50 protein-coding genes, 8 tRNA genes and 1 rRNA gene (1 of these 59 running past the window's edge) are annotated in these 57,671 nt (G+C 35.0%); 33 read left to right on the plus strand and 26 right to left on the minus strand.

Annotated elements, in window-relative coordinates:
- The 3 genes from BN1225_RS14525 to BN1225_RS09950 all read right to left on the minus strand — a co-directional run.
- Positions 1 to 126: ribosomal RNA gene (locus BN1225_RS14525) — 16S ribosomal RNA — on the minus strand; the annotation flags it as partial.
- 222 nt (positions 127 to 348) lie between these two features.
- Positions 349 to 951, minus strand: coding sequence for a DUF4125 family protein (locus BN1225_RS09945; protein WP_041139700.1), 603 nt, complete (start codon positions 949 to 951; stop codon positions 349 to 351).
- A gap of 1 nt (position 952) precedes the next feature.
- Positions 953 to 2,710 carry a DUF4037 domain-containing protein gene (locus tag BN1225_RS09950; protein WP_041139701.1) on the minus strand — a complete coding sequence of 586 codons (1,758 nt, stop codon included), beginning with the start codon at positions 2,708 to 2,710 and terminating at the stop codon, positions 953 to 955.
- A gap of 126 nt (positions 2,711 to 2,836) precedes the next feature.
- Here BN1225_RS09950 and BN1225_RS09955 point away from each other — a divergent pair, with 126 nt between their 5' ends.
- Positions 2,837 to 3,217: a CoA-binding protein gene (locus tag BN1225_RS09955; protein WP_041139702.1), complete on the plus strand. Its 381-nt coding sequence runs from the start codon at positions 2,837 to 2,839 to the stop codon at positions 3,215 to 3,217.
- Positions 3,218 to 3,295: 78 nt separating this feature from the next.
- Here the strand turns inward: BN1225_RS09955 and BN1225_RS09960 are convergent, their stop codons facing one another.
- From BN1225_RS09960 to BN1225_RS09975, 4 genes are all read right to left on the minus strand, one after another.
- The gene (locus tag BN1225_RS09960) at positions 3,296 to 4,672 is read right to left on the minus strand and encodes an aminopeptidase (RefSeq protein ID WP_041139703.1); all 1,377 of its coding nucleotides are present in this window, start codon (positions 4,670 to 4,672) and stop codon (positions 3,296 to 3,298) included.
- A gap of 69 nt (positions 4,673 to 4,741) precedes the next feature.
- Positions 4,742 to 6,112 (minus strand): 4-alpha-glucanotransferase, encoded by a 1,371-nt coding sequence (gene malQ / locus BN1225_RS09965; RefSeq protein WP_041139704.1) that lies wholly within the window; start codon positions 6,110 to 6,112, stop codon positions 4,742 to 4,744.
- Positions 6,113 to 6,221: 109 nt separating this feature from the next.
- On the minus strand, positions 6,222 to 6,620 hold the full coding sequence (locus BN1225_RS09970) for a hypothetical protein (RefSeq protein ID WP_041139705.1): 399 nt from the start codon (positions 6,618 to 6,620) through the stop codon (positions 6,222 to 6,224).
- Between the two features lie 9 nt (positions 6,621 to 6,629).
- Positions 6,630 to 6,896 carry a hypothetical protein gene (locus tag BN1225_RS09975; protein WP_041139706.1) on the minus strand — a complete coding sequence of 89 codons (267 nt, stop codon included), beginning with the start codon at positions 6,894 to 6,896 and terminating at the stop codon, positions 6,630 to 6,632.
- Between the two features lie 171 nt (positions 6,897 to 7,067).
- Between BN1225_RS09975 and BN1225_RS09980 the strand changes: the two genes are divergently transcribed.
- On the plus strand, positions 7,068 to 8,495 hold the full coding sequence (locus BN1225_RS09980) for a 6-phospho-beta-glucosidase (RefSeq protein ID WP_041139707.1): 1,428 nt from the start codon (positions 7,068 to 7,070) through the stop codon (positions 8,493 to 8,495).
- Positions 8,496 to 8,624: 129 nt separating this feature from the next.
- Here the strand turns inward: BN1225_RS09980 and BN1225_RS09985 are convergent, their stop codons facing one another.
- From BN1225_RS09985 to BN1225_RS09995, 3 genes are all read right to left on the minus strand, one after another.
- A complete protein-coding gene (locus BN1225_RS09985) occupies positions 8,625 to 10,493 on the minus strand; it encodes a DUF5696 domain-containing protein (RefSeq protein WP_041139708.1) in 1,869 nt (622 codons plus the stop codon).
- Complete coding sequence (locus tag BN1225_RS09990; RefSeq protein WP_041139709.1) at positions 10,477 to 12,246, minus strand: M3 family oligoendopeptidase; 1,770 nt, start codon at positions 12,244 to 12,246, stop codon at positions 10,477 to 10,479. The genes BN1225_RS09985 and BN1225_RS09990 overlap by 17 nt, the downstream gene beginning before the upstream one ends.
- Before the next feature lie 81 nt (positions 12,247 to 12,327).
- Positions 12,328 to 13,254, minus strand: a complete 927-nt coding sequence (locus BN1225_RS09995) for an AEC family transporter (protein ID WP_041139710.1) — start codon at positions 13,252 to 13,254, stop codon at positions 12,328 to 12,330.
- A gap of 137 nt (positions 13,255 to 13,391) precedes the next feature.
- On the opposite strand from BN1225_RS09995, the gene BN1225_RS10000 reads away from it, so the two are divergent.
- Positions 13,392 to 13,889, plus strand: a complete 498-nt coding sequence (locus BN1225_RS10000; RefSeq protein ID WP_041139711.1) for a GNAT family N-acetyltransferase — start codon at positions 13,392 to 13,394, stop codon at positions 13,887 to 13,889.
- Between the two features lie 248 nt (positions 13,890 to 14,137).
- Here the strand turns inward: BN1225_RS10000 and BN1225_RS10005 are convergent, their stop codons facing one another.
- Together BN1225_RS10005 and BN1225_RS10010 are read right to left on the minus strand one after the other, a co-directional pair.
- On the minus strand, positions 14,138 to 15,091 hold the full coding sequence (locus tag BN1225_RS10005) for a calcium/sodium antiporter (protein WP_041139712.1): 954 nt from the start codon (positions 15,089 to 15,091) through the stop codon (positions 14,138 to 14,140).
- A 74-nt stretch (positions 15,092 to 15,165) separates the two neighbouring features.
- Positions 15,166 to 15,627, minus strand: coding sequence for an Lrp/AsnC family transcriptional regulator (locus tag BN1225_RS10010; RefSeq protein ID WP_041139713.1), 462 nt, complete (start codon positions 15,625 to 15,627; stop codon positions 15,166 to 15,168).
- A gap of 180 nt (positions 15,628 to 15,807) precedes the next feature.
- Between BN1225_RS10010 and BN1225_RS10015 the strand changes: the two genes are divergently transcribed.
- A complete protein-coding gene (locus BN1225_RS10015) occupies positions 15,808 to 17,208 on the plus strand; it encodes an aspartate ammonia-lyase (protein WP_041139714.1) in 1,401 nt (466 codons plus the stop codon).
- 69 nt (positions 17,209 to 17,277) lie between these two features.
- On the opposite strand, the gene BN1225_RS10020 is transcribed toward BN1225_RS10015, so the two are convergent.
- The 3 genes from BN1225_RS10020 to BN1225_RS10030 form a co-directional block, all read right to left on the minus strand.
- A complete protein-coding gene (locus BN1225_RS10020; protein WP_041139715.1) occupies positions 17,278 to 19,101 on the minus strand; it encodes a BglG family transcription antiterminator in 1,824 nt (607 codons plus the stop codon).
- A gap of 194 nt (positions 19,102 to 19,295) precedes the next feature.
- On the minus strand, positions 19,296 to 19,844 hold the full coding sequence (locus tag BN1225_RS10025) for a chromate transporter (RefSeq protein WP_041139716.1): 549 nt from the start codon (positions 19,842 to 19,844) through the stop codon (positions 19,296 to 19,298).
- A complete protein-coding gene (locus BN1225_RS10030) occupies positions 19,841 to 20,401 on the minus strand; it encodes a chromate transporter (RefSeq protein ID WP_041139717.1) in 561 nt (186 codons plus the stop codon). The genes BN1225_RS10025 and BN1225_RS10030 overlap by 4 nt, the downstream gene beginning before the upstream one ends.
- 99 nt (positions 20,402 to 20,500) lie before the next feature.
- On the opposite strand from BN1225_RS10030, the gene BN1225_RS10035 reads away from it, so the two are divergent.
- Positions 20,501 to 21,391 carry a LysR family transcriptional regulator gene (locus BN1225_RS10035; RefSeq protein WP_041139718.1) on the plus strand — a complete coding sequence of 297 codons (891 nt, stop codon included), beginning with the start codon at positions 20,501 to 20,503 and terminating at the stop codon, positions 21,389 to 21,391.
- A 34-nt stretch (positions 21,392 to 21,425) separates the two neighbouring features.
- Here BN1225_RS10035 and BN1225_RS10040 read toward each other — a convergent pair whose 3' ends face one another.
- The 4 genes from BN1225_RS10040 to glmS all read right to left on the minus strand — a co-directional run bounded on the left by BN1225_RS10040 (position 21,426) and on the right by glmS (position 26,883).
- Entirely contained in the window at positions 21,426 to 22,778 is a 1,353-nt protein-coding gene (locus BN1225_RS10040) for a PTS sugar transporter subunit IIC (protein ID WP_041139719.1), read from the minus strand.
- 294 nt (positions 22,779 to 23,072) lie between these two features.
- Positions 23,073 to 23,927, minus strand: a complete 855-nt coding sequence (locus BN1225_RS10045) for a Cof-type HAD-IIB family hydrolase (RefSeq protein ID WP_041139720.1) — start codon at positions 23,925 to 23,927, stop codon at positions 23,073 to 23,075.
- Positions 23,928 to 23,939: 12 nt separating this feature from the next.
- Positions 23,940 to 25,019: a metallophosphoesterase gene (locus BN1225_RS10050; protein ID WP_041139721.1), complete on the minus strand. Its 1,080-nt coding sequence runs from the start codon at positions 25,017 to 25,019 to the stop codon at positions 23,940 to 23,942.
- A gap of 55 nt (positions 25,020 to 25,074) precedes the next feature.
- Complete coding sequence (gene glmS / locus BN1225_RS10055) at positions 25,075 to 26,883, minus strand: glutamine--fructose-6-phosphate transaminase (isomerizing) (protein WP_041139722.1); 1,809 nt, start codon at positions 26,881 to 26,883, stop codon at positions 25,075 to 25,077.
- A gap of 319 nt (positions 26,884 to 27,202) precedes the next feature.
- Between glmS and glmM the strand changes: the two genes are divergently transcribed.
- Entirely contained in the window at positions 27,203 to 28,546 is a 1,344-nt protein-coding gene (gene glmM, locus BN1225_RS10060; protein ID WP_041139723.1) for a phosphoglucosamine mutase, read from the plus strand.
- 34 nt (positions 28,547 to 28,580) lie between these two features.
- On the opposite strand, the gene BN1225_RS10065 is transcribed toward glmM, so the two are convergent.
- The gene (locus BN1225_RS10065; RefSeq protein ID WP_041139724.1) at positions 28,581 to 29,495 is read right to left on the minus strand and encodes a LysR family transcriptional regulator; all 915 of its coding nucleotides are present in this window, start codon (positions 29,493 to 29,495) and stop codon (positions 28,581 to 28,583) included.
- A gap of 125 nt (positions 29,496 to 29,620) precedes the next feature.
- On the opposite strand from BN1225_RS10065, the gene BN1225_RS10070 reads away from it, so the two are divergent.
- The 8 genes from BN1225_RS10070 (at position 29,621) to BN1225_RS10105 (ending at position 30,552) form a co-directional block, all read left to right on the plus strand.
- A tRNA-Asn gene (locus BN1225_RS10070) sits at positions 29,621 to 29,696 on the plus strand.
- 5 nt (positions 29,697 to 29,701) lie between these two features.
- Positions 29,702 to 29,777 (plus strand) — tRNA-Glu (locus BN1225_RS10075).
- Between the two features lie 268 nt (positions 29,778 to 30,045).
- Positions 30,046 to 30,121: transfer RNA gene (locus BN1225_RS10080), tRNA-Asn, on the plus strand.
- A 3-nt stretch (positions 30,122 to 30,124) separates the two neighbouring features.
- A tRNA-Glu gene (locus BN1225_RS10085) sits at positions 30,125 to 30,200 on the plus strand.
- 6 nt (positions 30,201 to 30,206) lie between these two features.
- Positions 30,207 to 30,282: transfer RNA gene (locus BN1225_RS10090), tRNA-Val, on the plus strand.
- A gap of 8 nt (positions 30,283 to 30,290) precedes the next feature.
- Positions 30,291 to 30,366, plus strand: a tRNA-Thr gene (locus BN1225_RS10095).
- Between the two features lie 8 nt (positions 30,367 to 30,374).
- Positions 30,375 to 30,450 (plus strand) — tRNA-Lys (locus BN1225_RS10100).
- A gap of 18 nt (positions 30,451 to 30,468) precedes the next feature.
- A tRNA-Leu gene (locus tag BN1225_RS10105) sits at positions 30,469 to 30,552 on the plus strand.
- A gap of 334 nt (positions 30,553 to 30,886) precedes the next feature.
- Here BN1225_RS10105 and BN1225_RS10110 read toward each other — a convergent pair.
- Both BN1225_RS10110 and BN1225_RS10115 read right to left on the minus strand, forming a co-directional pair.
- Positions 30,887 to 31,234 (minus strand): hypothetical protein, encoded by a 348-nt coding sequence (locus BN1225_RS10110; RefSeq protein WP_041139725.1) that lies wholly within the window; start codon positions 31,232 to 31,234, stop codon positions 30,887 to 30,889.
- A gap of 33 nt (positions 31,235 to 31,267) precedes the next feature.
- On the minus strand, positions 31,268 to 31,528 hold the full coding sequence (locus BN1225_RS10115) for a TfoX/Sxy family DNA transformation protein (protein ID WP_041139726.1): 261 nt from the start codon (positions 31,526 to 31,528) through the stop codon (positions 31,268 to 31,270).
- A gap of 418 nt (positions 31,529 to 31,946) precedes the next feature.
- Here BN1225_RS10115 and BN1225_RS10120 point away from each other — a divergent pair, with 418 nt between their 5' ends.
- From BN1225_RS10120 to BN1225_RS10135, 4 genes are all read left to right on the plus strand, one after another.
- A complete protein-coding gene (locus BN1225_RS10120) occupies positions 31,947 to 33,248 on the plus strand; it encodes a hypothetical protein (protein ID WP_041139727.1) in 1,302 nt (433 codons plus the stop codon).
- Positions 33,249 to 33,685: 437 nt separating this feature from the next.
- On the plus strand, positions 33,686 to 34,660 hold the full coding sequence (locus BN1225_RS10125; RefSeq protein WP_187117549.1) for a helix-turn-helix domain-containing protein: 975 nt from the start codon (positions 33,686 to 33,688) through the stop codon (positions 34,658 to 34,660).
- A 99-nt stretch (positions 34,661 to 34,759) separates the two neighbouring features.
- The gene (locus tag BN1225_RS10130; RefSeq protein ID WP_052466554.1) at positions 34,760 to 35,788 is read left to right on the plus strand and encodes a phosphotransferase family protein; all 1,029 of its coding nucleotides are present in this window, start codon (positions 34,760 to 34,762) and stop codon (positions 35,786 to 35,788) included.
- 25 nt (positions 35,789 to 35,813) lie between these two features.
- Complete coding sequence (locus BN1225_RS10135) at positions 35,814 to 36,731, plus strand: Cof-type HAD-IIB family hydrolase (RefSeq protein ID WP_041139729.1); 918 nt, start codon at positions 35,814 to 35,816, stop codon at positions 36,729 to 36,731.
- A 321-nt stretch (positions 36,732 to 37,052) separates the two neighbouring features.
- On the opposite strand, the gene rsmH is transcribed toward BN1225_RS10135, so the two are convergent.
- A complete protein-coding gene (gene rsmH, locus BN1225_RS10140) occupies positions 37,053 to 38,093 on the minus strand; it encodes a 16S rRNA (cytosine(1402)-N(4))-methyltransferase RsmH (protein ID WP_041139730.1) in 1,041 nt (346 codons plus the stop codon).
- 206 nt (positions 38,094 to 38,299) lie between these two features.
- Between rsmH and tig the strand changes: the two genes are divergently transcribed.
- Positions 38,300 to 39,250 carry a trigger factor gene (tig, locus tag BN1225_RS10145; protein ID WP_041139731.1) on the plus strand — a complete coding sequence of 317 codons (951 nt, stop codon included), beginning with the start codon at positions 38,300 to 38,302 and terminating at the stop codon, positions 39,248 to 39,250.
- 201 nt (positions 39,251 to 39,451) lie between these two features.
- Here the strand turns inward: tig and BN1225_RS10150 are convergent, their stop codons facing one another.
- Together BN1225_RS10150 and BN1225_RS10155 are read right to left on the minus strand one after the other, a co-directional pair.
- A complete protein-coding gene (locus tag BN1225_RS10150) occupies positions 39,452 to 41,662 on the minus strand; it encodes a bifunctional diguanylate cyclase/phosphodiesterase (RefSeq protein ID WP_041139732.1) in 2,211 nt (736 codons plus the stop codon).
- 1 nt (position 41,663) lies between these two features.
- The gene (locus tag BN1225_RS10155; RefSeq protein WP_041139733.1) at positions 41,664 to 42,956 is read right to left on the minus strand and encodes an ABC transporter substrate-binding protein; all 1,293 of its coding nucleotides are present in this window, start codon (positions 42,954 to 42,956) and stop codon (positions 41,664 to 41,666) included.
- Between the two features lie 276 nt (positions 42,957 to 43,232).
- Between BN1225_RS10155 and ald the strand changes: the two genes are divergently transcribed.
- The 3 genes from ald to BN1225_RS10170 all read left to right on the plus strand — a co-directional run bounded on the left by ald (position 43,233) and on the right by BN1225_RS10170 (position 46,048).
- Positions 43,233 to 44,342, plus strand: a complete 1,110-nt coding sequence (gene ald, locus BN1225_RS10160; protein WP_041139734.1) for an alanine dehydrogenase — start codon at positions 43,233 to 43,235, stop codon at positions 44,340 to 44,342.
- A 229-nt stretch (positions 44,343 to 44,571) separates the two neighbouring features.
- Positions 44,572 to 45,453, plus strand: a complete 882-nt coding sequence (locus BN1225_RS10165; protein WP_041139735.1) for a metallophosphoesterase — start codon at positions 44,572 to 44,574, stop codon at positions 45,451 to 45,453.
- 223 nt (positions 45,454 to 45,676) lie between these two features.
- Positions 45,677 to 46,048, plus strand: a complete 372-nt coding sequence (locus BN1225_RS10170) for a hypothetical protein (protein ID WP_041139736.1) — start codon at positions 45,677 to 45,679, stop codon at positions 46,046 to 46,048.
- Between the two features lie 286 nt (positions 46,049 to 46,334).
- Here the strand turns inward: BN1225_RS10170 and BN1225_RS10175 are convergent, their stop codons facing one another.
- Positions 46,335 to 47,516: a hypothetical protein gene (locus tag BN1225_RS10175; protein WP_041139737.1), complete on the minus strand. Its 1,182-nt coding sequence runs from the start codon at positions 47,514 to 47,516 to the stop codon at positions 46,335 to 46,337.
- A gap of 190 nt (positions 47,517 to 47,706) precedes the next feature.
- Here BN1225_RS10175 and asnA point away from each other — a divergent pair, with 190 nt between their 5' ends.
- The 11 genes from asnA to BN1225_RS10230 all read left to right on the plus strand — a co-directional run.
- Positions 47,707 to 48,723 carry an aspartate--ammonia ligase gene (asnA, locus tag BN1225_RS10180; protein ID WP_041139738.1) on the plus strand — a complete coding sequence of 339 codons (1,017 nt, stop codon included), beginning with the start codon at positions 47,707 to 47,709 and terminating at the stop codon, positions 48,721 to 48,723.
- 235 nt (positions 48,724 to 48,958) lie between these two features.
- Entirely contained in the window at positions 48,959 to 49,471 is a 513-nt protein-coding gene (gene loaP, locus BN1225_RS10185) for an antiterminator LoaP (protein WP_041139739.1), read from the plus strand.
- A 42-nt stretch (positions 49,472 to 49,513) separates the two neighbouring features.
- On the plus strand, positions 49,514 to 50,740 hold the full coding sequence (locus BN1225_RS10190; protein WP_041139740.1) for a DegT/DnrJ/EryC1/StrS family aminotransferase: 1,227 nt from the start codon (positions 49,514 to 49,516) through the stop codon (positions 50,738 to 50,740).
- A complete protein-coding gene (locus BN1225_RS10195; RefSeq protein WP_041139741.1) occupies positions 50,740 to 51,339 on the plus strand; it encodes a sugar transferase in 600 nt (199 codons plus the stop codon). Before BN1225_RS10190 ends, BN1225_RS10195 begins: the two co-directional genes overlap by 1 nt.
- A complete protein-coding gene (locus BN1225_RS10200) occupies positions 51,336 to 51,944 on the plus strand; it encodes an acetyltransferase (RefSeq protein WP_041139742.1) in 609 nt (202 codons plus the stop codon). Before BN1225_RS10195 ends, BN1225_RS10200 begins: the two co-directional genes overlap by 4 nt.
- Positions 51,945 to 51,983: 39 nt before the next feature.
- Positions 51,984 to 53,132: a glycosyltransferase family 4 protein gene (locus BN1225_RS10205; RefSeq protein ID WP_147585206.1), complete on the plus strand. Its 1,149-nt coding sequence runs from the start codon at positions 51,984 to 51,986 to the stop codon at positions 53,130 to 53,132.
- Positions 53,129 to 54,172: a polysaccharide biosynthesis protein gene (locus tag BN1225_RS10210; RefSeq protein ID WP_074434815.1), complete on the plus strand. Its 1,044-nt coding sequence runs from the start codon at positions 53,129 to 53,131 to the stop codon at positions 54,170 to 54,172. The genes BN1225_RS10205 and BN1225_RS10210 overlap by 4 nt, the downstream gene beginning before the upstream one ends.
- The gene (locus tag BN1225_RS10215) at positions 54,150 to 55,313 is read left to right on the plus strand and encodes a polysaccharide biosynthesis C-terminal domain-containing protein (protein ID WP_317621637.1); all 1,164 of its coding nucleotides are present in this window, start codon (positions 54,150 to 54,152) and stop codon (positions 55,311 to 55,313) included. The genes BN1225_RS10210 and BN1225_RS10215 overlap by 23 nt, the downstream gene beginning before the upstream one ends.
- Before the next feature lie 3 nt (positions 55,314 to 55,316).
- Complete coding sequence (gene wecB / locus BN1225_RS10220; protein WP_041139744.1) at positions 55,317 to 56,453, plus strand: non-hydrolyzing UDP-N-acetylglucosamine 2-epimerase; 1,137 nt, start codon at positions 55,317 to 55,319, stop codon at positions 56,451 to 56,453.
- Positions 56,454 to 56,458: 5 nt separating this feature from the next.
- On the plus strand, positions 56,459 to 57,418 hold the full coding sequence (locus BN1225_RS10225; protein WP_041139745.1) for a glycosyltransferase family 2 protein: 960 nt from the start codon (positions 56,459 to 56,461) through the stop codon (positions 57,416 to 57,418).
- A gap of 2 nt (positions 57,419 to 57,420) precedes the next feature.
- Positions 57,421 to 57,671: the start of a glycosyltransferase gene (locus BN1225_RS10230; RefSeq protein WP_041139746.1), read on the plus strand. The gene runs 685 nt beyond the window's last position; only the first 251 of its 936 coding nucleotides appear in the window; its start codon is at positions 57,421 to 57,423; its stop codon lies beyond the right edge, outside the window.

Raw genomic sequence — 57,671 nt, forward strand, 5'->3', positions numbered from 1 at the left:
GTACAGCCAGGTTGCTTATGTCTTACTCACCCGTTCGCCACTCATCACCAAGGTGATGCGTTCGACTTGCATGTATTAGGCACGCCGCCAGCGTTCATCCTGAGCCAGGATCAAACTCTCCATGATACTTTATATCATCAATCTGTTTTTCTTTGACTCTTTTGTCTTCTGACTTTTGTTTCTTTTTTTCTTCTCAATTTTCTTTCTTTCGATCGAAATTGTTTGACGTGTTCTGTTCAGTTTTCAATGGTCTCCGCGGCCCTTGATCGGACTGCCTGTTTATATTACCACGTCCTTCCTCTCTTGACAAGTCTTTTCTTTCTTTTTTTTACTTTTTTTTCAAAAATTCTATTTTATCTTCTTTTCTGCGTTGTAGAGAGATTCATAGCCATACAGCTTAACCGTATTCTCAATGGTCATCTTTGTCAGATTCTGATTCTGTTTTACCAAATTCAAAATGAACTCACAATATAGTTTAAAGGTATGATCCGAATAGGTACATAGTTCACCACGCAAATAAGTTTCAAATGATGTATCCTCTTCTTGATCTTCAAAGGTATGAACATGACGAGCATTTTGTGATAATCCCGGATATTCTTTTGCGAAGTTTTCCATCCATTTTACCTGAATACCAATAACGACTTCCATCAATTCTTTTCTCTGAGCATCAATCGGTGGCAAGATATGAGCAATTTCTTCATATTTTTTCGGTGCGGTCGTTTCCATCATGCGTGCATACTTTTCCATAATCAAATTCCAGCCACACTTCTTGCCTTCTAATAAATCTTGATAATAGCTTTCTAATAGTTCATCATTCCATGTTTTAAACTGACTATAGCGCATTATACGAAAAGTTTCCTGATCTTTTTGGCAATCTGCTGTTCCTCCTTCATTTCTGACATTTTGAAACATTTCCCATTCTAAATCAATAATATCTTTAATCTTACTCATTTTATCCCTCCATCACATGCATCGCTTTAATCTCCGGATCACTGATGCGTGTTCTTATATTTTCTAAATGATTTTGCAAAAAGCTGTCATCATGGTCAGTCAGATGCTGCCTTTTTAACGCTTTAATAATAGTATGGCTGATTTCTTCAATCCATTTTTCTTTTGATTCTCCTATTTGTTTCCCATTTTTCTCTGCTTCCTTATATAATAAGGGTACGAAAGGTGCTTGAACCAATGTTTCTAGCTGATCAAGTATAGGCTCTTTATCAAATAATTGCTTTGCCAAAGCAAAACGCCATTTATAATAAGGACAATATTGCCGATGTAATAAAAAGAGTACTTTTAATGTTTCCTCAATAAATTGAGACAATGCTTGATTCGCCGCTACAAGATCTCCTCTCTTCATCATTCTTGAATAGTTGTATTGTCCGGATTGTGCCATTTTCGCTAAACTGCTCATGATCTTTTTCAAGCGAACATCCTCACTATAATAATATAAGCGATGTCGCCATTCATTAAAAGTGTTTTCTCCTTCTTTAAATATCTTCCCATTTTGTACCATGGATAAAGCGGCTTCATCGAGATAAAACCAATCCAATGTATCTTCCAAGGTAAAATGACTTCCTAACATTTCCCTGAAAAAAGTTTGAATCTTAAATACGCCATCCCGTTTTTCTTTATAACGTGAATGTGTTTTACGATATCCTAAATAATAATCAGGCAGTTGGTCGTACACCGCTTGAATCTGAGCAATCAGCTCAGGGTCCATATCATCTTCTACAAAAATGAGAAAACGCGGATAAAAGTCATGGTCTTGAGAAATGGCATCATCCATTCCATAGCATTCACTCCCCATGCCTATTAAGGCAATCGTCATCTGCTTAAAAAGATCAGGAAAAGTTTTTTCCAAAATAGGTTTCCCCACTTCTTCGTAGTAACCCTGCGATAATTCCATTCCTTTTATTGTTTTCTTTTGTGCCAGATGATAACGATCCATCCTCCCCTTTTGTTTTAATAATTCAAGATATTCTTTCCAACCTGCCCTAAACTCATCATTTTCTTTAAAGTAATGGCGAATCAAGGCTAATCCATGTTCATAATCTTCAATACTCTGCTTAATCTTTCCTAAATATAATAAGCAGACACCTAAATGTGGGTCTTCTGTTTTGGAAAAGATCGTTTGCGCTTGAGTTAAGACAGAAGTCGCCTGTTTCAGATCTCCTTCTTTTAGATAAAGTCCCCCTAAATTCGTCATTGAGGTTGCCCATTCTATTGGATAAATGTCTTTATTCATTATCTCAATCGCTTTAAATAGATATTCTTTTGCTTTAAGGGTATCCCCAAATTGTCCGTAAAGATCACTCATATTATTATAAAGACTGGCAAAACGCTCATCTTTTTGTTCCAATTCATCTTCATATATTTTCAAACAACGCTCATACAATAATTTCGCTTCTTCAAAACAGTCTGCTGCTTTAAAAGCTGTAGCACAATTCAATAATGTAGTAGCCCCTTGAACATGCTGGAGCAGTCCGGCATCCCCGAGCAGTCGAATTGCCATAAAACTATGGTCGATAGAGGCTTGATGCAATGAACGGCTGCGGTAATAACCGATGAGTTCATTTAATACCATTAACTGCCGCCCTAAATCCTGCTTACTTTCTCCGATGGTTCTTTGTTCTTGTAAGAAAGACTCCACTCGTTCCGGGTCACTTTCATATAAAACATCTATCTGATAAAAAAACTCTTGTGCCGTCATGATATCACCTTCTTTTATTCAGTATAAAAAAGAATGACGGAATTGAAAAGAAGAATGCATCTATTTTATGCAATCTCTTTGTATTCTTATCCTATTTATTGTACATTGATATTAAGGAGAACGATTATGGAAGCAAATGAACTACTAAATACCTATTCCTATTTTGCGGTCATCGGTGTCACAACTGATCCGGAAAAATACGGATATAAGATTTATCAATGTTTAAAAAGACATCATTATCATACTGCAGGCATCAGTCATGCCTATCAAGAAGTGGAAGGAGATCCGCTTTATTCGAGTTTATCAGAAGTGCCCCAAAAGATAGAAGTTGCTGTCTTTGTGGTCAGTCCAAAACATGGCTATGCGTATATCAAACAATGTTTAGATTTAGGCATTCAGTATATTTGGCTGCAGCCGGGAACTTACGATGATGATTTTCTGACCTATTTAGATACGCTGCCTGTTCACTATTATTTGGATTGTGTACTAAGAAGATTAGAACCATAGAAAAAAGCACTTGAGTGCAGTGAATCCCAAAAGTTGAACTTTCAACTGGCGAGAATCATCTCAGACAAGTGCTTTTTATTATGCTTCCATTAAGAAAGCTTTATATCCTTTAACCGTTTCATAGATATCTGCTTTACATGCGATTTCAAAAGGCGCATGCATATTTAATACCGGTACACCGCAATCAATTACCTGCATATTTAAGTTAGCTAAAATATACGCGATGGTTCCGCCTCCGCCAACGTCGACAGCACCTAATTCAGCGGTTTGGAAAGCCACATGATGTTTATCCATAATATCTCTTAATTTAGCGATATATTCCGGATTGGCATCATTGCATCCTGATTTTCCGCGAGAACCTGTATATTTATTAAACACGATCCCTCTGGCAAAATAGGCTGAGTTTTTCTTTTCAAATACACTAGGGTAATTTGGATCGAAAGCAGCAGAAACATCAGATGACAGCATCACTGAATTTGCCAAACAGCGACGAAGTTTTAAATCATCATAAACGGCCATTAAATTAATAATTTCAGCCACTGTATTTTCAAAGAATTTAGAATGCATTCCGCTGGCACCATTACTTCCTACTTCCTCTTTATCTACTAACAGACAGCAGCAAGTACGATCCGTTGATTCAATCGCCAGCGTTGCCATTAAAGAAGTGTAGGCACAGATACGGTCATCATGCCCATATCCCATGATCATTGAACGATCCAATCCTAAATCACGTGCTTTACCAGCCGGAACCAATTCGATTTCTGCTGATAAAAAATCTTCTTCTTCAAAATCATATTTTTCTTTTAACAGTTTCAAGACATTTGCTTTTACAGCTTCTTTTTCTTCACCATTTAAAGGAATGCTTCCTACTAATACATTTAAGCTTTCCCCTTCAATCACTTTTGAAGCTGGTTTTGACATTTGTTCACCTGATAAATGAACTAATAAATCTGAAATGGCAACGACCGGATCATTTTCATCTTCCCCAAGCACAACATCAATCGTTGTTCCATCTTTTTTGCACACCACTCCGTGCATCGCTAAAGGCAGAGCTACCCAATGAAATTTTTTGATCCCACCATAATAATGGGTATCTAATAAAGCAAGATCAGTATCTTCATAGACCGGATTTTGTTTTAAATCAATACGTGGCGAGTCAATATGAGCTCCCAAGATTTTCATTCCGTTTTCCATTGGCTGCTGACCAATAACAAATAAAGCGATTGTTTTATCGTAGTTATTTGCATAGATCTTATCTCCTGCTTTTAACGGAGTTTGATTCGCAATATAATCTTGGATATTATGATACCCCTGTGCTTCAACAATGCGAATCGTTTCTTTTACACATTCTCTTTCAGTTTTACATTTAGAAATATAATCTTTATATCCTTCACAGAACTGAAAAAGATCTTTTAGATTTTCTTCTGTATACGTTTTCCAAACATTCTCTCTCATTTCTCTTTTCCTCCTGTGACTCATTATACCTTTTTTAAAAAGAAAATACCACGAAATCGTGGCATTATCTTAAATTCTTTGGGCTCTTTCCAGCATTGTTTTGATAGATTCACATTTTTCGGCAAAATCCTCCAAGCTGTCGATGCGCCAAGTCCAGTTTTGGGTTCCGATCGTTCCCGGAGAGTTGATTCGGCTTGAATCATCCAAGCCAAGAAAATCCTGCAATGGAATGATGACAATCTCTGCCGCTGTCGACAATGCCATCTCTAAAAGTTCATCGATACTATAGTCAATGTTTTCTTCCGTTATCCACCCTAATAATGTGTCATTATCATGAGTTCCCGTATAATACAGACAATTTTCAGGAATCTGCTGATTCAAAGTTTCTTCAAAGGAGAACTGCATGATTTTCATCCCTTTAAAACCAAAACGGTCTTTTAATTGATAAACCTCTTCACGCAGATAGCCTAAATCTTCAACAATAAGATTTAAGTTAGGATAACGGTTGAACAATTCTGTAAACAAGGCATGCCCCGGTGCTTCCTGCCATGAACCGTCACGCGCTCCAAGAGAATGAACATCTACTTCCCAATACGTATCGAACGCACGGAAATGATCCAATCTCAAGACATCTACGGTTTGACAAGCCTGTAAGATCTTATCTACCCAATAATTAAAGTGTTCTTTTTCTAAAGCCTCCCAATTATAAATGGGGTGATTCCATCTTTGACCATCAGGATTAAAATAATCCGGCGGTACTCCTGAAACACAGCTTGGCTGATTATTTTCATCTAATTTAAACAACTGTTTATTAAAATAAACATCCTCACTATTATAACCTACATAAAATGGCAGATCACCAATGATTTCTATCCCTTGGTCATTCGCATATTTTTTAAGTTCCTGCCATTGACGGTAAAATAAATACTGTTTAAACGCTTCAAACTCTTTCAACGTTTCGTCAATCTCAAATTGCTGCCAAGTTGACCATTCATTTTTATTATTTGTTCGATACAGTACTTTAAATTCACAAAAATGATCTAACCACCAAGTCTTTTCTTTGAAATGAATAAAATCCGGATACCAGCTATGAATCGGTGTAAAGTTTTCAAAAGCCTGTTTAAAATAAGGTTCTTTAAAAATCTTTACTCGGCGATAGTCCGCCCAATGCACATCAAAATGTTCCCATTCTATTTGTTCCAACAATCCGTTTTCTTTTAATAAGGTAAGATCAATATAAACCGTTTCTCCCGCAAAACTAGAAATCGTCTGATAAGGTGAATAACTTGAATCCAATGGGTTTAAAGGCAATATCTGCCAATAATGCAAACCGCTTGCTTTAATCTGATCCACAAATTCATAAGCACTTTTGCCAAATGTTCCCACACCGTCGATTGAGGGCAAGGAAAATATCGGCAATAATATTCCTGCTTTCTTCATGCTATGTAGCCTCCCAACTGATTGTAAAAGAAGTGTATTTCTACACTTCTTTTAAAGCATAAAAGTATATTTACATTATACAGATTTACCGTTATATTGAAAGCGTTTTCTAAAAATCGATGAAAATTTCTTCATCCACAATTCTGATTTGTTTAAAAATCAATGGCAGATGCATCTCATCAAAAGAAAAGATCATCTTATTTTCTTCGATTCTAAAAAAGCTGCTTTCTTTAACAAGCGGTGTAATAAAATCAATCAGATTGAACACCAGATATTTATTTTTAGCTTGACCTTCCAAAATTTCAATAATCAGATCGCCATGTTCACTATAAAGTTTTGCTTTGGCATCGATATGGATTTTCAGTCCTTTATAATACATTTCCGCATCAAAATAAAAGATGTCTTTAATATATAATGTCAGTCTTTCTATATCTACTTTATATTCATTCCCCAGCCACTTAGCTAAAGGCGTTTTAAAAGCATTGATATCATCAATATTCAGTCTCATAGTTCCCTCCTACTTAAATATATGTAAGATCTTTGAAACTATGCTTTGCACTTTTAAGGATACCCCTCTTACAAATAGGAACGGACGTCGATAATTCTCTGCCACCTGATTTCCTTTAGTAGCGACTTGATCCAGACGTGTCATCGTTTTTTCTAAACGCGACGCAGTTTGAACCAATAGTTTAAATGTGAAAATCAGATTAGCCACCACATAAACCATAGCCATTATTAAAATAATGACGCTAAATATTAATAAACAGATTAAAAAATTTGTCATTTTGATCACCTAGTTTTATTATACACTAATTTAAAATACAATGACAACAAAAGCGGTATGTCTGGTAAATTCCCAGCTTTTTTGTTTTATTATTATGAAAAAACGCCCACTTTATTTTTAAAGCAGGTATAATATATATGTTTAAAATATATCACTGAGGAGGAATATATAATGGGATTTCCAAAAGATTTCTTATGGGGTGGCGCTACTGCTGCCAATCAATGTGAAGGTGGATATCAAGAAGGCGGAAGAGGTTTAGCCAATGTTGATATTATCCCTCACGGTAAAGATCGTTTCTTTGCAATGTCAGGACATATGACAAATTTAGAAACAGATAATGAACATTTCTATCCGGCTATGGAAGCTATCGATATGTATCATCATTATAAAGAAGATATTGCTTTATTTGGTGAAATGGGATTCAAAACATACCGTTTATCTATCGCTTGGTCAAGAATCTTCCCTAATGGAGATGAAACTGAACCAAATGAAGAAGGTTTGAAATTCTATGAAGACATGTTTAAAGAATGTCATAAATATGGGATTGAACCATTAGTAACAATCACTCACTTTGACTGTCCGATTCATTTAATCAAAACGTATGGCGGATGGAAAAACAGAAAATTAATCGAATTCTACAAACGTTTAGTGACTGTTTTATTCACTCGTTACAAAGGATTAGTCAAATACTGGCTGACATTCAATGAAATCAATGTTATTTTACATTTGCCATTCATGGGTGCCGGACTTGTATTTGAAGAAGGTGAAGATGAAACTGCTGCAAAATACTTATCTATTCATCATGAATTAGTCGCAAGTGCTTGGGCAACAAAAATTGCACATGAAATCGATCCTGAAAATAAAGTGGGATGTATGTTAGCTGCTGGGTATAAATATCCATTTACTTGTAAACCTGAAGATGTTTTCGCTTCTTATGAAGCTAACAGAGAAAACTATTTCTTTATCGATGTACAATCAAAAGGAGAATATCCTCGTTTTGCATTGAAATTCTTTGAACGTGAAAACATTGATGTTCACATGACAGAAGAAGATAAAGTAATCTTAAAAGAAAATACTGTCGATTTCATCTCATTCAGCTACTATTCAACAAGCTGTGTTTCTACTGATCCAAAAGATTTAAGCGGAACAGGAAACGCTTTAATGGCAAGTGCTAAAAACCCATACTTGAAAGCAAGTGAATGGGGATGGCAGATCGATCCATTAGGATTAAGAATGACATTAAACACATTATATGATCGTTATCAAAAACCTTTATTCATCGTTGAAAATGGTTTAGGAGCTAAAGATGTTGTAGAGGCAGATGGTTCTATCAATGATGATTATCGTATCGATTATTTAAGAGAACATATTAAAGCCATGAAAGACGCGATTGATTTAGATGGTGTTGAATTGATTGGTTATACAACTTGGGGATGCATCGATTTAGTTTCTGCATCAACCGGAGAAATGAGTAAACGTTACGGATTCATCTATGTGGATCGTGATGATGCCGGAAATGGAACAGGAGCTCGTTCTAAGAAAAAATCATTTGACTGGTATAAACAAGTGATTGCTTCTAACGGAGAAAATTTAGACTAATAAAAAATAAGTTCATTTCGATAATTGCGTTAGCAATGTCGATCTGAACTTTTTTATTTGAAATTATATTAAGGGGACGCTCTTCCCCATAGAAAAACACTTCCGAAGAAGTGTTGTTGGATCTATTGATTATTCCGGGTAAGAGATCAGGTAACGATTTTCTTTTAAATTCACTTCAACCGTAATGCCATTGGCAAAATAACTGCGTTGTTTATACCAGCATTGATCAACAAATTCATGTCGTATCATTTCTTCTTTTGCCACTTTTTCTTGCAGCGTGCTGACAATATGATAACGTGCAATCTTATGATCTAGGGCTTGCTGGTAAGATTCATCAAAGAACGCACCATCAATATTTGGATACGCTCCATCTTTATCAAGATAAGCAGCTCCGCCGTTTAAAAGAGCGTAAAGCATATAATCTTCTTTTCCTTCCGGTTCATCCATATACCAAGGAATAATCAAACAATCATGATAGACAAGATTAAATAAAGGAATAGGAATTCCTAAACGCGGTTCATCCGGAGCACTCATCATAAACTGATAAGGAGCATAATGACAAAAGACCAAAGATTTCATCGCAAAGTCACTGGCTTCTTCCGAACTAGGCAGAATATGGAGAGAATGCAGATAATCAAAGCAAGCGTTACGGTATCGAAGACATTCTGCACGATCCATCTTATGCCAAGGGTGATAGCATTGATCGGCTTCATTGCAGGTGAATACATCTAAGTAACTCGCTTCTAAATGAATACCATGGGCTAAGATTTCCTTAAAATTACGTTTAACATAATAAGGTGCTTGACTGGCACAAAGATAAGATTGATGTCCTCCTGCCCAACGGCTCATTTCAAAAATAGAACCATTTTTCTTAGTTAAAGCAAAATTTTTATCAAATGTTTGTGCGGCAAAATAATAATCACGATACTGATCATGTAGTCCTAACATATAGTGACAGTTCTTGATCGTATCACTTAACGCTTTTAAACCTTCCCATCCTCCTGCTTCCTTGCATGCCGGCAAATAATCCGGATGCTGATTGTCATAACCGGGCTGTGCCCAGCCATCCAAATGAAGATAGAGTTTATTAATCCCTTTTTTATAGTAATTGTGTATTTCCTGTTCACGGATAGAAAAAGGAATCAGTGTATCATTCTTTTTAGGATTCTCCTTATCGTAAAATTCCGAATCTTCACAAATATGAGTTTTAATTCCTTTATGTACAAACGCTGCCCCGATCAGTTTATCCACTAATGGATTCCTTGCAGCTTTTTCTTTCAGTGTTGTAAGTAACCCGGTTTCCTTTGCATACTGACGATACACCTTACTAAGTTTCGTCGGGTCAGCCTCTTTAACAAAGGTAAAACGTACCACACGACGATAGTCCATATGTTCAAAACGTGCTAAGTGATACATTCCTAAATGTGTATAGGGTCCTTTTTGAGGATGATCTATCGTATATCCGCCATCACTAGGCGATAAATGAATAGCGATATACCCCACCTTATCTTTCACTTGCGCAAACCAAGGCATATACGCCGCACAACTGTTCAGCATCCCATCAAACGGCAGTTTTTGCAATGCTGTCTCCCATGTATTAGGGATCAAAAGTCCCTGATGATAATTAATCAAAGAATAATGATTGCTTTTATCTTCATCAAACGTCAAGAAAGCGGGAAAATACACTTTAGAAACAGCTGTCTTTTCTATTAAAGGAATCCATTCAAAATAGATATCCTGAGTACTTTCTTCTACCCAAATAATCGTTTCAAAACTGATATCGACGTGTTCAAAATCTTCATAGCGAATACAAACACCATTTCCCACGCCACTTCGATAAGGCGTTGGGGTAATGTGTCCAGCTTCTCCAAAACCGATTCTGGTTCCGTCTTCTAATATAAAATAGTGAGAAGAAGAACACCATTTCGTTTCTTCAAACCAAATGGTGAACTGATCTTTTCCTATTTCGATTTCAAGCTGCTCAGTTTGAATGTGCATCGTTGATCAGCTCCTTAAATTCTTCAATATCTTCGATGATTGTTTGCAGTGATGTTTGCCAGAATGCTTTATCCTTTAAATCTATGCCAATACTTAATGCGACATCTTCCAAAGTCGCTTTTCCGGTATAAGCTAAGAATTGTTCATACTTGTCGGCAAAGTTAGGTCCTTCTTCTTTATATTTAGCGTATAACCCTTTCGCTAACAATAAACCAAAGGCATATGGAAAATTATAAAAATTGCTGCTGGCATAATAATAGTGGGGTTTCCATGTCCACATGTAAGGATGCAGATAATTTTCATCCAATCCATCTCCATAAGCTGCTTTTTGAGCCTCAATCATCAATGTTTTGATACGCTCAACACTTAAGGCACTGACAGCACGTTCTTCAAACAAATGTTTTTCAAACAGGAAACGAGAATAAATATCCACAATGACCTGTGTACAGCCACTGATTTCAGTTTCCAATATAGCTAAAGCTTCATCATGTCCGGCTTCCTTGATTGCCGCTTTTTTAATGATGGTTTCACTAAATGTAGAAGCCGTTTCGGCAATTGGCATCGGATAGTCTGCATTCAACTCTGTTTGATCTTTTAAACATTCGCCATGAAAACCATGTCCTAATTCGTGAGCCATAGTGACCACATCATTAAAACTATCCCCATAATTCAATAAGAAACGGCTTTGTTTAATAAAATGAAGATTCGAGCAAAATGCTCCGCCTACTTTTCCCGCTTTAGGATAAACATCAATCCAGCTTTTATGAATCGCTTCACTTGCAAAGTCCGCTAAATGAGTTGAGAAAGTACTAAACTGATTGACAACAAATTCTGATCCCTTTTCATAATCAAACTTCATATCCGCATCAACGATCGGTGCATACAGTTCGTAAAAAGGCAAGCCATTAGAATAGCCAAGATGCTTCGCCTTTGCTTTTAAATAATCACGAAATGCCGGTAATGATTCCTGAATTGCTTCCAACATCACCTCTAACGTTTCCTGTGACATACGTGAGGCAATCAATGTTCTTTCTAAAGGGGAAGCATATCCGCGCAAGGCACATTCCGTCAATACTTCTCCTTTGATTCCGTTTAAGCAGGCGGCAACTCCTTGTTCAATCTTTTTATAAGATGCGATTTCAGCTTCATAGGATTTTTTTCTTACTTCTTTATTTTCATCATAAGCCATGTTAAGCACCATGGTTAAAGGAAGCTCTTGGTCATCTAATTTGACCATATGTGTAGAAATTAACTGATCTTTTAATTTCGCCCAAGCATTGCTTCCGGTATTTCTCATATTGGCAATAATATTTTCCTCTTTTGCCGATAAACTGTAACGTTCCATCGCCACTAATTCTTTAATAAAGAATTCATGTGTTTTCAATAATGCAGAACTTTCAATGCATGTATCCAAATCCTGTATGTCTGCAATCCATTTTTCAATCTTTGTCATTGGCTCAACGATACTTGTCAGCATCCCATCAATAATATCACTGTACTTTAGTGCTTCTGCATTTGTTGTATCCACACTTAATATTAAAGAAACATAACTTCCTAAACGGCTGGTTAAAGCTGAAAAGTCCGATAATTTACGAATATATGCCTCTAATCCCTCAACTGCTTCTAAATCATGAATACGTGTTTCAAACACTTTAAAATCTTCAATTCTCTTTTTTAATTCCTCGATATCATTTAAAAACTTAGGGTCTTCAAATGACGGATAAATTTCGGTTAAATCCCAATCTGTCGACATAGTGACACCTCCTTTATTCATTATACACAATCACTTTTTAAATTACACGCATATGGCAAAGAAAAAGCACACCAAAGTGCGCTAAATTAAAAGAAATGAAACAATTGCCGGAATCGTCACTACCGAGATCAGCGTCGTAATAAAGACCGATTTAGCTGCCAGTTCAACATCCCCGCCATATTCCTGACTAAACAATACTGCACTATTCGCTACCGGCATTGCCAACATGATAAGCGTAATCCCCAAAATATAACTGTCTTGAATGAACAGCTTCAAAATCGGAAATGCAATGACCGGAATCACGATCTGCTTGATAATCGTATAAGGATAAAGGCGAAACTCGCTGAAAATAGATTTCACGTTAATATTTGCCAATGTTGCCCCAATTAAAAGCATTGCGATCGGCGTAGTGATTGAACCCACCATATCACAAGTCTCTGCAATAATCGATGGTGTCTGTATATGTAAGAAGTAAATCAACAACGCTATTAGACAGGCAATAATTCCCGGTGAACGTAAATTTTTCAGTTGAAAGCTGGTTTTTACACCACTGCCAAGATTAATGAGATAAATTCCTATCGTATACACAAAAATATTAAAAATCATATTAAAAATGGCGGTATAGAATACGGCTCCATTGCCAAAAATAGCCTTCATGACCGGAAATCCCATAAAGCCAATATTGGAAAAAACTGTCATAAAAATGTAAAGCCCGGACTGCTGATGTGGTACACGCAATAATTTTGTTATGATGATGCCTAATAACGGCAACAGTACATATACCACAATCGCGACCGCAAACACAAATAAAACGGTCTTGGCATCCTGTAAATTATCATTCCCCATTACCGATGATAAAATCAACGCCGGGGTTGTCACTGTTAAAAGCAGAGTGTTTAATTTTTTATTGAACCCCTCGTCTAATACATGTATCTTCATTAACAGATATCCCAATCCAATGACCATAAACAGCTGAATCATCTGATTAATCACAACTTGTATATCCATCTTATCCCTCCCAATGATAAGTTATATAGTAGCATCGTTTGACTGTTTTCGACTTTATTTTAATATTTAGAAAATCAAACCTCTTTTTGAAATAGCATTGAAATCGGTTATAATATAATAAATTGGGAGGACATAGAATGGAATTTATTGAATATAACGATTATTATCAAGACTTGCTGGCAACAATGCTGAGCGACTTTAGTATTCAACATTTAGAATTACTGAAACGCCCTTATCAAAAAGAGCAGATTCTTTTAGAGGCTTATGATGAAATCCAACAATATAAAAATGAACGATATAAAATTTATTTAGGGAAAGTCAACGATACGCTGATTGGTTATATTATTTTAGACTATCGCAGTAAGCAGATCTGCTGGATAGAAAATTTATATGTTTTAGAAAATCAACGTCATAAAGGTTATGGCAGTCAAATGCTTTTAAAAGCGAAAGACCAAGTTCAAAAGGAAGGCTTTGAAGGATTATCCATTGATGTAGTGCCTAGAAATATAGAGGCTATCCGCCTTTACTTGAAATTAGGATTCGATTCATTGAGCATGATGACACTAAGACAAGATTTTAAACAAAGCTATCGTGATCAAAAAACAGATATATTAGGCTTTACATTTAGATATTAGTAACAAAACTACAATCCCACTCAAGCAGGTAAATGAAATATTTATATTTCATGCCTATGAAGGTGGGATTTTATACTGTTTTTAACTCTTTTTCAATAATTGAGTTCAGCACTTGATATTCGATGGGCGATTGTGTCTAAGGAACTTATATAGAAATAAAGCTTTCAAGAAAACCTAAAAGTGATAAGAGTGGAGACTTTATCGACTGAAACATTTATCGATGTAAATAAAAAAGGAGAGACTTTCCCCTATTTCATCATTAAAAATACAAAGTATACGGCATAACTAATTAACATCATGGCCCCACTTGTTCGGTTAAGCATTCTTTTTCTGCCGCATGTGACATAAAGCAGTACGACAGATAAAATGGCGATGACGGTATCCACTAAGAATGCCTCACTGTAAGGAATAGCGGTCGGTGACACCAGTCCGGCAATCCCTAATACAAACAGAATATTAAAAATATTGCTTCCAACGATATTACCGATGGCAATTTCATTATTTCCTTTATAAACCGCAGTCCCGGAAGTAATCAATTCCGGTAACGAGGTTCCAAAAGCAACCACAGTTAACCCGATCACACGGTCACTGACACCAAAAGCACTAGCGATCGTCTTCGCAGAATCAACTGTCAAATGACTGCCTGCGACAATGAAAAATAACCCCACCAGAATAAGCACTAATAATTTTGGGAGTGTATCCTTTTCTTCAAGCAGAACGATCTCATCGTTTTCTTCTTCCTCACCGTTTTTAGAGAGTCTAAACAAATAAAATAAAAACAGACCAAACAGACCGATTAAAATTAAAGCATCTGCATGACTGAGACTGTTTCCCAGCCACCCTAATCCTAAGAGAACACACGTAATCAAAAAAACAAAAGGGATCTCATAACGATAAGTGCTGCGATTCACTTTCAAATTATGAATCATCGAACAAACCCCTAAAACCAATAAAATATTAAGGATGTTGCTTCCGATAATGTTACCAATTGTAATACCGGATGCATTATTAAATGCTGCAGTAATGCTGATTGCGGCTTCTGGGGCGCTGGTTCCCATTGCCACAATGGTCAAGCCGATCACAAGCATTGGAATATGAAATTTTTGGGCAATCTTACTTGCGGCTACGACAAAAATATCTGCCCCTTTAATCAATCCATAAAATCCAAGAATTAAAATGCCAACTGCAATCCATAACTCCATTTTGATTCCTCCATTTAAAAATGACTAATGCTTTCGCATAGTCATACCTAATCAAATCATAGCATAGGGACTGATCATTTGTCTATCTTCTTTTTGTTTGACTTTGAAATGCCGGCTTGTCTTGGTTCAATGATGGTCGAGAACACAATTTGTGTCATCGTATCCCCGAATTTCTGCAGTTTACCTATAAATAAGTCCAGCTTTTGAGTACTGTCAAAAACGACTTTGATCAACATCGAATAATCCCCCGTAACACAACAGCATTCCAACACATTCGGAACTTTCGCAATAAACTCATAAAACTCCGGTTTTCTCGATGGCTTCATTGCCACATGAATGAATGCTTTGATCGGATATCCCGTTTTTTCCAAATCCAGCTGTGCCTGATAACCATGCAGAAAGCCATGTTCCTCCAGTTTTTCTATACGTGTTGAAACTGCCGGTGATGATAAATTGACGATTGATGAAATCTGTTTAATTGAGATACGTCCGTTTTTAGCTAAAAGGTTTAATATCTCGGCATCAATCTCATCCATTATTTCGCCCCCTTTTAACATGATAAGTGTACTACATTTAATTAATAATTTAAAGTCAGAACTTTATTAAATTAAGTTACATCTGCCAATTTTAAACAATATTTTAAGTTTAAGTTAAACTATTTACGTTCTGATAGTGAAGTGGTAAAGTCAAACCATCACAGATGAGGGGGATTAAACATGAACACAAGATTAGAAAGTGACTCAATTGGTGCAATGAAGGTTCCTTGCGATGCCTATTACGGAATCCATTCATTAAGAGGGAAAATAAACTTTCCGATTACCAACAAACATTTATCTAAAGAAATGATTGTTTCTTTAGCGGAGATAAAAAGCGCTGCTGCTCAGGCTAACTTTAAAGCAGGGACACTGGACGAAGAAAAAAAGAATGCCATCGTGATGGCTTGCAATGAAATCATTGAAGGAAAATGGCATGATCAATTTATTGTCGATCCGATTCAAGGAGGCGCAGGAACTTCCACAAACATGAATGCCAACGAAGTCATTGCCAATCGTGCTATTGAAATTTTAGGGGGAACATTAGGCGATTATTCGATTATTCATCCTAATGATCATGTCAATATGGCACAATCTACAAATGACGTATATCCAACATCAGGTAAATTAACGATTTTAAAATTATTACCGTTATTGCTAGCTGAATTAGAACGTTTATCCATGTCTTTACAAAATAAAGCCATTGAGTTTGACGGTATTATAAAAATGGGGCGTACCCAACTGCAAGATGCGGTACCGATCCGTTTAGGTCAGTCATTCAACGCTTTTAATTCAGTCATCAAAAGGGATATCAAACGCATCAAAGCAGTAGAAGAAGATATGCGTGTTTTAAATATCGGTGGAACCGCAGTTGGAACGGCTATCAATGTCGATCCGATTTATTTGGATACAATCGTTTCACTGTTATCAAAAGTAACCGGCGAACCACTCGTTCAAGCAGAAGATCTTATCGATGCGACACAAAACTTAGATGGCTTTGTTCATGTTTCAGGGGCTATCAAAACATGTGCGGTTAACTTATCGAAAATGGCAAATGACTTGCGCTTATTATCGAGCGGTCCTAAAACCGGGGTAGCTGAAATCAATTTACCGCCAATGCAGAATGGATCTTCTATCATGCCGGGGAAAGTTAATCCGGTCATTCCCGAAGTAGTGACACAGGTTGCCTTTAATATTATCGGAAACGATATGACAGTCACGATGGCAGCAGAGGCAGGTCAAATGGAATTGAATGCCTTTGAACCAATCCTGTTCTATAATTTATTTGAAGGAATTACGACTTTGACAGGAGCCATTCAAACCTTTATTGATCACTGCATTTCCGGAATTACAGCGAATAAAGAACGTTGTGAAGATTTATTAAATCAAAGTGTCGGGACTGTCACTGCATTATGTCCTTATATCGGATATAAAAAAGCCGCTGACTTGGCTAAACGTTCTTTGAAGAGCGGGAAAAGAGTGAAAGACTTGCTTGTCGAAGAACATATCTTAGAACAAAATGAGTTGGAAAAAATATTAAATCCAGAAAAAATGACAGAACCGGTACATTCAACAATGCGCTAATATAGAGAATCCTCAGGGATTCTTTTTTTATTAAAAGAATGCAGATAAAGTTCTGCACTCGGCCTACAGCTAACGATTTTCCAAATACTGGATAAAGCTTTGATAATCTGCCTGCTCATAAATATCCATCGTATGTTCCAACGTGTCAAATATTTCCGGAAGCAAAAGAAGCATCGTTTTTTTATCTTTATCATCCTTATATAACACCATCACAAATATATGAACAGGAAGTCCCTCTCCCAAAACGATTCCTCCGTTTAGAGATATAAAAATAATTCTTGATTCCTTCGCATACCCTTCTAACGGACACAGCAAAGCCAATGAGCCTACTTTTGTAATAGCCCCCATCTTCAAACGCTCCTCAATGCTTTTTAGCGGCTGATCGATGATCTGTGCAGCTGTTAAATGAGTGTATAAAAATTGAAAAAGCTGATCCTTATCTTTGATTTTCTTTTGTACAAAATAATGTTCTGGTGAAAAATAGACAGAAACATCCCTCAGCAATTCAAAGTTACGTTTCCTTTGTAAATAATTTTCTTTATTTGAATGGATTGGCAGTTTTTTAACAAAACCATTATCACAAATTTGAAAAATAGGCAAATCGGCAACCACAACAGCATAATGATCTAACTCAAAAGGTTCAAAAGTAAAGATCACATCCGGATCAAACGCTCTTATTTTATCTTTTTCATTAAACGTATAAAACGAAAGAATCTCATCGGACTGTTCATACTTAAATAGTGATATAAATAATTCTGCCGTTAAATCATGGCGTGGGACGGCTATAGCAATCTTTCTGTTTTTATGATAGTATTGAATATCTGCATTTTGAAGAAAAAGACAGAAATATAATCCGAGCATGCCAACTTCTTCCACGTATAGCTCTTGGTCCTTAAAAAAGTAACGAATAAATTCTAATCCCAATTCATAACCAAAAGAAGAAATCAAACGAAAATATTCAAACCCGATATTTGTATACTGATGCTGATGTCTAACACGTTTTTGCAAATAAATTAAATGATTTAAAAATCGTTCATATAATAAATGGTTGCATGTCATATCTAATTGATATTTTTCTATCATACGCTGATTAAATTGGCTGACCATGTCACGCACGGACGATTCAGATTGGTCTTTTAAAATAATCACGGTCATTGTCAGCAAATTAGCAAAATAATGGACTTCTACAGCGTTTATTGGTTTTAGATCCTTTATTTTCTCGAAGATAGCTTGGGCTGTATTTAAAGCTAGTACCGGTAATTGTTTTTCGTCAATCGCTTCGAGACATTTGTCTTTTCTTATCACCATCAGTCCTAAATGATGACTTAAATATTGAACGATATTTTCATTATACTGTATTTCATAGCCGTCAAATACCTCTTTAAGAACTGTTGAATAATGGGGATTGCTTTCAATATAAATCCCAGTATCCACCATCAGCTTTCTTTTTTGCTGTTCAGCACCGACCAGATACAATCCTAAATATGGTTTAGACAGAATCTGCAAATCATATTTCGTTAATGTGTCTTTTAAATGTTTAATCGTCTTATTGACGGTTCCCTTACTGACATAGTAATGATGACATAAATCATCTATTTTAATATAAGACTTCTGAATTAATTCTAATAAAATATCGTGTTCAATACTTTTCAGAGAGTATTCTTTCTTCAATAAAACATTAGCCAAAAACAATGCCTGTTCCTCAATCACCAACTGATAGCCAACAGATCGGATCAAATCCACGCGACATCCCAATGTCATTCTTTGATCATTCGCCTCTGCAATAATTGTACGAATTGTTCGATCACTTAAAGCGGTTAAAAAAGATAGCTCACGTAGTGATAACACTCTTGAGTAACTATATAAAAATCTTAAAAATTCTATGACATTCATTGTTTTTCCTCCGTATTATTATATATACGGGAAATCGCTAAAAAAATCAATATATGTCATCATATATCTGCAACCGTTTTCGCTTTAAATATCATTCTTCATCCAGCTGAATGTCAAACAGAAAAAAGAGGACCCTTTAAAATGTATCCTCTAACTCTATCCAAAACGCTGTTTCATGACTAAATACTTTTGTTTTAGACACCGATCATATAAAACACTACTTTTGCCACCCCACACATGACCATCACCGCAATGGGATTCCATTTTTTATATTGTAATAGTCCTACCGCAACAACAAATAAAAATACCATATCTAAATGTAAGGTCGCTGTATTATTGAAAAAAGCAGTATTCAAGATTGCCACCCCGGCAGTCGCAATCATCGCCACCACCGCAGGACGAAGAGACCCCAAAATCCCCTGAAGCAAAGACATTTTACGATATTTCAAATAAATATAAGCAAGGGCAGAAACGATAATGCAAGAAGGCAGAATACAGCCTATCGTAGCGACGATAGCTCCGCCAAACCCAGCCACCTTCAATCCCACAAATGTAGCGGAATTAATCGCAATCGGTCCCGGTGTCATTTGTGAAATCGTAATCAGATCCGTAAACTCTCCTAACGAAAGCCATTGGTGGAATGACACAATTTGTTCCTGAATTAGCGGTAATGCGGCGTATCCGCCACCAAAGCTAAATAAACCAATTTTTAGAAAGCTGATGAATAATTGAAATAAAATCATAATATCCCTCTCTTTCTTTGGTACAATGCCTGTGCGGTTCCAAATAAGGCACAACTGATGACCACATACATGACATTGATACTAAAACAGTATGTGGCAATAAAGGCAAGTCCCATGATGAATAAAGAAATTTTGTTTTTCTCTTTAATGATCCCCCTTGCCATATCATAAACAACTGAAGCAATGACAGCGCCTACTCCTGCCTGCATCCCTTCTAACATGAGTTTGACAAAAATATTCGATTGAAACGCTACATAAAAATAGGAAATAACGGAGATAATCACAAATGGCGGCAGGATCGTTGCGATGATCGAAACCACCACACCCCAGAATCCCGCTAATTTATATCCTACCACAATGGCTCCGTTAACCGCTATGGCACCCGGTGAAGACTGTGCAATCGCCACTAGATCCAACATCTCTTTTTCATCGATCCAACCATAATCATCAACGAATTTCTTCTTCATCAGTGTAACAATGACATAACCGCCGCCAAAGGTAAACGCACTCAAATATAATGTAGAAAAGAAAATTTTCTTCAATCTTTGTAATTTCATTTTTCATCCCCCTTAATAGCATAATAGGGCATCTTGATTCATTTGTAAAATAGTATTATTATATAATTTAGATAGGTATTTACCTATAAGGAGGATATCATGACACTACGCCATCTTAAAATTTTTAGTATTGTGTACCAACTGCAAAATATTACAAAAGCGGCGGCAACACTGCACATTGCTCAGCCCTCTGTCAGCATTGCCATCAAGGAATTAGAAAACTACTATGGGATCGTTCTGTTTGACCGTATCAATAAACGGATTTATCCCACTCAGACCGCTCATAAGCTTTATGGCTACGCCCTTCATATCATTGACCTGTATGAAGAAATGGAAACGGATATAAAAAATTGGGAAGATGACAGTCCACTTAAAGTCGGCTGCAGTATCACGATTGGAAACTTTATTTTCCCTCAACTGATTAAAGAATGGGAAAAGAAATTACCTAAAATGAAATTTAAGGCGATCATAAACAATTCCCAAATTATTGAAGAACGAATCTTAAATAATGAAATTGATATTGCTTTGATTGAGGGAAAAGGACTGCACCCCGATCAGTTGATTCAGACGCCGTTTCTTGAAGATCATCTTTGTTTAATCGTTTCCAACGATCATCCTTTAACGAAACTTAAGCGAATTTCTCTTGAAAAATTGTTGGATTATCCATTTTTATTACGTGAATCGGGAAGTGGTGTTCGAGACCTTGTCGATGCTTTATTTTTAACTCATCACATCGAACTATCGCCTATTGTGGAAAGCACCAGTACACAAGCGATTGTAAGAGCAGTGAATGAAAATGTAGGCATCTCCATTCTTCCTTATTTGATGGTAAAAGAAGATATTAATAAAGGGAATATAATAAGTTTACCTATTAAGGATTTAGATCTTTCACGTCAGTTCTCAATTATTTATCATAAAAATAAGTATCTGACCCATCATGCCAAAGCCTTTATTGACCTCTGTCAATCTTGGGCAGAAAATCAAACATAAAAAAGAGCAGTAGTTTTCACTACTTGCTCATTTTTTATTCTGCATTGGCATTTTGTTTGTTTGATACCATAACAAATGGCATCCATAATAATGTCAATAGTACGATTTCGATAGCGTTGTAAATCGCTGCCTTGATTCCTCCACCTGTTGCTAAGAATGCATACAAGATTGGCGGTGTTACCCAAGGTGCAGATAAACATACTCTTTCGATAATGTTCAAATCCATTAAGATATAAGTCAATGCTGCCAAGATAACTGGTCCTGCAATGAACGGTAACATGTAGACAGGGTTCATTACGATAGGCACACCGAATGTGATTGGTTCGTTGATTTGGAATAAACCTGGTGCAATTGAGATTCCGATAACTGTACGTTCTGCTTGTACTTTACCAAAGATCAATACGGCAATGATTAACCCAATCGTTGATCCTGATCCACCGATAACTGCGAATGCTTGCATACCATGAGCGATATTTGGTAAATCTGCTCCTGTTTTTCCTGCTTCATAAGCTGCTGTGTTTTCTAGTAACATTGGAGTAAAGATTGGTGTTGTTACTGATCCAACGATGTTTGCCCCATGTAACCCGAATACCCATAATAAGTTGATTAAGAAGTATACTAAGATAACTGTACCTAATGTATCGGCTACACTGTTTAATGGTGCGGATACGAATTTTTGGATAATTACCCATAAGTTCATTCCTGAGAAACGATCGATATAAGTTCCTACAGCTACAACTAAAATAACTGTAATGATAGCTGGGATCAATACTGTAAATGATCCGGCTACTGCTGGTGGTACTCCATCAGGCAACGTGATTTTTAATTTATCGTTTCTTGATAATCTTACGAAGATTTCCGCAACGATAATCGTTAAAATCATCCCTACGAACATCCCGTTTGAATCCAGTTTGTTCGCTGCTAATCCGCCGCTGGCTACATCTGCTGTTAATACATCTACATTGGTTGCTTCTTCAGCCCATTTGTAGCTGTTCGTTAATGTTTGCACTGCTGGCGCTAATCCTAAATAGCAAGTTAAGGCTACAACTGAAGTGGCAATCCCATCTCCGTTTAATCCTTTTGCCATTTGGTATCCTAATGTCACAACTAACAAGATCGCCATCATGTTGATAGATCCTTTGTTAACTGCATTCATTACATCTTGAATACCTGTTGTTTTGATAAAGTTTGTGTATCCTTCTTGAATTGAAACAACGTTCAACCCGTTTTCTGCGAATACACCTTGGATGTTGTTGATCAATACCGCAATCGCACCAACGATTGTAACTGGCATGATAACAACGAAGGCATCCCTGATTGCAACTAAGTGTCTTTGAGACCCGATTCTAGCTGCAAGAGGGACAAATTTTTCTTCCAAAAATTTCATTGTCTTTTCCTCCCCGTGAAATTTATGTAGCGTCTTTTGGTAACGTTTACATTCCATATTATAGGCACTCCCAAGTTATACCTCAAACTATGAAATTTCCAAATAAAATGGAAAACAAACACTATTGTCTTTTACAGTCTCCCCTAATAACAAAAAGAGAAGCACACACTTCTCTTTTTGTTTGAGCATATAAATTTTTGAAAGACTAATGTAAGAATCCCTTACACATTTCATTATAGATAGAAGTTTTAATATCTCAATACTTCATTTTGCCAAAAAAGTTGGCAGTTATTTTTACAATGATTTATCTAGTAAACTCTCAACAACACATGCCACGCCCTCATCTTCGTTACTAAAACAGCTGTAGTTTGCGACCGCCTTGACACTTGCTAAGGCATTGGCTGGAGCATACGAATTGGGAATCATCTCCAGCATGCTGATGTCATTTTCACCATCACCAAAAACCATTACTTCTTCTTTTTCGATTTGATAATGTGCCATCACTTTTTTTAGTCCGGCTCCCTTATTGACTCCTTTTGGCATAATTTCCAACCATCCTTTGGAGACCACCAAAACATCATAATCCTTACTCAGCTTCTTCCTTATATAAGGCAACAGTAAGCGAGTATAGAGAGGAATCTGTGAATACCCTACTTTATTGACATCATGATCGATCACATCTTTTGCTGTGATAAAGATATGTCCATCCATCTGTCCTTCAAAATTCTCTGTTACCTTTTGATGTATGATCTTAAATGCTATCTTTTTACAAAAAAACAATGCTTTGGAAATACAATCCTTTACCTGATGATCGTTCATGACCATCACTTCAAATAATAAACGACTTCCAAAACGAACGAGGTGCATACTTTGTTCTCCTGTCAGCATCGTTCCTTTTTCATAGGTTTCATCATCAAAAAAATAAGTTTCCTGTCCATTGACGCCAATGATGGCTCCACTTTTAAATTCATCTATTTTTAATTCTTTGTAGATTTTTTCTAAGGAGCGGTAATTACGCCCGGTCGCTAATACAATTCGGATTCCCTGCTCCTGTGCCTTAATCAATGTTTGTTTTGTCTTTTTGGTTAGAACTTTTCTATTTGACAGTAAGGTCCCATCTAAATCTGTTACGATCAATTTGATTGCCATACTCTTTCCCCCTTAATGTTCTGATTCAACATGAATCAATGTGAATTCTGCATTGGAAGACGTTCTAAGCTGAGGTCCCCAACCGCCAATGCCACCGCTGACAAACACATCTGTCTGTTCGATTTTACGATGTCCATACCCTACTTCAAACAAAACATCAATCACATAATTTAACGGATAGAGTTGTCCGTTATGGGTATGTCCCGACACTTGCATATCGATATTTAAGTCCACGCTTTCTCTTACTCGTGCAGGATTATGATCCATGACAATATTGAATTTTTCAAGTTGCGCGGAATCGATGAATGAACGCAATTCTTTTTCGTTAAATGAGGCATCGTCTCGTCCGGTAATCACCAGCTGATTTTCCAATATGACACTCTCATCTTCTAAAACATGGATGCCTAAACGCGTCAGTTCTTCTTTTACCTCCGGAATCTCCCCGGTATAAAAATCATGATTCCCCATCGTCATATAAACACCTAAACGACTTTCTAAACGTGTCAGAGGCAAAAGCATATTTCCTTCTTTAACAGGTCCATAGTCTGAATCAATCAAGTCACCGGCAATTAAAATAAGATCCGGCTCAGCAGCATTGATAGTATCAATCATTTTATTTAATCGTGATGTCCCAATCAAATCACCTAAATGCAAATCAGTGACTAAAGCAATCGTATAATCTTGTTCAACTTTATCAGAGGCAACACGATATTCCTTAGTCAGAATATGATGCTGCTGATAAATACCTACCGGAAAGATGACGCCAATAATGAGAATCAGTGCTAATAAATAGAGATCCCACTTCACCTTAATAAAGCGATGGATTAAATAGCAGACTGTAAAAAATAATAAGCAATAGAATAAAAATCCTAAATAATAAGAGCCGATGTAAGCAAGCGGTACTCGAATCAGTTTTGGCAAATAAGCATGAAGGAGTTGGTAGAAAACATAACTCAATGCTAAAAACCAAAATACGATCTGGAACCCTCGCTTTTGTATGTGAAAACGCGCAATCGAAAGATAGAGGCGTTTTTCTAATAAATAGTTGATCCCTATATAAAGGATCAGGAATAATATTATAAATAGAATCATCTTCATCCTCCTTTAACGTCTATTATAGCATAAAAAAGAATAAGCTCATATAAGCTTATTCAACGGTAACACTTTTAGCAAGATTTCTTGGTTTATCGACATCGCAGCCTTTTAAACATGCTGTATAGTAAGCAATTAACTGCAGCGGAATGGCAACAATAATAGATTGCAGCAAAGGATGGATATCCGGTAAGATATACGTCTCAGCGGCATTGTTGATTTCCATACCTTTTAATGTAAATAAGATGACATTGGCACCTCTGGCAATCGTTTCTTGAATATTGCTGATCGTTTTAGCGGCGATATGGGGCTGAGAGGCAACGGCAAATAATACCGAACCCTTTTCAATCAAAGCAATCGGACCATGTTTTAATTCACCGGCAATATAGGCATCCGCATGCACATAAGACACTTCTTTTAATTTCAATGCTCCCTCTAAAACCGAAGCATAGTCTAAGCTTCTGCCAATAAAATAAGCATCATGTGCCTCTTTTAAATATTCAGCATATATTGCAAATAAAGGTTCATCTTGTAATACGTTTTCTACTAGTTCGGGAAGTTTCATCAAGTTTTGAATAAGGTCATGATATAAATCCACCTTCTTATCTAAACGCTGCGCTGCATACATCCCCAACAGCATCAACACTACTAATTGGGTCGTATAAGCTTTTGTAGAAGCAACGGCAATTTCCGGTCCGGCACACGTATAAATCGTATAATCTGCTTCACGACTGATTGTACTTCCCAATACATTGGCAACCGCAATCGTCGTTGCCTGCTGTTTTTTAGCGAGACGCAATGCGGCTAAAGTATCGGCAGTTTCTCCGGATTGAGACACAAATAAACATAATGTATGTTCATCTATTGCCGGATCATTATATCTGAATTCCGAAGCGACCTGACAAATCACAGGAATTTTTGTCATTCTTTCGAAAATATTAGCCCCTGATAAACACGCATGATACGCTGTTCCGCAAGCAACAAAATACGCTTTATTGAACGGTGAAAAATCGATCTCTGCCAACTCATCTAAAACCACTTGATCTTGACTGATTCTCCCTCTCAATGTTTCTTTGATGACATGGGGCTGTTCATGGATTTCTTTAAGCATGAACGTATCATAACCGTCTTTTTGTGCCGCTTCATGATCGTAAGGAATATTGACCAATTCTTTTTCGATTGGTTTTAAATCACAATCATAAAAATCAACATGATCGGGATGTAAAACCGCAATATCATGATCATTTAAGAAATAAACTTCTTTCGTATACTCCAATAAAGCCGGGATATCACTAGCTCCGTAAGTTCCACTGTCACTTTTACCAATGACAATCGGGCTGTCTTTTTTTGTAATCACGACTTCATCAGGATGGTTCGTTGTGACGACACATAAAGCATAGCTTCCCACTAATTTGGTTAACACTATTTGCAGTGCTTTTAAAATGTCACCTTTATAATAATAATCTAATAAGTGAACCACCACTTCACTATCCGTCTCCGAATGAAAATGATACCCTTTTTCCAATAAAAAGTTTTTTAGTTCACGATAGTTTTCAATAATTCCATTATGCACAATCGAAATTGTTTCATCTTCATTAGTATGAGGATGAGAATTCAAATTTGAGGGAATGCCATGAGTTGCCCAACGGGTATGCCCGATTCCCACCTGTCCTTTTAAGACTTGATGACTTAATGCCTCTTTTAAATCTTTTAATCTTCCTTTAGTCTTGATTGTTTTTAACTGATTTTGACTCAGGATCGTCACTCCTGCCGAATCATACCCACGATACTCTAATTTTTCTAATCCTTGCAGTAAAAAGGGTAAAGCTTCTTTTTTTGTACTGATTGCAGTTATTCCGCACATTTGTCTATACCTCCATTATAAGATTCGTTATAAATGGGGCATACCGAGTGGATTTGTTTAATGATTGCTCATTATTTTTGTCCACCGTTCAGGTAGTATGCCTACCTCTTAACCATCCGCCGAATATTTCGATAAGTTAAGTCCTCGTCATCTTTATTAAGACCTGGCGCTACATCTATTCTTTCCCAATTTATAACATACCCCATTATACGAATTTTTCATTTTAAAGCTACTTATATCATTGAATTATCATAATTTGAAAATATTATGTGACTTATGGTATTATAATATTATAGAAAATAAAAAAGGAGATTGTCCAATGGGAAAATATTTTGGAACAGACGGATTCCGCGGTGAAGCCAATGTGGATTTAACTGTGGAACATGCATATAAAGTAGGACGCTATCTAGGATGGTACTATGGAAAAGAAAAAAAAGCAAAAATCGTTATTGGAAAAGATACAAGAAGATCAAGCTATATGTTTGAATATTCTTTAGTTGCCGGATTAACAGCAAGTGGTGCAGATGTTTATCTATTGCACGTTACAACAACCCCTTCTGTTTCTTACGTAGTAAGAAGCGAAGATTTTGATGCGGGGATCATGATCAGTGCTTCTCATAATCCGTTCTACGACAACGGGATTAAAGTGATTAATTCTAATGGGGCAAAACTAGAAGCCGAAGTTGAAGAATTGATTGAACGCTATATTGATGGAGAGTGCGAAGAAATTCCTTTTGCTACAAAGGAAAATATTGGCAGAACGATTGACTATTCAATGGGAAGAAATCGCTATATCGGTTATTTAATGACCATTCCTACACGTTCATTTAAAAATTTCAAAGTTGGTTTGGATTTAGCCAACGGAAGTGCGAGTGCAATCGCCAAATCTGTTTTTGATGCCTTAGGAGCGAAAACCTATGTGATCAATAATGATCCTGATGGATTAAACATTAATACAAATTGTGGGTCTACGCATATCGAAGTCTTACAGCAATTTGTCCGTGACAATGGTTTAGATGTCGGATTTGCGTATGATGGGGATGCTGACCGTTGTATTGCCGTCGATGAATTCGGGCGTGTAATTGACGGTGATTTGATTCTTTATGTTTGTGGTACTTATATGAAACAGCGTGGAGAATTAATTAACGATACCATCGTAACCACCATCATGTCTAATTTGGGATTATACAAAGCCTTAGATGAATTAAATATCAGTTATGAAAAAACAGCCGTAGGAGACAAGTATGTTTATGAAAACATGGTCAACAATGGTCACTGCATCGGCGGAGAACAATCAGGTCATATCATTTTCTCTAAACATGCAACAACCGGAGATGGTATCTTAACATCATTAAAAGTGATGGAAACGATTGTGGAATCAAAGAAAACATTGGCACAATTAATCGAACCTGTCACCATTTATCCACAATTATTAAAGAACGTTAAAGTGAAAAGCAAACCGGCAGCAAGAGAAGATGCTGATGTTCAGGCAGCTGTCGATCGTGTCAGCAAAGCTTTAGGAGATAACGGGCGTATCTTACTTCGTGAAAGTGGAACCGAACCTGTCATTCGTGTCATGGTGGAAGCTGAAAGTGATGATATTTGTCAAAAATATGTCACTGAAGTCATCGAAGTGATTAAAAGCAAAGGACATTTAGCCTAATTTAAAAAATCGCGGGTCATATGATCTGCGATTTTTATTTTGCAAGTTCATTTTCAATGACAGATTTCAGTCGTTCGATATATTCAACCGCTAATTTAGATAATGTCATATTTTTATGTGTCAAATAGCCGACGGTTAACTTATCTTCTATTTCCAGTGGTACGGCAATGATACTGTTTCCGTTCAGATCCGAACTTAATACCCCGGTGGAGATTGTATAGCCGTTTAATCCAATCAACAGATTGAATAAAGTAGCACGATCGCTGACTTTAATATTCTTTTTTCTAGAAATCGTACTCAAAATTTCTTCTGAAAAATGAAAGGAGTTATATTCTCCCTGTTCAAAAGATAAATAAGGATAATCCTCCAAATCTTCCAAAGTAATTTTATCTTTGTTTGACAAAGGATGACCCGCACTGATAAAAACATGAGCAGAAGCTAGAAATAAAGGATGAAACTCTAAAGCTGCTTCTTTTATTAGTTTACGAATGACCTTTTCATTAAAGGCATTGAGATAGAGTACCCCTACTTCACTTCGTAAGTTTTTAAGATCATCAATAATCTCGTAAGTGCGTGTTTCCCGTAAAGTAAATTCATACTCATTATTCGCGTATTTCTCCACCAGTTCGACGAAGGCATTCACGGCAAACGCATAATGCTGAGCAGATACCGAAAAATGCTGAGGTGGCAGCTGTTTATTATGATAACGGCTTTCTAACAGTTCCACCTGTTCGTAAACCTGTTTTGCATAACTTAGAAATTCGATTCCCTCTTCAGACAAACGAATCCCTTTATTGGTTCTTTGAAAAATCGTAATGCCGAATTCGTCTTCCAACTCCTTTATGGCATTAGATAAGCTGGGCTGAGATATAAACAGGGATTTAGCCGCTTCATTAATCGATCCGCATTTTGCTGTGGTGAGGATATATTTTAATTGCTGTAGTGTCATTATTTCACCTTCTTTTTTATGGCTTTATAGTGCCATAATCCTATAGGTTGGTCAAGTATAAAAAAAGTAATAAAAAGTGTTGCATTTATAATTATGTCATGATATTATAAATAGGCATTAGAAATGCTTGAATAGCTCAGTTGGTAGAGCAATCGGCTGTTAACCGATCGGTCGTAGGTTCGAGTCCTACTTCAAGCGCCATATGTGGCCTGTTGGAGAAACGGTTAACTCACATGCCTTTCACGCATGCATTCACGGGTTCGAATCCCGTACAGGTCACCATTTACAATCAGCGTTGGGAACAACGTTTTTATTTTTGCACGGGGGTACATAACTATTATTTTAAATTTTTTAATAATTTCTTTAAAAATTGTTAAAGATATTAATGTATAGTATATGTAAAGGGGGATTCACAATGACAGCCGAATTAGAAAAAAATATTATCTTTGCGGTGATGTTTATTGCCGGAATGTTACTAGTTTTAGCACAAATGTAAAAAAAGTGTTGCAATTAAGTTTCATCCATGCTATTATTTAAAAGCACTGGAAATGCTTGAATAGCTCAGTTGGTAGAGCAATCGGCTGTTAACCGATCGGTCGTAGGTTCGAGTCCTACTTCAAGCGCCATGTGGCCTGTTGGAGAAACGGTTAACTCACATGCCTTTCACGCATGCATTCACGGGTTCGAATCCCGTACAGGTCACCATTTTTTGGAGGTTTAGCTCAGTTGGGAGAGCATCTGCCTTACAAGCAGAGGGTCAGCGGTTCGAGCCCGTTAACCTCCACCATTTTTTTTGCCGGCTTAGCTCAATTGGTAGAGCAACTGACTTGTAATCAGTAGGTTGAGGGTTCAAGTCCTTTAGCCGGCACCATATTTAATGACCCGCTAGCTCAGTCGGTAGAGCATCTGACTTTTAATCAGAGGGTCAGGCGTTCGAGTCGCCTGCGGGTCACCATTTTAATTAAATAGATATGCGGGTGTGGCGAAACTGGCAGACGCACTAGACTTAGGATCTAGCGCCTATGGCATGCAGGTTCAAGTCCTGTCACCCGCACCATTGAAATGAACGCTTCAAAACCTTTATTTATAAAGGATTTGGAGCTTTTTTATTTAACTGATTATTAGCCCGGTATTAGGCACACCCTAACAAGCGAATTTATATCTGGTAAGTTCAATGCTTATTACAGTATGAGATATAAAGCGATCCTTTACAAGTTGGATAATCTTAATATAAAAAAACAAACTAGTTTACTGCTTTCCCTTTCTTTAAAATAGAGTCTGCATGTGATTTAAGAATTTATTGTATCAAAGAAAACAGACTAGCGTTCTATATCATCTTTTTATAAAGATCGCCAATCCGCTTGTCATAATATACTTTATAGCGATTTCAATCACACGATATTCTCCCCTAAGATTATTTTAGGCATCGTGGTTAAACATCTATTCCAGCGTTTGTAGAATTTCTCTACACCAAGTTTAGATACTCTCGCATGAGCTTCTTCATTTTCCAAAACCCAATATAAAACATAGGTTACTTTACCAATATTTCTTGTAAGGCGAACAGGCAATTCACCTTCTTTAACCGCATTAAAATCTTTTTGTCTATGTGTTCGTTTTATATAGTGTACATCAATAACACCTTCTTGCTTTAGATAAAAATCAGCAACTTCTTTCATCAATTCTTCAATTTCATCTAATTTTGTTAATTTCGCTTCATATATACATATTTCATTAAACATAAAACGCCTCCACAAATTCATATTTATATAAGTCTATTTTTCTTTTAAGCTATCACTAAATTGCTTTAGATCAAGTTTAACTTCATCCGGAAGTTTATCATAATCAATATTATCGATTGCACCTTGTAAGGCATACAAATGAACCAAACATACATTTGGATATTGTTTTTTTAATTGACAAAACACTTCTTTACTCCCTAATCTAATTAAATCTTCCGATGACCCCACGCCAATTGAGAAAAGCTTTGTTTTCATTTCTTTTCCAATGTTTAACATACTATCTAAACTTCCCATAGAATATCTCCTTTTCAAATGTTAATTTACAAAAATATTATATCATTATAGTGGTCGCTTTAATAGTATATCTAAATCGTATAAAAATTCTATTCATCGCTTTAAGTGACGATTTCGTTTCCTTACTTTTTTCTGCAATAACAAATTCACATCTTTTGTACATTGAGAACTTTGATTGACTTTGTTGCTTCACGAAAGCTCATGTTTTTTAAAGCGAAAATTTGTTATAATTTATATAAGCCTTGAATGAGGAATGATCCGTTTATAATCTTTCCATCGTTTAGCCATTCTTCAAAAATTGTCATACTTATTAGATAAGCCCAAAAGCTCGATCAGGTAATTTATTAATATATGAATGGAATTGGAATTTCCATTAAGCAATGAGATACAGAACAAAATAGGTAAAGGAGGTTGTCTGATGGAATTATTAGATGAATTATGGTTATTAAAACAAATATATACAAACAATAGCTATTGGGATGACGAAAAAAATGTATGCCTGCACCCTATCCCCCCTTCCCTATCAAAAGAGGAACTGAAAAATATGAACAATAAACCCAATACGATCATTTATATGGCACACAATGAATGTATTGACAAATTGAAAAGATTGGCACAAAAAATCACTTTGGAACAGGCTGCACAAAGTTTCGTTTCTTCATTATGGTCTGCTCCCATAATTTGGAGGTCTGAACTTACAGCAAAACTACTAGCTATGAAAATGCCGGATCACGATATTTTAACTTATACGGGATCTAAAGACACATGTAAAATTTGTGGGTATAGGGATTACAGCAGAGATGCTTCGTTCATATGGTATCAAGGAATGACGACTGGTACACCATTAGATGGGGATATATTGGCACATTGTATTTTATTAGAAAAAATGGAAAAGATGGTTAGACCGGTTCCGACACAGGATGATATTTGGATCTTTAGAGCTATTCTAACAATACTAAGGAATTTACCTAAAAATATGAGGTATGGTAAAGTCCGAGAAATACTCTTAAAAGAAAAGCTATTACCAACAAATAATAAAAGTGCCTGCACTTCTTTATTAGAAAGTTTGGCGTTAATCGGTATTCTTGATACTCCCCAGTACCCAGGTTTATATACTGAATATACGCATTATGCAATCAGAGATCATCGCCCCAGTATCAAAACAGAAGTACAGGCGCCCTTAGCATGGTGGAACTCTGCCATTGGGGTTAATGAAGAAACCTTGCAAAACCTATTTCCTATGTTTGATTGTACTTCAATTTCTTTAGATACGAGACCTAAAATGAAAAAAGAAGAGACGCTGATTGGACAGTTGGCTAAAAAGAAAAAGCCTAGAGAGAAGATTATAAAGACACCTATATCTGTAGGTAAAGGAAAGGTACAAGCGGGTGATGTCTATGCCATTAGGATAAGAGAAGGTGTATGGGTTAGTGTTTATTGCCACAATGTCGATGAAACAAACAACAAAGTTAAAGTCGAATTTTTAGAAGGCGTATTTGATCATATGCCATTAGCAAAAGAGTTACTATCAGCGTTTAAACGTAGACCGAGTGGCCGTTGGCAGCAGTGGACATCTTCAATAGAGAAAACAAGTTGGGTTCGCCGTATTGCCAGAGGGGTTCCCTGTCCATATACAGATGAAAAAGAACCGGATCGAATCCCTTTTGGAAGTGCTGGCGATTTAAAGTATTTAGCGAAATGGTGTTTCTCAAATATCTAAGAGTATAATACCGATACAGATTATGAACAAGTCAACCGGATTGTATGATGTCGATCGTGAAAATAATTAAGATTCCCTATTTAGCCAAAAAGTAAGGTCAACGCCTATTCCTTTTGTTGATACAAAATGTTTATTAGTCTCAAATCCATGAATGGGTTTGAGATTTTTTATAATGAATATGATTTTGTTAGATATAGGCAACTTGCATATTCATTGAATACAAAAGGAAAATGATTTTTTCGAGAATCACTGTTATAATAGAGGTATGGATGGTTTGATAAATCATTGTGTTGTGAAAATGTGTATAGAAAATCACTCAATTTTACTTATTTCAAAGATAAGAACTTGCAAACAATAGAACATATGTAATGAATTTGAAAGGAGGACAGCACTTTCCCCATTCCTTAGAGGAAATGAGTTTCTGTGCTTATATGTGTATGAATCGTCAAGTAGATGAAATGCTAAACAAACAGGAAAAACAGGAACAGACCGTCTACCAGTCTGCCGAGTTATTGTTGGAGATGATACGCTCTGATTTTGTAAACAGTAAAGATATTATCGCTTTGTTAAATACCAAAGCAGGCACGCTGCCTGAATTTTTTCATATGACAAAGATATCGCAGCCACACGATATCAAAGAAATTCCAATCCGCCAATCAAAACAATTTCATGTGGCAAAACATACATTAAGTCAGATTCCTTATTTTCACAGTCATGAAGGATATGAGTTGATTTATGTCCTTCAAGGGTGCTGTAAACAACGATTTCTTGTTTCAAACACGTCGTTGACCCTCCAAGAACGTCAAGCCTGTTTACTTAGTCCGGGAACGATTCACGCAATAGAGAGATCTAGGACGCAAGATAAAATACTCAAATTTATGCTGCCAACTGAATTGTTAGAAGAAACAGAGGGGCTTTCGATGAAGAATTTAGATTCCCCAATCACCGTTTTTGATAACTGGTCATTGAAAGCTGATTTCTATATACAAGCTCTGGCGATAGAAGCCTACACAAAAGACCCTTTATGGCAGGTAGCAGTGCGTAGTTACCTAACCTTGCTTTTTGTTGAATTATCACGCAAACATCTTAATAAGGACTTCTCTATTTTGCTGGAAGATTATCTGTCTAGCCATATACAACATGCTACTTTAAAAGAGTTCGCGGATTACATAGGCTATAGTGCGGATTACACCGGTTATCGAATTCGCAAAGAAATGGGTCAGAGCTTTTCGGATATGGTAGTCGAAATGAAAATGAAGAAAGCGGCGCAAATGCTCATTCATACGTTTGAATCCATTGAAGGAATTGCACAAATACTGGGATATTCCACTCTATCTGGATTATATAAACAATTTCAGCGATCTTATGGTGTGACGCCAGGGCAATATCGAAAGCTTTGGAAAAAGCAATGACAATATCGTATCAGGAATAAAAACCGCCTTTTCAGGATAAAGACACTGAACAGGCGGTTCCTTTATAATAAGATTAGGATTTAAAACAGGGTGAACGTGATGAAAAGCAAAACAAAACAGCAATTAAAAAAATCAGATATAAGCCTCTTGGTAAATAAACATTTTGGTACTAGGAATTTTCACATCTCTGAATTAAACGGCGGTATGTTCAATACGATTTACCAAATTTATTTTGAGGATACTAACCAAACTGTCATATTGAAAGTTGGTGCTGTTTTCAATCAATGTTTGCTTAGCTACGAACAAGATTTGATACCGGTGGAAGTCGAATGCTATCATTTGATTCAAGAACACACCTCAATACCGACACCTAATGTACTAGCTTATGATTTCAGTAAAAAGGAAATACCTAGCCATTATTTTTTCATGACAGCTTTGCAAGGGGCTCCTTTATCGAAGATAAAACACTCCCTTAGTAAAAAAGAGTTATCCCAGATCCGCAGACAACAGGCAAGCTATCTAACCCAATTACATGAAATCCACGGTCAATATTTTGGCTATTTTACAGATGAAGACAGCAAACAATATTCTACTTGGAGAAATGCTTTTCTTGCTATGTTTCAGCAACTGCTTCAAGATGCACATCAAAGAAACATCCGTTTACCATATGATCAAATTGCAGCTGTACTCGAAAAAAATACAGATTTATTGACTCAGGTTGAAAGACCTAGCCTAGTGATGTTTGATTGTCATGATGGAAACTTACTTGTGAAGAATAATGGCAATGGGTATGAGGTGGAAGGAATCCTAGACTTTGAGCGTGCATTCTGGGGAGACCCCATCGCTGACCTTTCCGCACCATTCGTATTTACGGACAATATTCTCTCAAAAACAGACTTTATTCAAGGATACCTAAAACTCCATCATAAAAATAGTTTTTCTGACGATGATAACCGCAAATACCAATTATATCGTCTTTATCTAATGACAATCATGGCTTGTGAGGTAGGACGATACGGCTTTTTCTATGGCTTGCTGCAAGGGTTGTGGGCAAAAAGAGAAATTAAGAAATGCTTGAAAAAACTTAATTTATTCACTTCATTAAACCCAATCTCAACAATAAAATAACATAACAGAAAGGTGGCAAACAGTTATGCCTGTAAAAGTAATATTTATTGACATCGATGGTACACTATTAAATTCACGTTTTGTGATAGATGAACTAACACGAAATACGTTGATTGATTTTCAAAAGCAAGGAGGAGTGCTGGTGCTTTGTTCTGCTCGTCCATACTTGGGCATGGTACGGTATGGTAACGAGTTGGAATTGGCACGTTATCATGGATACTATGCAGCGTTTAATGGGGGCGAAGTCATTGATGCAAACACTGAAAAAACAATTTATACTTGTTGCATGACTAGGGAAGATCTGCATGAAATATATGATGTGACACGCCTTCTTGAAAGAGAAGAACAGGAACGAGAACTTAGCCATTTAGTCGAAAAAGATTCCCCTTCGGTTCAGCTTACGATTGATTTGATGCAGCAAATTCATGATATAGTAGATCAGACCAACTTGAATTTGATGACTTATCAAAAAGATAAACTGCTTTGTATGCGTCAGGAAGTTTATGCAGTAGCAGAAACACTTGTAAACCAATTAAGAATTTCCATTTGTCAGGATTTTTTAGCTGATATTGATTTTGATCCGGTAAAATTATTGGTTTCAGGAAATCCAAATTTAATTTCTGCCGTATATCCTAGTATTCAGAAAAAATTATGCCAACGATGTGATGTGGTCATATCAGATCCGTTCTTAATTGAAATTACAGCAAAAGGAATCAATAAGGGAAGAGTACTACGCTCCTTGTGTAAACACCTGAATATAAATACAAAAGAAGCGGCGGCATTTGGTGACAGTGCCAATGATATTCCTATGTTGAAAGAAGCCGGAATAAGTGTCGCTATGGGAAATGCAACTGAAGAAGTAAAACAATCATCAAAATTCATTACTGCCAGCAATAACGATAATGGAGTAGCTATGTTTCTGCTGAAAAATAAACTGGTATAAGAAATTTTATTATCATGTCCAAGCAATAAATTCATAAGGCATTGAAACAAGTCAAAGCATGAACATCATTTTCACTTTCACAAATCCCCTTTACTATGTTTCAATGTTTCTTCTTGGTATCACCATTTCTTTTACTTGAAAGTCTATTTCGTTCCCTTTATTTTTATATTAGATAAGAGTTTTTGCATTCAGCCGCTATGACTTACACGTCCAATCTTGTCGCTCATCTTAAATGGATTGATCATCTCAATGCCTTGAAGGCGTTGAGATTTTTATTCGATAAGCAAAAATAGTGCCAGCAAATGCTGACACTATCTTATATTAAGCCTTCACAGCCCATCTCATTTTCGTTGATTTTGCTCGGCTGTTGATATGGCATTCTTCTTTGCTTGGACGAATAACTTCTCTTGCTGCTTCACTGTAGATGCCGAGATTTTTCATTTCTTTAAATGCCTTTTTCACAATACGATCTTCTCCTGAATGGAAGGTCAAAATGGCTGCTTTTCCCCCGGGTTTCAAGATAAATGGCAGTTTTTCCATAAACTCATACAACACATCAAATTCATTGTTCACTTCTATACGAAGGGCTTGAAATACTCTGGCAGCCGACTTTTTTACCACTTCCTTTCTTTCGTTAGACGAAATAAAAGACAAACTTTTTTCTATAATATTGTAAAGTTGTGTAGTTGTTTCAATCGGTTGACCTGCTTTTAAATAAGAGTCAATATGTCTTGCAATCTCTTTAGCGTACGGTTCATCTGAATTTTCAATGAAAAGCTGTTCTAACTGTGCTTTGGTTAACTCTTTTAACCTCTGTGAGGCTGGTATCCCTTTTTGAGGATTTAGCCTTAAATCTAAAGGCCCTTCCTTTTTATATGAAAATCCTCGTTCAGGATTATCAATCTGCATCGAAGATACTCCCAAATCAGCTAAAACAAAATCAAACAACCCTACTTCCCTAGATACAAAATCAATATCTTTGAAGTTGCAGTGCTTAATCGTAAGAACATCTTCCCCATACCCCTTATTTAATAATCGCTCTTTTGTTTTCACGCTTTCGATCGGATCGATATCCAATGCATACAAATGCCCGGTATGATTTAATCGTTCCAGCATTTTTAACGTATGTCCTCCGTAACCTAACGTACAATCCAATCCGATTTGTCCTTCCTGAATATCTAAAAACTCCAGAATCTCATTCACCATGATCGATAAATGCATCCCTACCGGCGTACTTCCCTTTTTAATTACTTTTTCTATTGTTTCGGGATATAATTCCGGATTCAATTCTTTATATTTTTCATTATATCGCTTAGGATGCGTTCCTTTATAGCGAACTCTTCTTTTATGCACCGGTTCCATGAACACTTCTCCTTTTCATTTGGTGATATCGGAACTATCATACCATTGTCTTATGTTTGATGTCTATAATAGATCTTTAAAAGTATAGGAAGTTGAATAAAAGTTGAACTAAAACAGATTATTTTGCATTTTTAGCAACAAAATATTCTTATAGACTCCTCAATATGATACAATAGGGTCATATTGAAATTGAAAGGATAAGAATAATGGGAAAAGTAAATAAATTAGCACAATATAAAGGAATTGAAGTCAAAGTTGCAAAAACATTGGCAACCGATGAAGAAGTGAATCAACAAATTCAAGCAATGGTAGCACAAAGTCCTACTTTTGTAGAAAAAGACGGTGAAGTGGCACATGGTGATATGACCACTATCGATTTTGAAGGATTTAAAGACGGTATCGCATTTGATGGCGGAAAAGCGGAAGGACATCAATTAGAAATCGGTTCAGGACAATTCATTCCTGGTTTTGAAGAACAATTAATTGGTATGAAAAAAGGGGAAACAAGAGATTTGAATTTAACTTTCCCAGAAAATTACGGAATGGCTGATTTAGCCGGAGCAAATGTTGTTTTTAAAGTAAAGCTACATAAAATTGAAAACAAACAAGAATCAGAATTAAATGATGAATTTGTAAGTTCTTTAAATATTCCTGAAACAAACACAGTTGACGATTTGAAAAACCAAATGAAGGCCCATATCCAATCTCAACATGATCAAGCCTATAGAACAAATGTAGAAAACACTATCTTTGAACAATTAATTCAAGGAAGCGATGTTGAAGTAAGTGAAGAAGATGTCCAAAAAGCAATGGAACAACACATTCAGCATATTAAAATGGATTTAGCTCAACAAGGAATGCAGTTAGATCAATATCTGCAAATGATGGGAATGACAGAAGAAACTTTAAAGCAACAATTGGAACCTTCTGCACAACAACAAGCTAAATTTGAATTGATTATTGATGAAATCGTTCGTGTTGAAAATCTTTCTACAACAGATGAAGAAGTAGATCAGCAAATTGAAATGATTGCCCAACAAAATCAAATGACAAAAGAACAAGTATTGGAAAGAATTCAAGCTGATGATTTAAAACGTGATTTCAACCGTTTAAAAGCAAGTCAGTTAGTACTTCAAAGTGCACAAGTAAGTGAATAGTCATTGTTAAAAGATTATCGATCGATAAAATAAAACAGCACAGAATTGAGACTTAAAAAATATAAGTCATTTATTTCTGTGTTTTTTTATTATTATTTAGATAAGATAAAAAGCATCTAATATTGGATATAAGATACCTCTAAAGTTAGACTTGACATCTAATGATTAGAGGTCGGTATATTATCCAACATAAACGATGCTTTATTTTTCTAAATGCTGATAGAAATCCTCAATGATACATGGTTTTGAATAGATAAATCCCTGAACCATATCACAACCTGTATTTTTCAGCATTTCCAATTGTTCATCTTCTTCTATTCCTTCAGCTACTACCTTCATATAGAGCTGTTTTGCCATATCGATCATACTCTTTAGTATCACGATCTTACGTTCTTGATGCTCACTTTGATCAAAGAATACTTTATCTAATTTCACAATGTCTACCGGCAGATCCTTCAACGTATTAAGAGAAGAATATCCGGATCCAAAATCATCGATTGAACATAAGAAACCGTATTTCTTAAGCTGATCCAAAATACTAAAGATTTCTTTTGTATTTTCTAAAAGGATACTTTCTGTAAGTTCCAATTCAATTAGCTGATCCGGAATCTGATATTTATTCTTAATCGCATTATAGCGATCCGCAAAGTTATCCCAATATAAATGTACACGGGATACATTGACAGATATTGGTACGATCTTTTGTTTCTTTTGAATACGATCATGGAGATCCTCACATACTTTTGTAAAGACATATTCATCTAACTGACGAATAAAGCCATTACGTTCAAACAAAGGAATAAATTCCCCAGGACTAATGAACTGCCCATCTGGCTTTTGCCAGCGAACCAACGCCTCACCCCCAAGAATCTTTTTTCCATCCAATGAATATTTAGGCTGAATCATATAAATAAACTCTCCGTTATTTAATGCCTGTATCATATTCTGCTCCATCTGTGCATCTCGCAATAATGTTTCACGCATGGTTTTATTATAAAACTGATAAGATACGCCGGAATCTTCTTTAACCCCTGCCTGCGCCATCTTAGCTCTGTCGATCAAACCATTGATATTGGTTTTTTTCGCTTCTTCTAGCAGACAAATTCCTATGCGTACTTTAAATTTTCTTTCTTGGTCAAATCCTTTTTCTGCCTGCTCAATAATTTCTTGGCATAATTTTGGGATATCGTCTCTGTTCTTGTACTCGACCATCAATAAGAAGTCATCTCCTGATATACGGCAGCTGATATCTTTGGAATGCGAAATTTGACGTAATACATCCGCCATATACTTCAACACAGTATCTCCATATGCATATCCCTCAATATCATTTAATAATTTAAAGCCTTGAATATCAATATAGAAAACAGCGATGTTATTGGTATCCCCACTCAATCGATCCGCTCCATCTATCAAAAACTTCTCATAACGATAAAGTCCCGTCAACTGATCATAAAACGCTAGTTTTTCAATCTCTTTCTTTTGTTTTTTAGATGTTTGATGATAGAAATAACCTAATACTGCCAAACATATCATGATAAATATACATAATCTCATCGTTTGATTAATAATCGTATTCGCCTGTTTCATCACAACTTGACTCGGAATGATCGATACCACATACCAGTTATTTCCATTTTCCATAGGAACATAAGTAAAGATATAGTCTTCCCCTTTATAGAAAAATTGAGAAGCTCCGGAGCGTTTTAATGCGAGCTGTTCTTTTACATTAGAGCTTAATTCCTCATTATTCCCTTCCATATTAATCATATCAAACAAATTCTGAATGGTACGATTACTGTTTTTATGTAAAGAACGAATCAAGACTTCACCATCTAAATTAATGATATAGGAAAATCCTGTATTATTATAAAAAGATAACGTAAAATTCTCTCGAATAGATTTGACGGACCTTGTTTTCTGGACTAACCCATGTGTTCCGTCTGCAAAGTTAAACTGTTCGTAAACGCCTATGGAACGAACACCGGTATATCCATCATAAAAAGGTTCTCGAATACCATTAGGTTCCATTTCCAGAAATTCCTGTCGTCGTGCTTCATTGACTATCTGATCACCAAAAGTATCCGAATAGACCTTCCCAGTCCCTAAATTGACACAGAAAAAGGAAGTTGTTTCATCATCAAATACATTCAATATACGTTGAATAGCTTCCGTATCTGTAGAATCCACTCCGCTTAACTCTCCGGCAAACAAATGAAGTGTATCGTAATCTTTATCGATGAACGTATCTAATGCATGTTGTCCCTGCTCGGTCACTTCTAAAATATCGGTCACCGATTTATCCCAAAGCAATAGTTTCACATTCTGAATGAACGTAAACGATGCTGCCAAAATTCCAATTGCAGAAAGAATCGATAAAATGATAAAAACAGATTTTGTTTTCATCTTCATATCATACCGCCTCTTCCCTATATTGTTTTATTTGTTCACTTAAATACGCAACGACTTCATCGCTGGATTGACCGGACAACATTCTTTCAATACACACACGTGTAAGATTCCAAATCGGATAATCAAGATTATCATCTGCTCCCAATACACTTCTGCCGTTTGTCATATAAGGGCTCAGATCCTTAATCGCCTTATCTTCCGATGCTCTTTCATCTTCTAACGGACTAAATGAACTCATACTATTCACAAAATCCCACATTACATCTTTTTGCGTCAAGTATTCTACAAATTCCTTTGCCTCTTTTAAATAAGGACTATGGGCATTCACACTGATTCTTGTATCCACATTGATTACCATTGCACAGCCATCCTCCATAATCGGATAAGGCTGAATGGTAAAGGAAAAATCAGGTTCCAAATCACGCAGTCGCAAAGCCGCCCATGCCCCCGTCAGCATAAATGGTTGTTCCCCTTTAGCGAAGATCTCTAAATCCTCTTTCGTTTTTTCGACATGCTGTGCCTCTTCCTTATTAATATAGCCACGTTGAAGCATTGTTTCTACTAATTCAAATCCGGGACGCAAGGTCTCGGCTAAATCGTTTTCTCCCGAATTAAACTTTTCTATTTCTGCTTTACTGTTATGACTTTGGTAAACCGAATACATCCCTTTAGCAATCACAATCGTTTTTAAAGAAATATCATTATTTGCCACAATCGGTGTAATTCCCTGCTCAACAAAATAATCACACACTTCTTTGAACTCATTTAAGTTCGTGGGGATTTTTTGATGATGTGCCTTTAGTAAATCTTCATTACAATAAAGTCCAAAGGCTGAAATAGAGGTCGGTACATAATTCAGTTCCCCACCGATTTCCATCTGACTCTTAACAAGCGTATTGAAATTATCAATCGTAGACAAATCAGATAAGTCAGCAAGTACATTTTTATTCTTAAATTCTAATAAGGTTGCTTGATCTACCATAAAGATATCATCCCCATTATGGGTATTAATGCGTTTATTTAAAATATCATAATAAGCAATTCCTTTAACACTCTCATACGATATTGAGATTCCCTCATGTTCATTCATATAACTGTAGAGTGATCTTTCAATTGCCTGAACATTGAGCGGTTCATATTTAAAGCCGTAGAAAGTTAAGTTTATCTCTGCATCTTTTACACCGGATTCTTGAACTTCATAGGAAAAAGAATCCCGTTCACTGCAGCCACTGATTCCTAAAAGAGACATAACAACAATAATGGATATAATTTTTGACAGTCGTTTACTTCTCATAATTCAATCCTCATGATTTTCTTGCTTTTTCAGTAATGTAATAAAGTTTCGATACATTTGAATATGCGATTTATATTTCTTATTAAATTTTACCATAATATTTTACCTGACGCAATGAGCTCCCTCTTCTCTCTATTAGAATAAATCGAAGAAAAGTGAATTATCTCTTTAATTTTTTCAGATATGTCTTAATAAAGCAAAAAAATTATTGGGTTCATTGAAATTATTCCTATATTAATGATATAATTACACTTATCAAAAGGAGTGTGATCTACAATGAAGATTGGAATCCCAAAAGAAATAAAAAACAATGAAAATCGAGTTTCTTGTACACCAGCAGGTGTTTTTGCTTTATGTAAAGCAGGACATACTGTTTATGTGGAAACATCTGCCGGAATTGGCAGTGGTTTTGAAGATGAAGAATATTTAGAGGCTGGAGCTAAAATCGTTTCAGTGGATGAAGTATTTGCCAATGCAGAATTGATTGTGAAAGTAAAAGAATATTTGCCAAGCGAATATCATTATTTGCGTGAAGATCAAATGGTGTTTACTTATTTACATATTGCCAATAATGCAGATTTTGCCAAAGCATTATTGGATTCTAACACTACCTCCATTGCTTATGAAACAGTCAGAGATGCAAATGGCGGATTGCCGTTGCTCACTCCGATGAGTGAAGTAGCCGGGCGTATGGCAGTTCAGGTAGGAGCCACTATGCTGCAGAAAAACAACAACGGAAGAGGTCTTTTATTAGGCGGTGTTCCCGGCGTGTTCCCGGCTGAAGTTGTTATCATTGGTGGAGGAACTGTTGGTCTTAATGCGGCAAAAATTGCCTGCGGACTTGGTGCTATCGTGACAATCTTTGACATCAATGCAAGTCGTATGGGGTATATTGATGATATATCCGGCGGGACAATTCATACTGCCTACAACAATGAATATAATTTGCGTCGTGCTTTAAAAACCGCAGATCTAGTCATTGGTGCCGTTCTTGTACCGGGAGCAAAAACACCGAAAATTATTACGGAAGATATGGTGCAGACAATGAAGAAAGGCAGCGCCATTGTGGATGTAGCCATTGATCAAGGTGGGTGCATTGAAACGATGGATCATACGACAACCCATGATGACCCATATTTTGAAAGATTTGGCGTGATGCACTATTCTGTTGCAAATATGCCGGGAGCCGTGCCAAGAACCTCAACGATGGCATTATCAAATGCAACGTTGCCTTACCTGCTCAAATTAGCGGATAAAGGAATCGCCGCATTAAAAGAAGATGAGGGATTGTTATCCGGATTGAATACATGCAAAGGAAAAATCACATTTAAAGGGGTCAGTGAAGCCCTAGATTTACCATATGCAGATCCCAAAGAATTGATATAGTGAACATTAATATAGAGTGATAAAATACTGATCGATATAGAACTTTCCAAACAAAGCAATACTGGAGAAACTATAAGATCAGTTTTTTTATAAGGATTTATCTTTGTTTAAAAGAATATTTATCTGTTTAAACAAGTAATCACAAAGTCCCATAATAAGTATTGAAAAATAATTACTCCTTTTTTATAGTTTCGATTTATGATATCATTTAAGTTAAGAGGGTGACATTATGAAGAAAAAACGAAAAATATTAAAACATATACTAATATACAGCGGAATTTTTTTAATCTGTTTGCTTTTTTATACGGGGTCTACGATTTATGCTTCAAAGAATTTTATTGAAGTAACTACTTATGAATATCCAAGTGATAAAATTGACACCCCTATAGATATCCTAGTCATTTCAGATGCCCACGCCCATAATTTCGGTGAGGGAAATAAGGATCTGACTCAAAAAGTTAAAAATGAACACCCGGATATTATTTTACTTGATGGTGATATTATTAACTTTTATGAAAAAAATGCGGACTACCTGAAAAACATGGTAAGTGATTTAAAGGAAATAGCTCCGGTATATTATACAATCGGGAATCATGAAGCTTCTTATATTTCTACTAAAAAAGAAGATTTAAAATCCCTTGTAGATGAAGCCGGCGGAATTTATTTAGATCAGGATTACGTGGATATCACGGTTAAGAATCAGCATCTTCGCATCGGTGGGTTATATGATTATGCTTACAATAATTTACAAGTACCGCAAGAACAATACCTTCAAAAAGGGAGTTATCAATTTCTTCAAGATTATTCAAACACAGATTCTTTTACTTTGCTTATGAGTCACCGCCCAGAAAGTTTCATTGATAATGATGAAGATGCACGTTGGCCAATCGATTTAGTTGTGAGCGGTCATGAACATGGCGGACAAATTCGCCTTCCTTTCATTGGTGGGTTCTATTCGACTCATCTTGGTTTATTTTCCGATTATTTAAGTGGTTATCACAATATCAACGGGATTACTCTCTTAGTTTCAAGAGGCTTGGGAACACATGAACATAAAGTTCCCCCAAGAATGTATAATATTCCTGAGATCGTTAAAGTAAGGCTAACATAGATCGATATACGTTTATTTATAACATAAGGTAACATATTAAAAATAAGCATAAAATTAGTGGGCATATTGCTGTAAGATATTAGGTGGTATTATATTCTGAATGATCTATAGTATTGAACGATTACTAAGTAAAAAAGGCACTGTTATTGATTATATACCAAAGCCTTAAAATCTGTATTGAAAAGGAGAAAAACGAATAACGGATTTATATTTTGACCTTGAAATGATGAATAAAAATGAGTTCAGCGTTGGTGATGAGATTGAGATATCTCTTACAACTAATATTGAATTGAAACATATGGTCATTTCCTTTTTTAATGAACAACAAGAAAAAGCAGCGTTTGAAGATAAGGATGACGGGGTCAAATTCACTTCCATTCTATTAGAGGACGGAAAAAGGCGTTACACTCTAACCGGAAAGATTCCAGAAACGTGTCCTTTTGGACATTTCATATTTCATCGTATTACTTATATTGGAACAACGATAGGTTTAGGTTTGATATGGAGCAACAAAGATCCCGATTATGATCATTATAGTGATGCTGTTTATGGATTAGAATATACTCCTGAATTTGATGTCATAAAGAATTTATAATAATATATCTTTATAAATTTATATCTAGTAACTACAAAAGGGTTGGGTGCATATATCTTATTTAGATATGCGCTTTTTTATTAGCATATAGATGAATATTAATATATTGATCCCCTTCTCGAGCATCGTTGTTTCTTATGATATTTATTGTAGTATTTAAAGTCTGCTTAACCACTTAACAAGATGGACTTCATGATAAAGATTATTTTTATATAAAAGCCCCCTATATAGGATTAAATAAATAATCATATATAGGGGGTTTAATTTTTTAATATATTACAGCTCTTTATTTTGGAAAATTCGTTAGACGAAATGAGGCTATATGCCCATCGCCGATATAGTCAAATACAAATTCCATTTGTGACGCTGTTCCTGTTTTTATACAGTAAGAAACAAACAAATCCTCATCAAGATCTAAATGGACTTCCTTAACTTGGTATTGACTTTCAAATTGTCTCAAATCTGCCAGCGTTGTCTTTTCATTAATCCCCCCTGTAAAAGCAAAGTTATCACATCGTTCTGGATCAAATGAAACATTTACAAAATAACAGTTTTCCAAACTTGTAGGTTGGTCTTTTGGATTTCTAACATCCGCGGTAAAACTATTATCCCCTTTCACAAAAGTAATCACAGATCCCTCGTCAATTTCAGATATGTCATTTTCTTCTGTTTCAGGCATCCACCCTTGATTTATAAGTTCTGAGACTTTATCAGGTAAATGGTATACATAACCATCCACCATAAACATATCGCCACTTAATGCACTAGATAATTCAGTTAAAGGTTCTTGATCATCAGGCAGTGATGCAAAATTCACTTTTTCTTTTGGCTGTTCATATGATAAGACAATCTCTTCTAATATATCCTGTTCATCCAATGTTAGTATAATCATTTGATCCTTATCATACTTATAAAACATTTCTTTAGAGGTATTATCATAATCCCACGTATCATCCGGATCTCCGTAAGCCTTAATAATATCTTTTTTATTAGAGCTTCCTAATTGAATCCCTTTAGGTAATTCCACATTATAATCTGCATATGTCTCTCGATCAATAAAAACAGTGGACACATAGTACTTATCCATTAATAGCGGATAATCTTCTGTTGCATCGATAAAGACAAAGAGCGGAATCCCCTCTTTAACAAAATCAGTATGTTCGATTGGGACAAAATTAAATGTATCATCTATAATTTCTTTTGTTGGCTCCCATCCTGCTGCCATAAAATCATTTAAACTCGTCGGAAGAGATATGACTTCCTCGTTTATTTTCACTGAAAATGAATAAAAATTTTGAAATTTATCTTCTGAGTTATTATTTTCACTCTTTACAGCTGTAACATTTCTTTCTTGTCCATTCAAATTCATTTTAATAGATTTATCGTGTGGCAATAAAGTGACAAAACAAAATATGATAAAAGAGATTGACAGTATACTTAGTATAATTCGTTTTTTAGTTATTTTCATAATATCCCCCTGTTATTACAATTTTAGCACATTTAATAACACTTGAGTAGCTTTGGGTTTCCATTATTTAATATTTCATTATGATTAAGTATAGTTATGAATTAAGGAAATATAAAAGAGAAATTTCATTATATTTTGACCTATTCTAATATATAGATTATAATAGTAAAAAATATAGGGGGAGAATATTATGAGCAAAATGATTGTACCAGAAAACTATAAAGCTTACTTGAATTTAATAGAGACAGAAGTCGCTATTAAGATGATTAAAGATACTTTTGAAAGAAGATTGGCTGAACAATTACGTTTAACCCGTGTTTCTGCACCACTATTTCTATTAAAGAATACCGGATTAAACGATAATTTAAGTGGAAATGAAAAACCGGTTTCTTTTAAATCGTTTGAATTGAATCATGATGATGAAATTGAAATTATCCATTCCCTAGCTAAGTGGAAAAGAGATGCTTTACATCGCTATGGATTTGAAAGACATACAGGTTTATATACAGATATGAATGCGATTAGAAAAGATGAAGAATTGGATAATATTCATTCAATGTATGTGGATCAATGGGATTGGGAAATGGTGATTTCCTCTGAAGATCGTCACTTAGATTACTTTAAAGCAATCGTATCTAAGATCTATAATGCTTTATTGGATGTGGAGTTTTTGATGATCCGTCACTATCCACAGCTTGGTGAGTCGATTTTGCCTGATGAAATCTATTTTATTACTTCTCAGGAATTAGAAGATCGCTATCCTGATTTGACTTCTAAAGAGAGAGAAAAAGCAATCACTAAAGAACAAAAAGCAGTATGTATTTTACAGATTGGAGATCGATTAAATTCTGGTAAAAAACATGATGGACGTGCGCCTGATTACGATGATTGGGCTTTGAATGGGGATATTCTTGTTTATAATACACAATTAGATGATGCCTTGGAAATATCAAGCATGGGGATTCGTGTGGATTCTAAAGCTTTAAAAGAACAGCTGGAAAAAGCGGATGAAAATGACCGTTTGACTCTCCCCTATCATCAAAATGTGATCAATAATGTTTTGCCTTTAAGTATTGGCGGAGGTATTGGTCAAAGTCGTTTATGTATGTTCTTTTTGAGAAAGGCACATATCGGTGAAGTGCAGGCCTCTTTGTGGGATGAGGAAACAATGCGCTTATGTGCTGAACATAAAATTCATTTATTATAATATAGTAAAGCTTCTTGCCTAACGGTGAGAAGTTTTTTTGTTTTTTACGCCCCTACTCTGCTTCGATTCTTCTCTATCAATAAAGGATAATTGACAGTTATCTGGTATATAGGAATGTTGAAAGAGGAGATCGTTGCATTGTCACGTCTTGTCATAGACAGGGTCATAGTGTCATGGATTGAACTTAAGCTTTAGGTTCGATAGGCGAAGCCTACTCTTTTTTAGGAGGAACCCCATGAATTGGTATGTTATTCAGGTCAGAAGCGGTCATGAAAAAGAAATTGCCGATAAGTGTCGCAGCTTGATTGGTCAAGACATCTTGCAGGAATGTTTTATTCCTGAGTATTATGTGCAAAAGAAGTATCATGGTCAATGGCATCAAGTGAAGCAGATCTTGTTTAAAGGATATGTGTTTTTGATCAGTGATCATATCGAAGAACTGTTCAATGAATTAAAGAAGATTCCTGACTTTACTAAGGTGATTGGAAAGAAGAAAGAAGAGATCTATCCTTTAAAAGAAGAGGAAGTGGATTTTCTGGTGAGTTTTTCAAAGGAAGATCATATTGTGGAGATGTCGATGGGATATATTGAAGGCGAGAGAATCTATGTCACAAAGGGGCCGTTAAAAGGCAAAGAAGGAATGATTCAGAAGATAGATCGACATAAGCGAATGGCCTATATACAAGTGAACTTATTTAATGAAGAGACGACGGCAAAAGTCGGTTTAGAAATCATCAGCAAGAACTAGCTTCTTGCTTTTATTTTATAAAAAATAGAGGGAGATGAAAAGATGGATAAGTTTGAAAATAAGGTTTGGCTATCTAGCCCAACAATGCATGAGGATGAACTAAAGTATATTACTGAAGCTTATGAAAGTAACTGGATGTCTACAGTAGGTAAAAATATTGATGAGGTAGAAAGATTGATATGTGAAAAAGTAGGATGTAAATACTCTGTTGCTTTATCCTCAGGGACTTCATCGTTACATTTAGCTGTAAAATTGGCAGGGGTAAAACCTGGAGATTATGTATTTTGTTCTGATATGACATTTGCTGCAACTGTGAATCCTGTTGTTTATGAAGGGGGTATCCCCATTTTCATAGATACAGAATACGATACATGGAATATGGACCCTATAGCTTTAGAAAAAGCTTTTTTATTATACCCTGAAGTTAAGGTTGTTGTTCTTGTTCATCTTTATGGAACACCATGTAAGATTGATGAAATCAAAGCTATATGTGATAAGTACAATGCTATAATCATTGAAGATGCTGCTGAATCACTAGGTGCAACTTATAAAGGGGTACAAACAGGAACATTTGGTGATTACAGTGCTATTTCATTCAATGGCAATAAAATTATTACTGGTTCATCAGGGGGAATGTTGTTGACTAATGATAAAGAAGCAGCGAATAAAGTAAGAAAATGGTCAACACAGTCGAGAGAGAATGCACCATGGTATCAACATGAAGAACTAGGATATAACTATAGAATGTCTAATGTTATTGCGGGTGTTGTAAGAGGACAGCTTCCATATTTAGAGGAACATATTGCACAAAAGAAAGCTATTTATGAAAGATATAAAAAAGGACTTAAAGATTTACCAATTCAAATGAATTCATATGATAAAGATAACTCAGAACCAAACTTCTGGTTATCATGTATGATTATTAATAAAGAAGCCATGTGTAAACAAGTCAGAAGTGAAACAGAAGCTCTTTATATCAGTGAAAAAGGAAAATCATGTCCAACAGAAATCTTAGAAATGTTAGCGAAGTATAATGCAGAAGGAAGACCGATTTGGAAACCAATGCATATGCAGCCTATTTATAGAATGAATCCATTTATTACAAGAAATGGGAATGGTCGAGCGAAGACAAATGCATATATAGAAGGATCATCAATAGATATAGGAATGGATATATTTGATAGAGGATTATGTTTGCCATCTGATAATAAGATGACAGAAGAAGAACAAGATAAAATTATAGAAATTATAAAGGAGTGTTTTCAGTAATGTATCAACGCTTTTTTAAACGATTCTTAGATTTTACCTTGTCATTAATAGCTATTATATTATTAAGTCCTGTACTTATTATCGTTGCTATATTAGTAAAAATAAAATTAGGAAGTCCAGTTATCTTTTGCCAAGAAAGACCTGGAAAAGATGAAAAGCTATTTAAAATGTATAAGTTTAGAAGTATGACAAGTGAAAGAGATGAAGTAGGAAATTTGTTGCCGGATGAGGTGCGTCTTACTTCGTTCGGTAAAAAACTTCGTTCTACGTCATTAGATGAACTACCAGAACTATTTAATATTTTAAAAGGTGATATGAGTATTGTTGGTCCTAGACCACTTTTAGTGAAATACTTGCTGTTATATAATGAAAAACAAAAGCATCGTCATGATGTAAGACCAGGATTTACTGGTTATGCACAAGTTAATGGTAGAAACAGTATTAGTTGGGAAGAAAAATTTAATTTAGATGTCGAGTATGTCAGCAATATAAGTTTTATAATGGATGTAAAGATTATTTTGAAGACAATCAAAGTTGTATTGTTTAAAGAAGGAATTTCAAGTGATACATCTGTAACAATGGAGGAGTTCAAAGGATGAATGAATTAATTGTCATTGGTGCAGGAGGCCATGGAAAAGTAGTGGCTGATATTGCCTATAATAATGGATATACAAATATTTCTTTTTTAGATGATTACAAAAAAGAAATTAATGGTTATAAAGTAATTGGAAAAATTAAAGATATCGAAAATTTTGATTCAAAAGGGTACGACTTTATCATAGCGATTGGCAACAACGCAGTAAGAGAAAAAATTCAAAACCAACTTAAAGATAAGGGATGTAATTTAGTAACTTTAATACATGAGAGTGCATTTGTCTCTAAATACACAGAAGTTGGAAAAGGTACAGTAATAATGCCAAACAGTGTTATCAATGCAGGAAGTAAAATTGGAGAAGGCTGTATTATAAATACAGGATGTACAATTGATCATGACTGTACAATTCAAAACTATGTTCATATTTCCCCTGGAGCCCATGTTGCAGGAACAGTAGAAATTGGCAAAAGAACATGGGTAGGAATTGGTAGTTCCATTATAAATAATATAAAAATTTGTGAAGATTGTATCTTTGGTGCTGGTTCAGTAGTAATCAAAGATATTTTTAATAGTGGTACTTATGTAGGAATGCCAGTAAGGAAAATTTAATATGGACGGAGGGATTCGGTGAAAATCTTATACTTATCAATGGCATTTAATAAGCAAGGTGATAATTTGTATAACAACCTTGTTGATTCGTTATTAAATAGAGGACATCTAGTTACAATTGTAAAATCAAATACGCAAGAAGATTTTATTGATGTAATTTCAAATAATTATAAGATACTAAATGTAAAAACAGGAAATACATTTGAGGCTAATTTAATTAAAAAAGGAATTAATCAAATTCGTCTTCAGTCGTATTTCAAAAAGGCTATTAAAAGAAAACTGAAAGAAGATCATTTTGATTTGATTTTATATGCAACGCCACCTATTACATTGTATGGAGTAATTAAATATTGTAAAGAAAAATATAAAGCGACAACATTTTTAATGTTAAAAGATATATTCCCTCAAAATGCAGTAGACTTAAACATGTTTTCGAAGAAGAGTTTTCTTTATAAGTATTTTAGAAATCAAGAAAAAAAATATTATGAAATCTCAGATTTTATAGGTTGTATGTCCCAAGGAAATATAGATTACTTATTAAAACACAATCCAGAAATTCGAAAAGATAAAGTGAATATTTTTTATAATTCAATAAAAGTTAATTGCGATTTAAATACTGAATTTAATACAGATAAAACTGTTTTTATTTTCGGTGGAAATCTAGGGAAACCGCAAAATATTCCCTTTTTATTAGAAGTAATTAAGAAATTATCCGATTATCCAAAAGCTTATTTTAAAATAATTGGAAAAGGAACTGAGCAAACAATTATAAATAAATTTAAAAATAAATATTTATTAAATAATTTACAATATATTGAGTATCTACCTTCTAATGAATATGAAGAAATTTTAAAAAAAGCTGATGTTGGATTAATTAGTTTAGATGCAAGATTTACTATTCCAAATATTCCATCAAAATTTCAGTTTTATTTAAGACAAAAAAAACCCGTGTTAGCAATAACTGATACAAATACTGATATTAAGGATATGATTTTGAATAGCGACTGCGGGTGGTGGATTGAAGCTCATGATGCTGATAAAGTTATAAACTTAATAAAATCCATTTGTGAAAAAAAAGAAGATCAAATTAATAAAGGAAAAAATGGATTTAAATATTTTATTAATGAGTTTGATGTTGAAAAAAATGTTGATATTATAGAAAAATTTTATGGAGAAAAAATAAAATGAGACAATTCAAAAACAAAATATTATTAATTACTGGAGGAACAGGATCTTTTGGTAATGCAGTATTAAACCGTTTTTTAGAAACCGATATTAAAGAAATTAGAGTATTTAGTAGAGATGAATTAAAGCAGGATAATATGAGACATGAATATCAATCAAAATATCCTGAAGCATTTCATAAGTTAAAATTCTATATTGGAGATGTCAGAGATTTAGCTTCAATTAAAAATGCTATGTATGGTGTAGATTATGTGTATCACGCTGCTGCATTAAAACAAGTACCTAGTTGCGAATTTTTCCCAATTGAAGCTGTAAAGACGAATGTATTAGGTACAGATAATGTTTTAACTGCTGCCATTGATTGTGGAGTTGAAAAAGTTGTTTGTCTATCAACTGATAAAGCGGCTTATCCAGTCAACGCAATGGGCACAAGTAAAGCAATGATGGAAAAAGTTATTGTAGCTAAGAGTAGAACAGCTGATCCAAAAAAAACAAGTATTATGTGTACAAGATATGGAAACGTATTAGCTTCAAGAGGTTCCGTAGTACCTCTTTTTATTAACCAAATTAAAGAAGGAAATGATTTAACATTAACAGAACCAACAATGACAAGATTTGTCATGACATTAGAGGAAGCTGTTGATTTAGTTTTATTTGCCTTTGAAAATGGAACAAGCGGAGATATCTTTGTGCAAAAAGCACCAGCATGTACAATTGAGGTTTTGGCACAAGCGCTTAAGGAATTGTTTAATGCTAATAATGAAATCAAAGTTATTGGAATTAGACATGGTGAAAAGATGTATGAAACATTACTTACCGATGAAGAGTGTGCCAATGCCATTGATTTAGGAAACTTTTATAGGGTCCCGGCAGATAAGCGGAATTTGAATTACGACAAATATTTTTCAGAAGGTATTAAAGAATCTCAATTAAAACAGTTTAATTCTAATAATACAGATTTAATGGATGTAGAAGCGGTTAAGAATAAATTATTAGAAGTTCCATTAGTAAGAGAAGAACTTGAAAAATGGAGAAACAAATAAAATGAAAATACTAGTCACAGGATCTAATGGATTTGTAGGTAAAAATCTAGTTGAAACGTTAAAAAACATAAAAGAAAATAAAGATAGCAGCAAAAATATCTTAGTTGAAGACATTTTTTTATTTGATTTAAACAGTTCAATAAGCGACCTAGATAAATTTACAAAAGAATGTAATTATATAGTTAATCTTGTCGGCGTCAATAGACCTCAAAATTCTCAAGAGTTTTATACCGGAAATAAAGAATTTATTGAAACTCTTTGCATGTATTTAAAAAATAACAACAACAAATGTCCTATTATTGCTTCATCCTCCATACAAGTTGGAAATGAAACTGATTACGCAAAGAGCAAAAAAGAGGGGGAGGATTATTTAAAGAAATTTTCTAAAGAAAATGGTAATCCTGTTTATATCTATAGATTTGCCAATTTATTTGGGAAGTGGTGTAGACCAAATTATAATAGCGTTGTGGCTACTTGGTGTTATAACATTGCCAATAATATTGCCATACAGATCAATAATTCAAATGCACTTCTTCCATTATGCTATATAGATGATGTCATTAATGAAATTATCGAATGTATGAAAGGTAATGCAAATTATAATGGTGAATATTATGAAGTATCTCCAGTCTACAAAGTCTCATTAAGTTTTATAGCAGATGTACTATACTCATTCAAGAAAAGCCGAAGAAATCTTTCAATACCAGATCAGAGTCACGAGGTAGTGAAGAAACTATATGCAACATATCTTTCCTATTTGCCAGAAGGTGAATTTAGTTATCCATTAAAAATGAATATTGATGGGAGAGGCTCATTCACTGAATTTATAAGAACAAAAGAACATGGACAGATATCCGTCAATATATCAAAACCACATATTACAAAGGGAAATCACTGGCATCATACAAAGAATGAAAAGTTCTTAGTTGTTAAAGGAACTGGAATTATCAAATTAAGAAAAATTGGTGATGATAAAATCATTGAATATAAAGTATCTGGAGAAAAACTTGAAGTTATAGATATTCCAACTGGCTATACACATAACATTGAAAATATTGGAGATACAGATATGATAACTATCATATGGGCAAATGAACCATTTGATGCAGAAAAACCGGACACATATTTTGAGGAGGTATAAAAAATGAAAAAATTAAAACTAATGACAATTGTTGGAACCCGACCCGAAATCATTAGACTCTCACAAGTTATCAAAAAGAATGATAAATATTTTAATCAGATATTAGTCCATACAGGACAAAATTATGATTATTTTTTAAATCAAGTTTTTTTTGAAAACTTGGGATTAAGAAAACCTGATTACTACCTCAATTCAGTTGGAAATGACCTAGGTGAAACAATCGGTAGTATCATAGCCAAAAGTTACCGACTAATGGTTGAAGTTAAACCAGATGCATTATTGATATTAGGAGATACAAATAGCTGTCTAAGTGCAATCAGCGCTAAGAGATTGCACATTCCTATATTTCATATGGAAGCTGGAAACAGATGTTTTGATGAATGTCTCCCTGAAGAAACAAATAGAAAGATTATTGATCATATTGCTGATGTAAATCTATGCTATAGTGAACATGCAAGAAGATATTTGAATGCTGAGGGTACAGCAAAAGAAAGAACATATGTAACAGGCTCACCTATGGCTGAAGTTTTAACGGCTAATTTAGAACAGATTAAGACATCAGATATTTTAATTAAACTCGGATTAGAAAAACAAGGTTATATTTTGTTGAGTGCACATAGAGAAGAAAATATTGATACCGAAAAAAATTTTATTGATTTGTTTACCTCTATAAATAAACTAGCAAAAATATACAATATGCCAGTATTATATTCATGCCATCCAAGAAGTAAAAAATTTTTGGAAGAAAGAAACTTCAAACTAGATAAAAGAGTAAGAGTGCATGAGCCATTAGGATTCCATGACTACAACAACTTACAAATGAATGCATTTGCAGTAGTCAGTGATAGTGGAACATTACCTGAAGAATCCTCATTCTTTACATCAATAGGACACCCATTTCCAGCAATTTGTATAAGAACAAGCACAGAAAGACCAGAAGCATTGGATAAGGCTTGCTTTGTATTAGCGGGAATTTCAGAAGGTGGAGTTGAGCAAGCTGTTGAATTAGCGGTAGAAATGAATAAGAATAACGATTTAGGGATACCTGTACCATATTATGTAGAAGATGTAAGCAATAAAGTTGTAAAACTTATTCAGTCATATACAGATGTTGTTAATAAAGTGGTTTGGAGGAAATAACAATAATGGAACCTTTAGTAAGTCTTGTTGTACCAATATATAATTCTTCAAAATTCATAGAAAAATCAATTAAATCAATATGCAAACAAATATATCAAAATATAGAAATTATCTTGGTTAATGATGGGACAAAAGATAACTCAATTGAGTTAGCTCTAACTGTAATCAACAAATATAATAGAAAATATAAACTTATAAATCAAAAAAATTTAGGTCTTTCTAGTGCTAGAAATAGCGGTATTGATTTAAGTGCAGGAAAATACATTTGTTTTATAGATTCTGATGATATCCTTGATGAAGGACATATCAGTCATTTAGTATCATTAATTATTAAAAAGAATTTAAAGGTAGTATTTTCTGATTTCGAATTAACTAGTGAAGATAAAAGAGATGGAAACAAATGCAAAGTATTTCAAACAAAAGTTTATTCAAAAGATGAATTATTTCATTTTTTTGTATTAAGAAAGCCTGCAATACACTGCTGTACTTTATTAATTGATAATAATTATTTAAAATCAAATAAATTATATTTTAATAGTAAATTAAAGTACGGCGAAGACACTGAGTATATGTGGAGGCTTTTCTCTACTATACAAAATATTGGTAGAGTACAATCGACTACTTATAAATATTTAATAAGAAAAAATTCTATCATGACATCAGTTGGAATTGAAAAGGGAATAGTATTTCAAGAGGAACTTCATAAATCTATAACTTTACTTAGTAATAATGATACGAAATATATACAATATTATAAATGGGCATATTACAGAAATATATTGGGATGGCTTCATAGTATGGCTCGTAATGCTGATTATAATACATTTAAAAAAGGTTTAAAAACTGTTGATATGACTAACTTGTCTAACAATTTAAAGAATTATCCAAATTTAAAGATTAAAATTTTAGTCTCTTTACTTAAGATAAACTCATATGTATCCTATAGATTATTGAGAGGTAGTTAATTATGATTTCCGTAGCTATGACAACTTATAATGGTGAAAAATATATTATTGAACAATTAAATAGTATTATTAACCAAAGTTTACAACCAGATGAAGTAATTATATGTGATGATGGATCTACTGATAAAACAATTCCATTAATAGAGAATTTTATACAATCAAATAATCTTGAAAAAAAATGGAAATTAGTAAAAAACAATTATTCTTTAGGATTTATTAAAAATTTTATTAAAGCTATTAATTTAACAAGGGG

The sequence above is a fragment of the Beduini massiliensis genome, assembly GCF_000829905.1.
In the GTDB taxonomy this organism is placed as follows: Bacteria; Bacillota_I; Bacilli_A; order Erysipelotrichales; family Coprobacillaceae; genus Beduini; species Beduini massiliensis.

What these genes read in the sequence shown, in the direction of transcription:
- BN1225_RS10170 (WP_041139736.1), top strand. Translation starts at nt 45,677, where the DNA reads ATGATGAATAAAAATGAGTTCAGCGTTGGTGATGAGATTGAGATATCT.
- BN1225_RS10050 (WP_041139721.1), bottom strand. Translation starts at nt 25,019, where the DNA reads ATGATTCTATTTATAATATTATTCCTGATCCTTTATATAGGGATCAAC.
- glmS (WP_041139722.1), bottom strand. Translation starts at nt 26,883, where the DNA reads ATGTGCGGAATAACTGCAATCAGTACAAAAAAAGAAGCTTTACCCTTT.
- wecB (WP_041139744.1), top strand. Translation starts at nt 55,317, where the DNA reads ATGAAAAAATTAAAACTAATGACAATTGTTGGAACCCGACCCGAAATC.
- BN1225_RS10125 (WP_187117549.1), top strand. Translation starts at nt 33,686, where the DNA reads ATGAATCGTCAAGTAGATGAAATGCTAAACAAACAGGAAAAACAGGAA.
- BN1225_RS09960 (WP_041139703.1), bottom strand. Translation starts at nt 4,672, where the DNA reads ATGAGAGAGAATGTTTGGAAAACGTATACAGAAGAAAATCTAAAAGAT.
- BN1225_RS10020 (WP_041139715.1), bottom strand. Translation starts at nt 19,101, where the DNA reads ATGAATGTCATAGAATTTTTAAGATTTTTATATAGTTACTCAAGAGTG.
- BN1225_RS10120 (WP_041139727.1), top strand. Translation starts at nt 31,947, where the DNA reads ATGGAATTATTAGATGAATTATGGTTATTAAAACAAATATATACAAAC.
- BN1225_RS10150 (WP_041139732.1), bottom strand. Translation starts at nt 41,662, where the DNA reads ATGAAGATGAAAACAAAATCTGTTTTTATCATTTTATCGATTCTTTCT.
- BN1225_RS10045 (WP_041139720.1), bottom strand. Translation starts at nt 23,927, where the DNA reads ATGGCAATCAAATTGATCGTAACAGATTTAGATGGGACCTTACTGTCA.
- BN1225_RS09990 (WP_041139709.1), bottom strand. Translation starts at nt 12,246, where the DNA reads ATGTCGACAGATTGGGATTTAACCGAAATTTATCCGTCATTTGAAGAC.
- BN1225_RS10025 (WP_041139716.1), bottom strand. Translation starts at nt 19,844, where the DNA reads ATGATTTTATTTCAATTATTCATCAGCTTTCTAAAAATTGGTTTATTT.
- BN1225_RS09970 (WP_041139705.1), bottom strand. Translation starts at nt 6,620, where the DNA reads ATGAGACTGAATATTGATGATATCAATGCTTTTAAAACGCCTTTAGCT.
- BN1225_RS10015 (WP_041139714.1), top strand. Translation starts at nt 15,808, where the DNA reads ATGAACACAAGATTAGAAAGTGACTCAATTGGTGCAATGAAGGTTCCT.
- asnA (WP_041139738.1), top strand. Translation starts at nt 47,707, where the DNA reads ATGAGCAAAATGATTGTACCAGAAAACTATAAAGCTTACTTGAATTTA.
- BN1225_RS10000 (WP_041139711.1), top strand. Translation starts at nt 13,392, where the DNA reads ATGGAATTTATTGAATATAACGATTATTATCAAGACTTGCTGGCAACA.
- BN1225_RS09955 (WP_041139702.1), top strand. Translation starts at nt 2,837, where the DNA reads ATGGAAGCAAATGAACTACTAAATACCTATTCCTATTTTGCGGTCATC.
- BN1225_RS10115 (WP_041139726.1), bottom strand. Translation starts at nt 31,528, where the DNA reads ATGGGAAGTTTAGATAGTATGTTAAACATTGGAAAAGAAATGAAAACA.
- tig (WP_041139731.1), top strand. Translation starts at nt 38,300, where the DNA reads ATGGGAAAAGTAAATAAATTAGCACAATATAAAGGAATTGAAGTCAAA.
- BN1225_RS10190 (WP_041139740.1), top strand. Translation starts at nt 49,514, where the DNA reads ATGGATAAGTTTGAAAATAAGGTTTGGCTATCTAGCCCAACAATGCAT.
- BN1225_RS10165 (WP_041139735.1), top strand. Translation starts at nt 44,572, where the DNA reads ATGAAGAAAAAACGAAAAATATTAAAACATATACTAATATACAGCGGA.
- ald (WP_041139734.1), top strand. Translation starts at nt 43,233, where the DNA reads ATGAAGATTGGAATCCCAAAAGAAATAAAAAACAATGAAAATCGAGTT.
- BN1225_RS10135 (WP_041139729.1), top strand. Translation starts at nt 35,814, where the DNA reads ATGCCTGTAAAAGTAATATTTATTGACATCGATGGTACACTATTAAAT.
- BN1225_RS10205 (WP_147585206.1), top strand. Translation starts at nt 51,984, where the DNA reads ATGGCATTTAATAAGCAAGGTGATAATTTGTATAACAACCTTGTTGAT.
- BN1225_RS10005 (WP_041139712.1), bottom strand. Translation starts at nt 15,091, where the DNA reads ATGGAGTTATGGATTGCAGTTGGCATTTTAATTCTTGGATTTTATGGA.
- BN1225_RS10225 (WP_041139745.1), top strand. Translation starts at nt 56,459, where the DNA reads ATGGAACCTTTAGTAAGTCTTGTTGTACCAATATATAATTCTTCAAAA.
- BN1225_RS10175 (WP_041139737.1), bottom strand. Translation starts at nt 47,516, where the DNA reads ATGAAAATAACTAAAAAACGAATTATACTAAGTATACTGTCAATCTCT.
- BN1225_RS09995 (WP_041139710.1), bottom strand. Translation starts at nt 13,254, where the DNA reads ATGGATATACAAGTTGTGATTAATCAGATGATTCAGCTGTTTATGGTC.
- BN1225_RS09950 (WP_041139701.1), bottom strand. Translation starts at nt 2,710, where the DNA reads ATGACGGCACAAGAGTTTTTTTATCAGATAGATGTTTTATATGAAAGT.
- glmM (WP_041139723.1), top strand. Translation starts at nt 27,203, where the DNA reads ATGGGAAAATATTTTGGAACAGACGGATTCCGCGGTGAAGCCAATGTG.
- BN1225_RS09980 (WP_041139707.1), top strand. Translation starts at nt 7,068, where the DNA reads ATGGGATTTCCAAAAGATTTCTTATGGGGTGGCGCTACTGCTGCCAAT.
- malQ (WP_041139704.1), bottom strand. Translation starts at nt 6,112, where the DNA reads ATGAAGAAAGCAGGAATATTATTGCCGATATTTTCCTTGCCCTCAATC.
- BN1225_RS10040 (WP_041139719.1), bottom strand. Translation starts at nt 22,778, where the DNA reads ATGAAATTTTTGGAAGAAAAATTTGTCCCTCTTGCAGCTAGAATCGGG.
- loaP (WP_041139739.1), top strand. Translation starts at nt 48,959, where the DNA reads ATGAATTGGTATGTTATTCAGGTCAGAAGCGGTCATGAAAAAGAAATT.
- rsmH (WP_041139730.1), bottom strand. Translation starts at nt 38,093, where the DNA reads ATGGAACCGGTGCATAAAAGAAGAGTTCGCTATAAAGGAACGCATCCT.
- BN1225_RS10110 (WP_041139725.1), bottom strand. Translation starts at nt 31,234, where the DNA reads ATGTTTAATGAAATATGTATATATGAAGCGAAATTAACAAAATTAGAT.
- BN1225_RS09985 (WP_041139708.1), bottom strand. Translation starts at nt 10,493, where the DNA reads ATGCACATTCAAACTGAGCAGCTTGAAATCGAAATAGGAAAAGATCAG.
- BN1225_RS10210 (WP_074434815.1), top strand. Translation starts at nt 53,129, where the DNA reads ATGAGACAATTCAAAAACAAAATATTATTAATTACTGGAGGAACAGGA.
- BN1225_RS10030 (WP_041139717.1), bottom strand. Translation starts at nt 20,401, where the DNA reads ATGAAATTACAAAGATTGAAGAAAATTTTCTTTTCTACATTATATTTG.
- BN1225_RS10130 (WP_052466554.1), top strand. Translation starts at nt 34,760, where the DNA reads ATGAAAAGCAAAACAAAACAGCAATTAAAAAAATCAGATATAAGCCTC.
- BN1225_RS10155 (WP_041139733.1), bottom strand. Translation starts at nt 42,956, where the DNA reads ATGAGAAGTAAACGACTGTCAAAAATTATATCCATTATTGTTGTTATG.
- BN1225_RS09975 (WP_041139706.1), bottom strand. Translation starts at nt 6,896, where the DNA reads ATGACAAATTTTTTAATCTGTTTATTAATATTTAGCGTCATTATTTTA.
- BN1225_RS09945 (WP_041139700.1), bottom strand. Translation starts at nt 951, where the DNA reads ATGAGTAAGATTAAAGATATTATTGATTTAGAATGGGAAATGTTTCAA.
- BN1225_RS10035 (WP_041139718.1), top strand. Translation starts at nt 20,501, where the DNA reads ATGACACTACGCCATCTTAAAATTTTTAGTATTGTGTACCAACTGCAA.
- BN1225_RS10065 (WP_041139724.1), bottom strand. Translation starts at nt 29,495, where the DNA reads ATGACACTACAGCAATTAAAATATATCCTCACCACAGCAAAATGCGGA.
- BN1225_RS10010 (WP_041139713.1), bottom strand. Translation starts at nt 15,627, where the DNA reads ATGGATGAGATTGATGCCGAGATATTAAACCTTTTAGCTAAAAACGGA.
- BN1225_RS10195 (WP_041139741.1), top strand. Translation starts at nt 50,740, where the DNA reads ATGTATCAACGCTTTTTTAAACGATTCTTAGATTTTACCTTGTCATTA.
- BN1225_RS10200 (WP_041139742.1), top strand. Translation starts at nt 51,336, where the DNA reads ATGAATGAATTAATTGTCATTGGTGCAGGAGGCCATGGAAAAGTAGTG.